At 40.1% G+C, this 48,950-nt stretch carries 44 protein-coding genes and 2 pseudogenes; 4 read left to right on the forward strand and 42 right to left on the reverse strand.

All coding sequences use genetic code 11. The annotated features are described in order from the left end of the window. Positions 1-219 precede the first annotated feature (219 nt). The 3 genes from HT688_RS12120 to HT688_RS01740 form a co-directional block, all read right to left on the reverse strand. Complete coding sequence (locus HT688_RS12120) at positions 220-480, reverse strand: hypothetical protein (protein WP_000590367.1); 261 nt, start codon at positions 478-480, stop codon at positions 220-222. 71 nt (positions 481-551) lie between these two features. Next, entirely contained in the window at positions 552-2,186 is a 1,635-nt protein-coding gene (locus tag HT688_RS01735) for a hypothetical protein (protein ID WP_001237593.1), read from the reverse strand. Beyond that, a complete protein-coding gene (locus HT688_RS01740) occupies positions 2,167-2,916 on the reverse strand; it encodes an ABC transporter ATP-binding protein (RefSeq protein ID WP_000569210.1) in 750 nt (249 codons plus the stop codon). Before HT688_RS01740 ends, HT688_RS01735 begins: the two co-directional genes overlap by 20 nt. A gap of 180 nt (positions 2,917-3,096) precedes the next feature. Here HT688_RS01740 and HT688_RS01745 point away from each other — a divergent pair, with 180 nt between their 5' ends. Further along, positions 3,097-4,551 carry an alpha-amylase gene (locus tag HT688_RS01745; RefSeq protein WP_001181039.1) on the forward strand — a complete coding sequence of 485 codons (1,455 nt, stop codon included), beginning with the start codon at positions 3,097-3,099 and terminating at the stop codon, positions 4,549-4,551. 89 nt (positions 4,552-4,640) lie between these two features. On the opposite strand, the gene alaS is transcribed toward HT688_RS01745, so the two are convergent. The 15 genes from alaS to HT688_RS11620 form a co-directional block, all read right to left on the reverse strand. Then, entirely contained in the window at positions 4,641-7,259 is a 2,619-nt protein-coding gene (alaS, locus tag HT688_RS01750) for an alanine--tRNA ligase (RefSeq protein ID WP_172923494.1), read from the reverse strand. Between the two features lie 21 nt (positions 7,260-7,280). Continuing rightward, entirely contained in the window at positions 7,281-7,766 is a 486-nt protein-coding gene (locus HT688_RS01755) for an LURP-one-related/scramblase family protein (RefSeq protein WP_000847069.1), read from the reverse strand. Positions 7,767-8,052: 286 nt separating this feature from the next. Then, positions 8,053-8,406 carry a hypothetical protein gene (locus HT688_RS01760; protein WP_240148152.1) on the reverse strand — a complete coding sequence of 118 codons (354 nt, stop codon included), beginning with the start codon at positions 8,404-8,406 and terminating at the stop codon, positions 8,053-8,055. Between the two features lie 85 nt (positions 8,407-8,491). Continuing rightward, a complete protein-coding gene (locus tag HT688_RS01765; RefSeq protein WP_000129156.1) occupies positions 8,492-9,646 on the reverse strand; it encodes a GIY-YIG nuclease family protein in 1,155 nt (384 codons plus the stop codon). Continuing rightward, complete coding sequence (locus tag HT688_RS01770) at positions 9,639-11,570, reverse strand: DEAD/DEAH box helicase (protein WP_000203246.1); 1,932 nt, start codon at positions 11,568-11,570, stop codon at positions 9,639-9,641. The genes HT688_RS01765 and HT688_RS01770 overlap by 8 nt, the downstream gene beginning before the upstream one ends. Beyond that, positions 11,567-14,359, reverse strand: coding sequence for a class I SAM-dependent DNA methyltransferase (locus HT688_RS01775; protein WP_023936086.1), 2,793 nt, complete (start codon positions 14,357-14,359; stop codon positions 11,567-11,569). The genes HT688_RS01770 and HT688_RS01775 overlap by 4 nt, the downstream gene beginning before the upstream one ends. A gap of 252 nt (positions 14,360-14,611) precedes the next feature. After that, positions 14,612-15,682: an ABC transporter substrate-binding protein gene (locus tag HT688_RS01780; protein ID WP_023939049.1), complete on the reverse strand. Its 1,071-nt coding sequence runs from the start codon at positions 15,680-15,682 to the stop codon at positions 14,612-14,614. Then, complete coding sequence (locus tag HT688_RS01785; RefSeq protein ID WP_000712740.1) at positions 15,679-16,452, reverse strand: ABC transporter permease; 774 nt, start codon at positions 16,450-16,452, stop codon at positions 15,679-15,681. Before HT688_RS01785 ends, HT688_RS01780 begins: the two co-directional genes overlap by 4 nt. Continuing rightward, the gene (locus HT688_RS01790; RefSeq protein ID WP_031222549.1) at positions 16,449-17,255 is read right to left on the reverse strand and encodes an ABC transporter permease; all 807 of its coding nucleotides are present in this window, start codon (positions 17,253-17,255) and stop codon (positions 16,449-16,451) included. Before HT688_RS01790 ends, HT688_RS01785 begins: the two co-directional genes overlap by 4 nt. Beyond that, entirely contained in the window at positions 17,236-18,393 is a 1,158-nt protein-coding gene (locus HT688_RS01795) for an ABC transporter ATP-binding protein (RefSeq protein WP_023939047.1), read from the reverse strand. Before HT688_RS01795 ends, HT688_RS01790 begins: the two co-directional genes overlap by 20 nt. Positions 18,394-18,552: 159 nt before the next feature. Then, positions 18,553-19,458: a UDP-N-acetylmuramate dehydrogenase gene (gene murB / locus HT688_RS01800; protein ID WP_119942574.1), complete on the reverse strand. Its 906-nt coding sequence runs from the start codon at positions 19,456-19,458 to the stop codon at positions 18,553-18,555. 115 nt (positions 19,459-19,573) lie between these two features. Next, positions 19,574-20,326: a YhfC family intramembrane metalloprotease gene (locus HT688_RS01805; protein WP_119942576.1), complete on the reverse strand. Its 753-nt coding sequence runs from the start codon at positions 20,324-20,326 to the stop codon at positions 19,574-19,576. 9 nt (positions 20,327-20,335) lie between these two features. Further along, positions 20,336-21,067: an acetolactate decarboxylase gene (gene budA, locus HT688_RS01810; protein WP_023936077.1), complete on the reverse strand. Its 732-nt coding sequence runs from the start codon at positions 21,065-21,067 to the stop codon at positions 20,336-20,338. Positions 21,068-21,550: 483 nt separating this feature from the next. Further along, complete coding sequence (gene entV / locus HT688_RS01815; protein ID WP_000342870.1) at positions 21,551-21,925, reverse strand: EntV family bacteriocin; 375 nt, start codon at positions 21,923-21,925, stop codon at positions 21,551-21,553. Then, a complete protein-coding gene (locus HT688_RS11620) occupies positions 21,926-22,072 on the reverse strand; it encodes a hypothetical protein (RefSeq protein ID WP_000669513.1) in 147 nt (48 codons plus the stop codon). A 416-nt stretch (positions 22,073-22,488) separates the two neighbouring features. Between HT688_RS11620 and HT688_RS01820 the strand changes: the two genes are divergently transcribed. Continuing rightward, on the forward strand, positions 22,489-23,760 hold the full coding sequence (locus HT688_RS01820) for an aminotransferase-like domain-containing protein (protein WP_172923495.1): 1,272 nt from the start codon (positions 22,489-22,491) through the stop codon (positions 23,758-23,760). 21 nt (positions 23,761-23,781) lie between these two features. Here HT688_RS01820 and HT688_RS01825 read toward each other — a convergent pair whose 3' ends face one another. The 23 genes from HT688_RS01825 to HT688_RS01935 all read right to left on the reverse strand — a co-directional run bounded on the left by HT688_RS01825 (position 23,782) and on the right by HT688_RS01935 (position 45,450). Then, a complete protein-coding gene (locus tag HT688_RS01825) occupies positions 23,782-24,597 on the reverse strand; it encodes an ABC transporter substrate-binding protein (protein ID WP_119942579.1) in 816 nt (271 codons plus the stop codon). Positions 24,598-24,716: 119 nt separating this feature from the next. Beyond that, on the reverse strand, positions 24,717-25,190 hold the full coding sequence (locus tag HT688_RS01830) for an NUDIX hydrolase (RefSeq protein WP_033605139.1): 474 nt from the start codon (positions 25,188-25,190) through the stop codon (positions 24,717-24,719). An 84-nt stretch (positions 25,191-25,274) separates the two neighbouring features. Continuing rightward, positions 25,275-25,928, reverse strand: a complete 654-nt coding sequence (phoU, locus tag HT688_RS01835; protein ID WP_000946465.1) for a phosphate signaling complex protein PhoU — start codon at positions 25,926-25,928, stop codon at positions 25,275-25,277. An 11-nt stretch (positions 25,929-25,939) separates the two neighbouring features. Further along, entirely contained in the window at positions 25,940-26,698 is a 759-nt protein-coding gene (gene pstB, locus HT688_RS01840; protein ID WP_000128635.1) for a phosphate ABC transporter ATP-binding protein PstB, read from the reverse strand. A 12-nt stretch (positions 26,699-26,710) separates the two neighbouring features. Further along, a complete protein-coding gene (gene pstB / locus HT688_RS01845) occupies positions 26,711-27,514 on the reverse strand; it encodes a phosphate ABC transporter ATP-binding protein PstB (RefSeq protein WP_000109215.1) in 804 nt (267 codons plus the stop codon). Between the two features lie 10 nt (positions 27,515-27,524). Then, positions 27,525-28,409 carry a phosphate ABC transporter permease PstA gene (pstA, locus tag HT688_RS01850; RefSeq protein WP_001201787.1) on the reverse strand — a complete coding sequence of 295 codons (885 nt, stop codon included), beginning with the start codon at positions 28,407-28,409 and terminating at the stop codon, positions 27,525-27,527. Continuing rightward, positions 28,399-29,316, reverse strand: coding sequence for a phosphate ABC transporter permease subunit PstC (pstC, locus tag HT688_RS01855; protein ID WP_001070908.1), 918 nt, complete (start codon positions 29,314-29,316; stop codon positions 28,399-28,401). The genes pstA and pstC overlap by 11 nt, the downstream gene beginning before the upstream one ends. After that, a complete protein-coding gene (pstS, locus tag HT688_RS01860; protein ID WP_000746334.1) occupies positions 29,316-30,194 on the reverse strand; it encodes a phosphate ABC transporter substrate-binding protein PstS in 879 nt (292 codons plus the stop codon). Before pstS ends, pstC begins: the two co-directional genes overlap by 1 nt. Positions 30,195-30,879: 685 nt before the next feature. Continuing rightward, positions 30,880-32,184 carry an RsmF rRNA methyltransferase first C-terminal domain-containing protein gene (locus tag HT688_RS01865; RefSeq protein ID WP_172923496.1) on the reverse strand — a complete coding sequence of 435 codons (1,305 nt, stop codon included), beginning with the start codon at positions 32,182-32,184 and terminating at the stop codon, positions 30,880-30,882. Then, positions 32,185-32,958, reverse strand: coding sequence for an inositol monophosphatase family protein (locus HT688_RS01870; RefSeq protein ID WP_000444027.1), 774 nt, complete (start codon positions 32,956-32,958; stop codon positions 32,185-32,187). Continuing rightward, a complete protein-coding gene (locus HT688_RS01875) occupies positions 32,948-33,226 on the reverse strand; it encodes a UPF0223 family protein (RefSeq protein ID WP_001041980.1) in 279 nt (92 codons plus the stop codon). The genes HT688_RS01870 and HT688_RS01875 overlap by 11 nt, the downstream gene beginning before the upstream one ends. Beyond that, positions 33,226-33,627, reverse strand: a complete 402-nt coding sequence (locus HT688_RS01880; protein WP_000631259.1) for a Spx/MgsR family RNA polymerase-binding regulatory protein — start codon at positions 33,625-33,627, stop codon at positions 33,226-33,228. The genes HT688_RS01875 and HT688_RS01880 overlap by 1 nt, the downstream gene beginning before the upstream one ends. A gap of 210 nt (positions 33,628-33,837) precedes the next feature. Continuing rightward, positions 33,838-34,455 carry a TIGR01906 family membrane protein gene (locus HT688_RS01885; protein WP_000850638.1) on the reverse strand — a complete coding sequence of 206 codons (618 nt, stop codon included), beginning with the start codon at positions 34,453-34,455 and terminating at the stop codon, positions 33,838-33,840. After that, the gene (locus HT688_RS01890) at positions 34,445-35,218 is read right to left on the reverse strand and encodes a TIGR01457 family HAD-type hydrolase (protein ID WP_000875447.1); all 774 of its coding nucleotides are present in this window, start codon (positions 35,216-35,218) and stop codon (positions 34,445-34,447) included. Before HT688_RS01890 ends, HT688_RS01885 begins: the two co-directional genes overlap by 11 nt. A gap of 10 nt (positions 35,219-35,228) precedes the next feature. Continuing rightward, positions 35,229-35,966, reverse strand: a complete 738-nt coding sequence (locus tag HT688_RS01895) for an acyl-[acyl-carrier-protein] thioesterase (RefSeq protein ID WP_000524808.1) — start codon at positions 35,964-35,966, stop codon at positions 35,229-35,231. A 4-nt stretch (positions 35,967-35,970) separates the two neighbouring features. Then, positions 35,971-37,101, reverse strand: coding sequence for a radical SAM family heme chaperone HemW (hemW, locus tag HT688_RS01900; RefSeq protein WP_001170091.1), 1,131 nt, complete (start codon positions 37,099-37,101; stop codon positions 35,971-35,973). A 175-nt stretch (positions 37,102-37,276) separates the two neighbouring features. Further along, complete coding sequence (locus HT688_RS01905; protein ID WP_172923497.1) at positions 37,277-41,374, reverse strand: G5 domain-containing protein; 4,098 nt, start codon at positions 41,372-41,374, stop codon at positions 37,277-37,279. A 358-nt stretch (positions 41,375-41,732) separates the two neighbouring features. After that, the gene (locus HT688_RS01910; RefSeq protein WP_000517395.1) at positions 41,733-42,128 is read right to left on the reverse strand and encodes a YtxH domain-containing protein; all 396 of its coding nucleotides are present in this window, start codon (positions 42,126-42,128) and stop codon (positions 41,733-41,735) included. A 15-nt stretch (positions 42,129-42,143) separates the two neighbouring features. After that, positions 42,144-42,527, reverse strand: coding sequence for a DUF948 domain-containing protein (locus HT688_RS01915; protein WP_000895020.1), 384 nt, complete (start codon positions 42,525-42,527; stop codon positions 42,144-42,146). Continuing rightward, complete coding sequence (gene lgt / locus HT688_RS01920; RefSeq protein WP_000886657.1) at positions 42,528-43,316, reverse strand: prolipoprotein diacylglyceryl transferase; 789 nt, start codon at positions 43,314-43,316, stop codon at positions 42,528-42,530. Further along, positions 43,309-44,244 (reverse strand): HPr(Ser) kinase/phosphatase, encoded by a 936-nt coding sequence (hprK, locus tag HT688_RS01925; protein ID WP_000115147.1) that lies wholly within the window; start codon positions 44,242-44,244, stop codon positions 43,309-43,311. The genes lgt and hprK overlap by 8 nt, the downstream gene beginning before the upstream one ends. Positions 44,245-44,427: 183 nt before the next feature. Next, positions 44,428-44,604: a 30S ribosomal protein S21 gene (gene rpsU / locus HT688_RS01930; RefSeq protein ID WP_000048054.1), complete on the reverse strand. Its 177-nt coding sequence runs from the start codon at positions 44,602-44,604 to the stop codon at positions 44,428-44,430. Positions 44,605-44,742: 138 nt separating this feature from the next. After that, the gene (locus tag HT688_RS01935) at positions 44,743-45,450 is read right to left on the reverse strand and encodes a glucosamine-6-phosphate deaminase (protein ID WP_000864588.1); all 708 of its coding nucleotides are present in this window, start codon (positions 45,448-45,450) and stop codon (positions 44,743-44,745) included. A gap of 150 nt (positions 45,451-45,600) precedes the next feature. Here HT688_RS01935 and queA point away from each other — a divergent pair, with 150 nt between their 5' ends. Together queA and HT688_RS01945 are read left to right on the forward strand one after the other, a co-directional pair. Further along, positions 45,601-46,629: a tRNA preQ1(34) S-adenosylmethionine ribosyltransferase-isomerase QueA gene (gene queA / locus HT688_RS01940; protein ID WP_001090168.1), complete on the forward strand. Its 1,029-nt coding sequence runs from the start codon at positions 45,601-45,603 to the stop codon at positions 46,627-46,629. Positions 46,630-47,094: 465 nt separating this feature from the next. Further along, positions 47,095-48,436 (forward strand): annotated as a pseudogene (locus HT688_RS01945) (transposase). A 260-nt stretch (positions 48,437-48,696) separates the two neighbouring features. On the opposite strand, the pseudogene HT688_RS11625 reads toward HT688_RS01945, so the two are convergent. Next, positions 48,697-48,950: pseudogene (locus tag HT688_RS11625) on the reverse strand (N-acetylmuramoyl-L-alanine amidase family protein); the annotation flags it as partial.

Genomic DNA, 48,950 nt, shown 5'->3' on the forward strand with positions numbered 1-48,950 from the left:
GTCAGTAACCATATCTACGGCAAGGCAAAGCTGACGTGGTTTGAAGAGATTTTCGAAGAGTATTAACTTTGAGATTGTAGCTGGAGAGGCTGTACCTGCAATATGTGTCTGTCAAGTTTAGTGACGTAGATAGTAGAATAAAGATGAGAAGGCATAGAGAGAAGATAAATCAGCCTCAGCAGGTATCTGGAAAATTTGATTCTATAGAGAAGACTTTTGTTACAAACTCAATATACTATCAATAAATAATATCATAGAAGCAACAATAATTAAAATTTCACCTATTTGCATCATTCTATTTCGAACTTTAAATATATGTTCTATCAAAAATACTTGGATCACACACATTATAGGAATGAAAGTTTTTGAAATTGAAAAATATCCCAATAAATAAACTATAAACAACAAAAATAGAACTATGTTATATTTCTTATTCAAAACATTCCTCCCTATATATTTTTGATTACCAATCTTAATCATTTACAACTACATTCTAACAAACTATAAAAGCGTTTGTCGAATTGAATTTATCAAGCAAGCGACCAACTAGCTCATCTTTTTTCTATTTCTGCCAATATGCGTGACAGGTAGTAATGATAGCCAAAAATAGCAAGAGCAAGCAAGAGGATAAGAACTCCTACTCCCAAGCTGATGGCAAGGACAGGGACGAGAGACCGAACCAAGAATAAGCTCCCTATTACAAGGGCCATTAAGATTGCACTATAAATAAAAATCAAAACTATTGCTACTATACGATTTGAACGGTTTACCAGGTCCGTAATGCTACTCCAATTGGTTGACAGATTTTTCACGTCCTTAAAGTAATTGTGGCAAGAAAGGATGACACTGGCAAGGATCCATGCCACAAGGAGGTAAATCATCGAAAGGATGGGCAAGCCTAGATATAGAGAAAGTCCAAATAAAGTCAGAACTGGTAAAAAGGACTGGACAGCAAATATAATCCAAAATTTCACTTTCACATAACAAGCAAAATCAAAGGGTAAACTCTTAAGAAAATCAACATTTTCTCTCTCCAAGGACAAGGCAATTGAATGTAGGCTGGTGATATTGTTATTGACAACTGCTATAAACACTCCTACAAAAAACAAGGGTAACCAGTATGGAGGATGAATGTCTGGAACTATCTGAGAATCTCGGATTTTGGAAATCAGACCGATCATCATGAGATAAGGAAGGAAAGCACTTGTAAAAAGCACTGTAATCACGCCAGTCCCCTGTCCCAAGAGGGTGAGGTGGTAGCGTAAAACCATACGGAAAAATCCCTTTTTAGTAGTTGAAATTCTCTCCTTACTGCGACGTTCTTTCTTGACCTTCTCCTCACTGTTAAGCAGAATCACGTCATAAAAACGAGGAAAAACCTTCTTTTTGCTCAAGTAAAGCACGAAGACAGTTAGTCCTATCCAAGCGAGCAGACCCAGGATGGCTTCTGTCGAAAAAGGCTCCACTGCTATTTTGTAAAAGAGATGAATAGGATAAAGGAGAAATGGAATGTCTCTAACTTTGTCAACAATACGTCCAGAAGTCGACTGTAGAAAGAAGACATATATTAAAGGTATGAGAACTCCTATCCCAATCATCACATTCGAAAAAATAGACTGATACTTTCTGAAGACCCTAGTCTGAGCCAAGAAATGTACTGCCACTACCATCACTAAAGTAACAGAGACAAATAATAGGGTCAAGGACAGTAGCATCAAAGGCAAACCCAGCCATAGAGAAGGAGCTAGCCTAATATAGAGGACTAGAAAATAAGCTAGGATTGGTACAATTCCAGTTAGAGCTGGCAAGAGAACAGACAGTCCTTTAGCAATTATAATCTCTGATTCTTTAAAGGCATAGGGCCTATACGATGCCAAGTCCTTACTCTCATAAAAGACATTGTAAAATGCAGTGAAAGAAGTTGAAAAGGCAAGCACCAGTAAAATAGCAACCATGCTACTAAAAAAACTTGGTATTTCCTCAAAAGGAAAATGAATGGCTATATTTATAAACATGATGAGCATCAAGAGACTGGAAAAAATGTAAGAACTTAGGACTCTAGCGGAAACATTTACTTTTTTTCCAGGATTTTTAGCTTGCTTCTTTCGTAGGTTAGCCAGATTAGCTTCTTGAGATGAATAGAGGATATTGATATCAACTAATTTTTTAATGACCTTGAGACGCATCTGAAACCTCCTCTTTTCTACCAGCAAGGCTAAGATAGATACTTTCTAAAGACTGGTCTGGATGGTCTTTTCTCAAGTCCTCTACGCTACCACAATAAATCAAATGTCCCTTTTTCAAAATGGCAATCCGATCACAGACTTGCTCAGCTACCTCTAGGACATGAGTTGAAAACAAGACCGTCTTGCCTTTTTGTACATGTTCCTTCATCATTTGCTTCAAATCAAAGGCAGCCTGGGGATCCAAACCAGTCAAGGGTTCGTCCAAAACCCAAATATCAGGATCAGACAAAAGTGCCCCGATGACAAAGACTTTCTGACGCATTCCGTGAGAAAGGGTTTCAATAACCTGATAGCGATTTTCAGCAAAATCAAAAACGTTCAATAGCCTAGCTAGATTAGCCTCCAAGTCAGAGCTAGTCAGACCATAGGATGAAGCAATCAATTCCCAAAATTCATTGGCCGTTAAACGTAAAAATAAGTCAGGCGAGTCTGCTACGTAGCCAATCTTTCGTTTAATAGCCAAGCGATTTTCCGATAACTCCTGACCATCTACCAAAATACGACCACTGCTGGGCGAAATGATACTGACTAGGGATTTTATGGTGGTCGATTTCCCAGCACCATTATGGCCAATCAAGCCCATAATCTCCCCATTTTCAATCTGCAAATTGAGATTGCTCAAAGCCTCTTTATCACCATACAACTTACTAACATTTTGAAATTCAATCATGGGATGACTCCTATCTTTATCTATATCACATACTATTATACTAGCACTTTGATACAAAAAAAATCAACACTTTATTTTAAGTAGATACAATAGTTTCCTTCTATTCTTACGCAAACGTTTGCGCCAAGAGATACTTTATGATAGAATAAAGAACAAGATTGACAAGTAAGAGGAAACATCATGCAAAATCAAACACTCATGCAATACTTTGAATGGTATCTGCCCCACGACGGTCAGCACTGGACGCGTCTGGCTGAAGATGCTCCACACCTAGCTGATCTCGGTATCAGCCATGTCTGGATGCCACCAGCTTTCAAGGCTACCAATGAAAAAGATGTCGGCTATGGGGTCTATGACTTATTCGACTTAGGAGAGTTTAACCAAAAAGGAACTGTCCGCACCAAGTATGGTTTTAAAGAAGACTATCTTCAAGCTATTCAAGCTCTAAAAGCACAGGGAATTCAACCTATGGCTGATGTAGTTCTCAACCACAAGGCCGCTGCCGATCACAGGGAAGCCTTTCAGGTTATTGAGGTGGATCCTGTTGACCGTACAGTCGAACTCGGAGAACCCTTCATCATCAACGGCTGGACTAGCTTTACCTTCGATGGTCGCCAAGATACCTATAATGACTTCCACTGGCACTGGTACCACTTCACCGGTACAGACTATGATGCCAAACGCCGAAAGTCTGGGATTTATCTGATTCAAGGGGATAACAAGGGCTGGGCTAACGAGGAATTGGTCGATAACGAAAACGGTAACTACGACTACCTCATGTATGCTGATCTAGACTTTAAACATCCTGAAGTCATCCAAAATATCTATGACTGGGCTGACTGGTTCATGGAGACGACTGGTGTAGCTGGTTTCCGCTTGGATGCCGTTAAGCACATTGATTCTTTCTTTATGCGCAATTTTATCCGTGATATAAAGGAAAAATACGGTGACGATTTCTACGTTTTTGGTGAATTTTGGAACCCAGACAAGGAAGCCAACCTAGACTATCTTGAAAAAACGGAAGAACGATTCGATCTTGTCGATGTTCGTCTCCACCAGAATCTCTTTGATGCTAGTCGAGCAGGTTCCAACTACGATCTTCGTAGCATTTTCACAGATAGCTTGGTTGAACTCAAACCTGACAAGGCTGTGACTTTTGTCGACAACCACGATACACAACGAGGTCAGGCTCTTGAGTCTACCGTTGAAGAATGGTTCAAACCAGCAGCCTATGCCCTCATTCTGTTACGCCAAAATGGCCTTCCATGTGTCTTTTACGGCGACTACTATGGGATTTCAGGGCAATATGCTCAACAAGATTTCAAAGAAGTCCTTGACCGTCTCCTAGCCATCCGAAAAGATTTGGCCTATGGAGAGCAAACAGACTACTTTGATGACGCAAACTGTATCGGTTGGGTACGTTCAGGTGCTGAACATCAATCCCCAATCGCAGTCCTTATCTCAAATAACCAAGAAAACAGCAAGTCAATGTTTGTCGGCCAAGAATGGGCTAACCAAACTTTCATAGACTTACTTGGAAACCACCAAAGTCATGTTACAATCGATGAGGAAGGTTATGGACAATTCCCAGTCTCAGCTAGATCCGTAAGTGTCTGGGCAGTCAATACCATCTAATAGTTCATAATAACCAAGCCAGGTCCAATCGGATTTGGCTTTTTTGCATTCACAAAAAGACCTACCCAAATGGATAGATCTTTACTCAATTACAATTTACCTGCTACTGCATCCAACAATTCTTGGATTTTAGCTTGGTTGCTTCCTCCTGCCATGGCCATGTCTGGTTTACCACCACCACGTCCATCAACGATTGGTGCTAATTCTTTGACAAGGTTTCCTGCATGAAGGTCTTTTGTCTTGCTTGCTACAAGGACATTGACTTTATCACCAATAGCGGCAACTAGGACAAGAAGATCAGAGTAGTCTTTTTGTTTCCAGTTATCTGCAAAAGTACGAAGGGCACCAGCATCAGATACAGACACTTGACTAGCAATGTAACGGTGACCGTTGACTTCCTTAACATCCTTGAAGATGTCGCCTGCGGCTGCAGCTGCGGCCTTTTCTTTCAATTCAGCATTTTCTTTTTGCAATTGACGAAGTTGTTCTTGAAGTCCTTCTACCTTGTGAGGTACTTCTTTAAGTTGAGGTGCTTTAAGAGTTGCTGCGACTGCTTTAAGAGCATCTTCTTGTTCACGGTAGGCTTCAAAGGCTTCCTTACCAGTCATTGCCAAGATACGGCGAGTTCCTGATCCAATCCCTTCTTCTTTGACAATCTTGAAGAGGCCAATTTCAGAAGTGTTGCCAACGTGGGTACCACCACAAAGCTCGATAGAGTAGTCACCGATAGTAACAACACGGACTTCTTTACCGTATTTCTCACCAAAGAGGGCCATAGCTCCCATTTCTTTGGCAGTGTCAATATCCGTTTCAACTGTCTTCACTTCAAGAGCTTCCCAGATTTTCTCGTTGACTTGCTGTTCAATCGCGCGCAATTCTTCAGCAGTCACTGCTTGGAAGTGGGTAAAGTCAAAGCGAAGGAATTCAACTTCGTTAAGAGATCCTGCTTGTGTCGCGTGGTTTCCAAGGATATTGTGAAGGGCAGCGTGAAGCAAGTGAGTCGCAGTGTGGTTTTTCATGACACGGTGACGGCGATTGCTATCAATTGCCAAGGTATATTCTTGGTTCAAGGCAAGCGGTGCAAGGACTTCAACTGTATGAAGGGCTTGACCATTTGGGGCTTTCTGAACATTGGTCACAGTAGCCACAACCTTACCTGACTCATCCAAGATTTGTCCGTGGTCAGCTACCTGTCCACCCATTTCAGCATAAAATGACGTTTCCGCAAAGATAAGAGAGGCAGTTCCTTCTGAAACAGCTTCTACTTCTGCATTGTCCGCCACGATAGCTACCAATTTAGAAGACAATTGGCTAGCATTGTAGTTGAAGACACTTTCTACAGTGATGTTTTGAAGAGTTTCATTTTGCATACCCATTGAGCCACCCTTGACAGCTGACGCACGCGCGCGTTCTTGCTGTTCTTTCATGGCTGCTTCAAAACCTTCACGGTCCACAGTCATACCAGCTTCTTCAGCAATTTCTTCAGTCAATTCAACTGGGAATCCATAAGTATCATAGAGTTTGAATACATCTGAACCAGCGATGACCGATTGACCTTTTTCTTTCAAGTCAGCTACAATGCTTTGGGCAAAGTGTTGACCTGAGTGTAGGGTACGAGCAAATGACTCTTCCTCGCTCTTAACGATTTTTTCAATAAAGTCACGTTTTTCAAGCACTTCTGGGTAGTAGCTTTCCATGATTTTTCCAACAGTTGGAACGAGTTTATAAAGGAAAGGCTCGTTGATGCCCAATTTTTGACCATGCATAGAGGCACGACGAAGGAGACGACGAAGGACATAACCACGACCTTCATTTCCTGGAAGGGCACCATCACCGATGGCAAATGACAAAGAACGGATGTGGTCAGCGATAACCTTAAAGCTCATGTTATCGCCATCTTGGTCATAGACCTTACCAGACAATTTCTCCACTTCACGAATGATCGGCATGAATAGGTCCGTTTCAAAGTTGGTCTTAGCCCCTTGGATAACCGCCACCAAACGCTCCAAACCAGCGCCCGTATCAATGTTCTTGTGTGGCAATTCCTTGTATTCGCTACGAGGAACAGCAGGGTCTGCGTTAAATTGTGACAATACGATGTTCCAGATTTCGATATAACGGTCATTTTCGATATCTTCTGCAAGCAGGCGAAGACCGATATTTTCTGGGTCAAAAGCCTCTCCACGGTCAAAGAAAATCTCTGTATCTGGTCCAGAGGGTCCCGCACCAATTTCCCAGAAGTTATCTTCGATTGGAATCAAGTGACTTGGATCCACTCCCACTTCAATCCAGCGGTTGTAAGAATCCTTATCGTCTGGATAGTAGGTCATGTAAAGTTTTTCAGCTGGGAAGTCAAACCACTCAGGGCTTGTCAAAAGCTCATAAGCCCAAGTGATAGCTTCATCACGGAAGTAATCCCCGATTGAGAAGTTACCCAACATTTCAAACATGGTATGGTGACGCGCAGTCTTTCCTACGTTTTCAATGTCGTTGGTACGGATAGCCTTTTGGGCATTGGTAATACGTGGATTTTCAGGAATGATGGTCCCATCAAAGTATTTCTTAAGGGTTGCTACCCCAGAGTTGATCCACAAAAGTGTTGGGTCATTTACAGGAACCAAGCTAACTGATGGTTCTACAGAGTGACCTTTGGTCGCCCAGAAGTCAAGCCACATTTGGCGTACTTGTGCACTAGATAGTTGTTTCATATTGTCTCCTTATTTACTTGTTTAATGTGATTGGCTTTCCAGCATTTCCACATAGTCAATCGCGACACAGAGGGAAATGACTAGGTCTGCATAAGTGTCCTCAAGAACCGTTACGGTATAGGTAGAGGTCAGATGGAAGAGTTCCTTCTTAATTTCTGCAATCATCTGATCACGATCATCCAGCAATTTGAAATTCAAGTCCCAGATATTGCCCTCAATACGAAGACCCAGATTATCAAACTCATACTTATTTCGCCAGAAGGTCAACTTCTTACGAATAACGAAATTTGAACCGTCCCTAAGCTGAATCTCGAAACGTGGAAGCAAGGTCAAGATTTCTTTACTGATCTGACTGACTTGTTCACCATTAACATCATAGATGGTAAAGGTTTTAGGAATCTTAAAGAATGATCCCTCCACCTGATAGGCGATTTCTCCCCTGTCATCCTTGATAGCGAAGCGTTCGCCTCCAAGACGAAACTTTTGTTTGACAAGAAATGTTTTCATCAACACCTCCAAAAACTAAAAGACAAGCTCATATCACGAAGGGCGAAAAACCGCGGTACCACCTTCATTCAATGAACTTGTCATTCTCTTATTCTTATGCAATTGTTAAATTGAGTAGCATGACTTTCTAGCTTAGATGGCTCGCAGCACCGCCATTTCTCTGGACTAAGACAAGTGAAAATCAATTCTCAACTTTCTTATTATAACGTTTTTTTAAGCTTGCGTCAACTGGAAATGATCTTAACTAATAGCACTTTTATTCTAATACATCTCAGAAGGCTCTATTTTACCTTCTAACACTGTTTAATAGGTTTCCCCTATAACTCATACGTTTCCACTCAGAAAACTCTACCTTGAACAATTCTGGAGCTTTTGTAGTCTTATCATACACCACAATATAGTAACCTTTTTTATTCCAGAACTTACCCAAAATCTCAGCGTCTTCCAGTTCAGCCTCATAGTCTAACATCTCATATCGTTGTGTCTCTTTGTCTGTTTCTACCTTTTTACCTATTTGTTGCTCTGTTTCTATTTCATTACTTCTTTGAGTTCCTAAGATATAACCCCCAAAGCTTACCCAAAAGAAGATAAAAACCATAAATACAATTGTAGCATATTTCAATAATTTCAGTTCTTTCATTTTCCTATTATTCCTTTTAGTTTAATCAGTCTAAAATATTTTGTGTTCTCTAAATATTAAATAATCTTATAAATAGTGTCTTTCTTTATTTGAATCTAATTTCAAATCCAATTTTTTCAATCACTTCTTGGATTTCATCTAGCGATACTAAAAACCATTCTTTAGGAACAAAGCTCTCTCCATTTGGTGCTATTAATTCTATGTCTAACTGTTTGTCTGCAAAATAATGATGAAGAGTCGTTTCTAATTTTAGAGCGCTGAAATTCTGAACCTCAAAACTAGCTACTAAACGGACAGGAGCATAAAGATAGGTTCCTTCTTTTTCTGCATTTGCTAACCGTTTTTCAATTTGATCCTGTGTAAAACCGATTTTATAGAGATTACGGATGTTAGCAATTTGAGGATTGCTACTCAAGGATTTCACTACATAGATATATCCAGTTGTAATGCGTTCACTCGGACTAATGCCAGTCATCACATCTTCTATCAATTCTGTTACCATTCGTCCATGTCGGGTTCTATCGTGTAAATTTGAGACAAAAGAACGGAGTAAGGCCTTCTTATTTTCTGTACCATTTTCATATACGAGATGAAGTTCAGCGTTTGTATAGCCATTCTTGTCAGTGAAGTCTTCTCCTTTAGAAGCAACATAAACCATTACTCCATTATCAACATAGAACATACCAGGTTTAATTTCTTTTTCTTTTATTACATCAGAATTTCTGACTTGACGGCGACCTTCACTAATTTCATCATGAACACGAGTAAATAATCCTTGATAATCTTCAAAATTGCCCATCCGTTTACGTGTTCGTATTTTATCACGCGCTTGAATCGTTCGTTTATAACGTGAGACATCAAATAACGATTTTTCAGCACTATTTACCGACTCAAACAATTCATCTGATAAAATATCTGTTAAACTAGCAGGACTTGAAATAGGGGTCTCGGACTCAACGATATCTATTTTTAGTAGCCCAAATTCATCATAAGGTTCTAACTTTCGGATGCTATCAGGAGATTTTCTAATACCATTCAATCGAGAAAATAAACTGCGTTCTTTAATATTTCTAGACTTTTGTGGCTCTTGCCCATTATTTTCTCTCACCCAATCTATAATTTCTAAAAATTTCTCTACTTCATGATCTGTAACTATTTTTTTCTTAGGTTTTAAAGGAGCTATTAAATGTTCAAAATCAGAATCGTTAAATATGTCATTTAAGTTTTTAAAATCAGTCATTACCACTCTCCATCTTCAGCTTCATCTGAGACAATTGTAACAAAGCATAAGCAAGTCTCTGTTCGTACTTATCATGACTTGATTTATCTGGATGACGACCATTTTCATTTAAAAACTGCTTAATTTGAGGATAAAGAATTAACAGTTCTTCTTCAGAAAACTCCATCTTCTGACCATCCATATAATCTTGTATTAGACGCAAAGTCGGAGCATCAATTTCACGTGATATAACTTCGTAAGCTCTCTGGAAAGGATTAATCTGATCAATCAAATCAATGGATAAGTCATCAATATTCACAAATTTATCTGCCATTTTTAGAAAGTCTGTTTGCCCTACTCCCTCTTTCCGTTCAGCTGATTGAACTACCGATTGACTAATAAACTGTTGACGAACTTCTTCAACTTCAGCCCCACTTAAGTCAGGATAGATTTGTTTAATGATGGCTGGAATCATTTGCTTATTAATGACTTCTGCATCCGTTCCCGCAGCAATTGCAGTTTGGATACGCGGTTCTTGCAATATACTAGCACGTAAGTCATTCAAATCATTTTCTATGATATCCTTTGTTCTTTGAGTGCTAGGCTCTTTTAAGCCTTTCACAAACATTTCGGCACCAGAAGATTTCTGGTCTTCTCGATCTTTTCGTTTGAACTTAAAATTTGGTGCTAAAACAGACTCCATCAATAGGCTAGCTGTAATAACCTTCATAACATTATTCACAGCAAAGAAAACTTCATCATCTTGAGCATCTGGTTGAGAAATGAGATTGGTAAATTGAGCATGTGACTTATTGGAACTATCCCGTGTTACTCGACCTATAATCTGAACAATTTCTGTCAGCGACTGACGATAGCCAATCGTTAAAGCATACTCAGCATAAGGCCAGTCAAAACCTTCTTTAGCCATACCAAGTGCGATAATGATATCGAGATCATCTAAACTGGTCATCTTGTTTAGATAATCCTGTACTTTTTCACGCCCTTCTTCTGTGACAAGGTCAGCGACCTTCAATACACGACCTGTTTCCTCAGTAACCAACCATAATCCAGTCTTAGGGTCTGGAACGGCTTGCCCCAGTTCGTCTAAAATTCGGTCAACTTCATCATACTTATCCTTGGTTGATTCACCTGAGTTTACATTGGGAATATGAATAATAGTTTTCTTGCTTGTGTCCAGTACTTCGTGCAAAGCATCCGTGTAACGACCACGATAAAAGTTATAACCCATAGCAAAACTTTTCAGATATTTGTACCCCTCCAACTGTTCATAATAAGTATAGGATACCTTATCAAATTTTTGCTCATCTTCAGGTGCCAAAATAGGGACAGAATCTCCACGGAAGTAAGATCCTGTCATAGCCACTACATGAGCTGTTGAATTGGCTAATATGTTTCTCAAAGCATTCCCTAAAACTGAATTATCATCTTGAGATACATGATGAAATTCATCGATAGCTAAAAGAACATCATTAAAATCACTATCAGCCAGCTGTTCAAAGGCAAAACGCAAGGTGGCATGCGTACAGATTAGAACTCTATCGTCAGGCGACTCTGAATGCATAAAGTCTACAAACTGTTTTACCTTACTTTTGCTGGTTCCTTGTTCAGTCAAATTATTTTTTGGAAGCACTTCCCAGTCCCAGTAAAAACCATATTCAGTCAATTTTGTTGAACGAAAGGATTTTCCGATAGATCTTTCTGGGACTGCTATAATAGCTTTTTTCAGGCCTTGAGCATGTAGTTTATCAAGAGCAATAAACATCAGAGCTCTCGACTTACCAGAGGCAGGAGGAGCCTTAATCAATAAGTGTTGAGAAGTTCTCTTAGCATATACACGCGCCTGCATTTCACGCATTCCAAGTGCATTATTTGATTGACTAGCACCTGTACCATTGTAATTGATTTCAAATATATTTGAGGTCATTTCGCTTCCTTTTCTGTCATTTCTTTGTACAGATTCAATAAGACACTGAGCCTTTCTTCATCTGATTCAAAAGTTTTTTGCTGGTAGGCACGTTCTACGATACCATCAATTTTTTCATGTGCTTGGCGAAGACGTTCGTTCATCGGCTTATTGGCTCCACCGTACAATTCAGCCAAGGTTCCACCTTCTTCTTCTCGAACATCCAGCATTTCAAAAACAGCATCCTCAAGCATACTTTTCCGAGATTCCGAAAGTTCTGGAATTGGGAATGTATTATAGACCAACCCAGCTGAATAACGATAATCTGTCTTTAATTTACCACCAATTGAACGAAGCCAAACCATGTGCATTTTGGATTCTAAGATACCAAGAAGCCAGATAGGAGCATTGTAAATAACCATGGCAGAATCTGATACAATTGTGTCATCTTCAATAAATCCCATAGGTACATAAGTACGAGATTCTGATGATACACGTGGAACAATAATGGCTTGACAACCTTCTATATCGCCTTTTTCATATGCTTCGTCCCATTCACCTCGTTGTACAAATTTCCATGGTGTGGATGCAGTTTCTCTTGTTCCAGCAGCCTGAGAATTCAGGCGTTCTTGTCTTACATTTTCAAATAATTGATGGAATTCCTGGATCTTATCTAATTTAGTATATTCATCTTGATCAATCCAAATAGTATATCTAAAATTTCCATTGATATACTCATCTGCTCCAATATACTTTTTAAAATACACTTCAGTTTCAGGATATCTTTGAACTAATTTATTTTTATCATCATTTGTCAGTATTAGATATTTACTTCTTGGCATATTCCCAAAGACTATTTTTGGAAAATTATTTAACTTCTCTGCATCATTGTGATTAGATACAATAATATCATCTGCAAAAGTTAGGTAGGGATTTATATTCTTTCCATAACTTTCTCCCTTATCACTATATATAATTCTTTTCTTATCATTTTTATTTGAAAATCCAATAATCGTAACTGTAACCCCTGCATTATGGGCCGCGCTATTGTTCCATTTAAAAGATTGATACGCAAAGGAAATTTGACCATATCGTAGAAGAACACTCCACAAAATTGAAACTTGTTCACCTTGATTTATTGAATTTGTTGTTACAAAAGCATATTGAGCATTTTTACCATAAATAAGGTGAGTTGCCTTATAAAACCATCCCGAAATATAATCTAATTTTTTAGAAGAAATTTCTGAACAAATCACATTTTCCAGTTCCTTCTTTTGTTCCAAGGTCATTTTTTTAGAGCCTATATACGGCGGATTTCCAAATATATAAACTTCGTCATCTGCCTTGACATTCAACACAGTTTCCCATTCAATTCTTAGAGCATTCCCACAAACGATATTTCCAGCTTCTCTTAAGGGGAGTAGCCTTGGATGGACATCAGCAAGAGCTTCTTCCATTTCCACATTCATCTGGTGTTCTGCTACATACAAGGATAGCCTTGCTACTTCATGAGCGAAATCATCCAATTCAATTCCTGAAAACTGGGATAGAGAAATCTTAGATGCATCAGCAATCAATTCTCCTTGATAAACAGCTTTTTCATTCAAGGAGTCACGAATTTCACGCTGTTTGACTAAGATATTAATTTCTAAACGACGAAGTTCTTTATAGGTAATGATGAGGAAATTTCCAGAACCACAGGCAGGGTCTAAAAACTTGATAGAGGCCATACGAGTGAGTAAATCTTCTAACTTAGGTAAGATTTGTCGTAATTCCTTGCGACGATGTTCCTCGCTAAAGTCACCACCTCCTATATAGTAATCAGCTCGTTCTTCTAATTCCGTAAATGCTGCTCGTAAATTATCTAAAAATAGTGGTTTGATGACCTTCATAATATTGGGCACGCTAGTATAGTGCATACCCGATGTTGATCTCGCTTCTGCATTTGCCACGGTTTGAATCATTGAGCCCAAAATATCTGGATTGATTTCATTCCAGTTTAGCAATTCCCCTGCTTCAATGAGTAATTGACGAGTTCTTTTATTGAAAATAAGGTCATGATGTGGCTCTGAAAAAAGCTTACCATTTACATAGGGAAAATCTGATAACCACGACTCCAAATCCTGACGACTACATTCAGGCATATCTAAAACAGTAAATAACTTTCTAACACACTCATTTAAGTCAGAACCATCTTCGGATGTCCTCATCTTAATAACATTTGTGAAAGCTCCCTTGGAGATGATATTTGTATCTTCTGCAAATAGTAGAAAAAGAACACGGATCAAAAATAGATTAAATGATTTACCATCAGTTTCAGTGATGGCTAGTTCAGGATTGATAGAAATTAGTTCGTCATAAAGTTTGGTGAAACGCTCTGCCGCTTTTACATCAGCTGGATTTTCCTTATCATAATCAATCTTTTCAATACCATTCCAAGGTAAGAAGAAGTCACAATGGGCTGGTAAATCATTAAAAGAAATTGCAAGAGTCAGCCCTGTCTGTGTATCCTTTGCATATAATTCTTGAAAATCTGTTGTAATAATAAATCGAGATTTACGAACCTGACCCTCCAACTCTTTATCAATCTCAGTCAGAGCAAGTAATGGCTGATTTTCAACTTTACGAAAATACAATCTGTTTTTTATTATAAAATCATCAGTTGCCACTTTACTTGCTCTTGTTATAGTCGTTTTAGTAATGTCAAACAATGAAACAAAATCAATAATAAATGTCGATTTATTAAGATTTTCTACTAAAACCTTAGTTCTATCCTCAATCTCAGTGATATTTAATAACTTTTTAGCCATTAGATACCTCCAAGAAACGCAAAAAGCCTACTGAATTTTCAGTAGGTTTCAATATATATTTTTGCATTTTTTATTAGGTTATATATATATGCATTTGCGTAGTCTGGCTCATTTTGAACTCCTTTGGAATTAAATTTTCAGAGATGCTATAAACAATACTAATAACTCTCTGCCTAAAACTATTATACCATAATTTCTATTTTTTCTAAAAAACGAACCAGCTTAACTGATTCATTTCGTGACTGCTAACTCCTACTTCCGATACATTTTAAATTGTAGGAAGAGGTCGCTATATTTCCCTGTCCATTTATGGTCAAATTTCTCATAAATTTCTAGGTGTTTCATGGTTTCAACATCGGGATAGAAGGCCTTATCTTCCTTTGTTTCCTCTGGGAGCAGTTCCTTAGCTGGTAGGTTTGGTGTTGAATAGCCGACATACTCTGCATTTTTGAGGGCATTTTCGGGTTTCAACATAAAGTTGATAAAGGCATAGGCTGCGTCTTGGTTTTTGACTGTTTTGGGAATGACCATATTGTCAAACCAAAGGTTGCTAGCCTCAGTCGGTACCACATAGCGTAGATTTTCGTTTTTTTCTAGCATTTGGCTAGCTTCCCCAGAGAAGGTCACACCGATAGCAGCGTTGTTCTGAATCATGTAGCCCTTCATCTCGTCGGCAACGATAGCCTTGATATTGGGAGTCAGTTTGTAGAGCTTATCCACTGTCTCTTCCAACTGCTGGGGATCCTTGGAGTTGAGGCTGTAGCCGAGGGAATTGAGCCCTAGACCCAGCACTTCACGCGCCCCATCAAAGAGCATGATAGAGTTCTTATACTCTGGCTTCCAGAGGTCATCCCAATGCTCAGGCGCTTCCTCTACCATGGTTTCATTGTAGACAATTCCCAAAGTCCCCCAGAAGTAAGGGATGGAGAATTTATTGCCTGGGTCAAAGGACTGGTTGAGGAACTCTGGTCCGATATTTTCAAGACCTTCAAGTTTTGAATAGTCAAGCGGTACCAAGAGGTCTTCGTCCTTCATCTTGTTGATCATGTATTCACTAGGAATGGCAATATCATAAGTCGTTCCACCCTGCTTGATCTTGGTATACATGGCTTCATTGGAGTCAAAAGTCTCGTACTGGACTTGGATTCCTGTTTCTTCTGTGAATTGCTCCAAGAGTTCTGGATCGATATAGTCTCCCCAGTTGTAGATAACCAGTTTTTGACTATCTCGGCTATTGATTTTACTGTCTAGATGCGTCGCAATTCCCCATAAGACGAGGATAATGGCTACGATTCCTGCTAAAAATGAATAGAGTTTTTTCATGCTTGCTCCTCCTTCTCGCGTGAGATAAAGTAATATCCAACCACTAGGATAATACTAAAGAGAAAGACAAGGGCAGAAAGGGCATTGATTTCTAGGGAAATCCCCTTGCGAGCACGAGAATAAATCTCGACTGACAGGGTTGAAAAGCCATTTCCCGTTACGAAGAAGGTCACGGCAAAGTCATCCAGCGAATAGGTAAAGGCCATGAAATAACCTGCAATGATAGACGGAGTCAGATAAGGAAGCATAATTTCCTTGAACATCTGAAATTGACTGGCACCAAGGTCATAGGCCGCATGAATCATGTCACCGTTCATTTCCTTGAGACGAGGCAAGACCATCAAGACCACGATAGGAATGGAGAAGGCTACGTGACTAGATAGAACGGTCAAAAAGCCAAGTGAAAACTTGAGTTGGGTAAAGAGAATCAAGAAGCTGGCACCAATCATAACATCAGGCGCAACCATGAGGATATTATTGAGTGATAGAAAGGCTTCTTGGTATTTCTTACGAGACTGGTAAATGTAAATAGCTCCAAAAGTCCCGATAATGGTCGCTATCAAGGCTGACAGAAAGGCCAAGAAAAAGGTCTGGGTCACAATTAACATAAGACGACCATCACCAAACATGGTTTTAAAATGGCTCAAGCTAAAGCCTGTAAAGCTATTCATGTCATTGCCTGCGTTAAAGGCATACCCAATCAGGTAAAAAATCGGCAGGTAGAGGACAAGAAAGACCAGTCCCAGATAAAGGTTGGCAAATTTTTTCATCGTTCTCTCCTTTCCTTGGTCACCCACATGGTGATGAACATGGTCAAGATGAGAATCACACCGATGGTAGAACCCATACCGTAGTTGTCATTGGTTAGGAAATTCTGCTCAATGGCTGTCCCCAAGGTGATAACGCGGTTCCCACCAATCAAACGGGTCAGCATGAAGAGACTCAAGCTGGGGATAAAGACAGATTGGACCCCACTTCTCACTCCGTTCATCGATAGAGGGAAGATGACATGGCGGAAGGTCTCCCACTTGGTCGCACCTAGGTCATAGCTGGCATTGATCAGATTATTGTCCATATCATCCAAAACATTGAAGATTGGCAAAATCATAAATGGAAGCTCGATGTAGCTTGCGACAAAGATAAAGGAGAAATCGGTAAAGAGCAACTGTTGTGAACCGATTCCGATAAATTCCAAGAATTGGTTAATAGAGCCATTTTGACCAAAAATCCCGATAAAGGCATAAGCTTTAAGGAGCAAATTGATCCAAGTAGGCAAGATAATCAGCATGAGCCAGAGTTGACGGTGCTTGAGACGGGTCAAAAATAGGGCTGTTGGATAACTGATAAGCAAGGTTACAAAGGTCACAATTCCTGCATAAAGCACGGAGTTAAAGCTCATTTTGAGGTAGGTCAAGTTTTGTGACGCAAAGTAAGATCTATAGTTTTCTAAACTAACCTGGCCTTCAATGTTGAAAAAGGATTGTCCGAAAATCAAGACCAAGGGTGCCAAGACAAAGAGTGCAATCCAGAGCATGTAGGGCACTACAAAGAGTTTAGAGCTTGTTTTCTTCATCTCTTTCCTCCTCGATTGCATTGATCAGACCTGCTTCTTGCTCTTCAATTTCCACGTATTCTTCGATACGAGCATCGAACTCTTCTTCGGTTTCGTTGAGACGCATGATGTGGATGTCTTCTGGTTCAAAGTTCAGACCGATTTCCTCACCCTCGATGGCCTTACGGGTTGAGTGGATCATCCATTCATTTCCAAGTTCGTCATAGGCGATAATTTCATAGTGCACCCCACGGAAGAGCTGGGTATCGACCTTAACTTGGAGCTTGCCTTCTTCAGGAAGGGTAATACGCAAGTCCTCTGGACGAATGACAACCTCGACAGGCTCATTTGGCTTCATCCCACCATCGACCGCTTCAAAGCGTTTGCCGTTAAACTCAACCAAGTAGTCCTCAATCATGGTTCCTGGCAAGATATTTGACTCACCGATAAAGGTGGCAACAAAATGGTTGATTGGCTCATCGTAGATATCCACAGGAGTTCCAGACTGGACAATCTCGCCATCATTCATGACGAAAATCCAGTCACTCATGGCCAGCGCTTCTTCCTGATCGTGAGTAACAAAGACAAAGGTAATGCCCAATCGTTGTTGCAGTTCACGCAGTTCATACTGCATGTCTGTTCTTAATTTCAAGTCCAACGCTGACAAAGGCTCGTCCAACAAGACCACACGGGGTTGGTTGATGATGGCACGGGCAATAGCCACACGCTGACGTTGTCCTCCAGAAAGTTTACGAATGGAACGTTTTTCATAACCTTCCAACTGAACCATCTTGAGAACTTCCGCTACGCGTTTCTCGATTTCTTTCTTGTCAATCTTGCGCAAGCGAAGTGGAAAGGCAACATTTTCAAACACATTCATATGTGGAAACAAGGCATAGGATTGGAAGACAGTATGGACGTCTCGCTTGTTGGTTGGGATGTCATTGATACGGACACCATCCAGCAAAATATCTCCTGTCGTCGCATCCAATAACCCTGCAATGATGTTTAGGATGGTTGATTTCCCTGAACCAGATGCGCCTAGAAGAGTATAAAATTTCCCCTCTTCCAACTCAAAGTTGATGTCTTTGAGAACCTTGGTGTTGCTGTCTTCAAAAACTTTAGAGACGTTTTTGAATTCGATAATTGGTTTTTTCAATTGTCATTTATTCCTTCTTTTTCATAGATTAACAGATCAGGGCTCTGTCAAGCCGCCACTACCTCGTGTAGGAGATTGAACTGCCTACATTCTTCTGCACTAACGATAGGCTTTCACCCCCTTTCCATGACATAGCAACAGCTTTTCAGCTACAACTTCCTACTTGCTTTCACCCAAGATACGAACTTCTCTCTCAAGAGTAACGCCAGAGTGTTCCTTGACTTTTTCGATAACAGACTCAATCAAGTCTTCGTAGTCTCTGGCCGTTCCATCTGCGACATTGATCATAAATCCTGCGTGTTTTTCTGAGACTTCTACTCCACCAATACGATAACCTTTCAAGCCAGCTTCTGAAATTAACTGACCTGCAAAATGACCAACAGGACGCTTAAATACCGAACCACAAGATGGATATTCCAAAGGTTGCTTGAGTTCACGTAGGTGCGTCAAGCGGTCCATTTCCTGCTTGATAACCTGATGGGTTCCTGGGGCTAGGGCAAATTTAGCTGACAAGACAACTGCACCAGACTCTTGAATAGCTGAGTGGCGGTAACCAAAAGCCAAATCTTTGGCAGACAGGGTCTCGATTTCTCCATCCTTGGTCAAGACCTTACAAGACTGCAAGATGTGGGCAATCTCACCACCATAGGCACCTGCATTCATAAAGACAGCACCGCCAACGCTTCCTGGAATGCCACAAGCAAACTCAAAACCAGTCAAACTATGACGAAGCGCAATGCGAGTTGTTTCAATCAAGTTGGCACCAGCTTCTGCTTCAATAGTATAGCCATCAACAGAAACATTATTGAGCTTGTCACACAAGATGACAAATCCACGAATTCCACCATCACGAACGATGATATTGCTAGCATTGCCAAGAACCATCCAAGGGATATTTTCTTGATTAGCAAATTTGACAACGCGAGCCAACTCAAAACGATTTCGTGGAAAGACCAGATAATCGGCCTCTCCACCTACTTTTGTATAACTATAGCTATGCAAGGGTTCCTTAAAACGGATATCAATCCCTTCTAAGATTTCAAGCATTTTTTCTCTTACAGACATGTCACTCTTCCTTTTACAAAATTCATTCCATTATACCATTTTTAGAGACATTTGACGACCATAAAAAGACCTTGTCTGGATTTTGCATAAGAAAAAGAGGTTTCCCCCTTTTTTCTTATGATTTTTTACAAAAGATTGCCTTGGTCCCATAGGCAACCAGAACAAGTTCAAGTGCTAGGACAACTTCAACCAAGACTGGATTTGTCAACCAGCCAACTTGGACTAGAGATGGTGCTAGGTCAAAGAAGGCATGTAGGCCATAGGCTGCTAGGAGATAAATCCATTTCTTCTGGCGAACAGCTTGGTAAACCCAAACAGTCAAGAGTAATTGGAAACCTAGCGCCAAGATTCGCTCAAAACCAAGCAAATAAATCTGCCAGACTGAAAGCGACTGAATAGTTTTCAACATATTTTCAGACAGTAATTGCATGACCTGTGGATCCTGCGTTTGAACTGCTGAGAGAACGATGTAGAGATTAAGCAAACTAGCAAGACCTAGGAAAATCAACTCCAAACCACCATGCCCTAACCCATAGGCCAAGGCGTCTGCCTTTTCCAAACTTCTCTTTTTCTCCAACCATTTGAAGAAAATAAGACGAGCCGTTTCCTCAAAAAATGCTGCCATGGCTAGGCCATAGATGATATAGACAAGCGGATGATCTTGCAAGAGAGCAATACTACCGTCTTTTTGAGGATGTAAAACTAAGATATGCACCAGTTTTTCCAAAATCTGCGAAGAAACAAAGAAAGCGACTGCACCCAATCCCAAGGCAGCTAGATTAGTCTGGTATTTCTTTTTGGCATACCAAACGCTCCCTAGCAAGAAAGCCAGCAACAGCACCATGGTAATGATAATATGAATGATCATTTTCTTCTCCTATTCTGCCTTTTCAATATCTTTTTTCATCTCGTCAACATTGAACTTAGCAAACAAGTATTGACGGTCTTGGACTGGGAAACGTTGGTCCAACTGGTCAATAGCTCCCACCTCGATAATGCCTTCCTTGATAACAAAGTCCATAACATGCCCACCGAAGGTCAAATCATCTGAGATAAAATGTAGATGATATCCTGCCAAACTGACCCCATTGAAAATCTCTGGCGTCCAGAAACCAACGATGGTTCCTGCCACATTGTCACGACTATATTCAGGTTGATGGGTTGCGACATCAGCAAACTTGGTATCTGGTGCCGACTTAGGAATCATGCGCACATGCATATGTGAAAATTCCCCACGAATCTTGATAGAGCGGAAAAGATTTTCCCCGTCATAATAAGACTCAATCCGTTCTTCCAATTCCTTGTCTGTCATCTCAAAGCGCTGGCGGAAAATGACCTCTGCCTGATGTGGTACTACTGCTGCGTAAGGAATAAGGGCATCTGGTGATACTTCTACAATTTCCGGTTGCTCTCCTGAGCCTTTGGCTTGATAAGCCTTGCCATCCAAGACAATCAATTCCCCATCAATGGAATCCAAGGTTCCCAAACCAAGGTCTCCATGCTCTAGCAATTCTCCTACTGTCATGGTGCCACCATAAAGGCCAGCCATCAAGGCTCCAAGGGTATTGTATTGAAATAATTTCACTGGTTCCTGCACGTTCTTATCCATTCTCTTTCTTGTTTGTTATTCTATAAATGTTACTCCTAAGTATACCACATTTAGCTTTATATGTGAACGAGAGAAACACTTTAGACATTGCCAAGAAAGAAAAAAAGGGTACAATGTAACAAAATCAAGGGAGGTCTGGAATGAAGAAACAAAGCAAGTACCAAGAGGTCGTAGCTTATCTGAAAAATGCATCGAGTCTGGACGCTTTCCGACGGGTAGCCTGAGATTTTGACAGAAACAAAACTTGAACTGGCACAACAACCCCTAAGGAACACACTTCCCTAGGGGCCTTTTTTTTATTTAACTAAATCATTATTTATTTTTTGTTCCTAGCAAACATAAATATTGTATTAATAATTGCAAAAATAAATGCAAACAAAAGGATTTTCCAAAGGATAAATTTTTGTAACACTAAATATGCATATACAAATCCAATCAAAAAGCTAATAATCCCATCTTTTATTAAAAAGTTTTTATCACGCATTATTCCAGACCACACTGAACTGCCCAAATAGCCAACTGACCAGCAATGATATAAATATTTGTTTTAAGTCCATTAGCTTTAACAAATCTTAGTACCACTTTAGCTAATTCTAACCAAGCCTTTTTCTGCGCATACTTAACAATTAGCGAAACATTGGTCATAGCAAAAAATTCTTCTCGTATTTTTCTCGCTATACATCCTCCCATCTCATCCCAAGGGACTCTGTCATAGAGATTATTAATATTAGTTTCTAATTTATTTTCCGCAAGAGCAATATCTTTTTGAGAAAAGTTTTTATAAACATATTCAGTAAAATTTTTTTCATTAACTCCATTTCTAAACATTTGATCAAGAACATTAGCTACATCATCCATTTATTTTTGTTCTTGGGTACTAATTTCAGAAACTTCCGTAGTAGTTACATCATCAGCAAATACTCTAACAGAAACTATAGAAGGAGACATAATAGAAAATAGTGATAATACAACAAGAGCTGAAGTTACAGTTTTTTTAAATTTCATAAAAAACACTCCTTCAAGTCACAAATATATATTACTGATAAAATAACTTGATTTTCTGATTTAAAACTCCTTTCTAACAAGTCATTCGTATACTTTTATTTTTCAATTCTATTATACCACAACTAGAAAACGGTTTCAAGCTTTTTTCCTAAAAATATGTGCAAGTAATACGGGGAAATTAGCATGAAAACTTTTTAAAACAAACCAACCCCAGATAAAAATACATATTTTGTTTTAAAGAGAAAAAAGTTCCGAAAAACTGTCACATCTGCATTTGGTTGCTCTTTGATTTCAAAAAAGTATTAAAGATGGGAATATACCACATTTGCTCTTAGATGTGAACGAGAGAAACACCCTAGACATTGCCAAGAAAGAAAAAAAAGGGTACAATGTAACAAAATCAAGGGAGGTCTGGAATGAAGAAACTAAGCAAGTACCAAGAGGTTGTTTCCTATCTGAAAAACGGTATCGAGTCTGGACGTTTTCCAACGGGAAGTCGCCTGCCTTCTATCCGTCAACTGAGCCTTGACTTTCACTGCAGCAAGGACACCATTCAACGCGCCCTGCTGGAATTACGGCACGAACAATACCTCTATGCCAAGCCCCAGAGTGGCTACTATGTATTAGAACAAGGGCAACATCAGGACCTAGAAATCGAGGTTACGGACGAACATGCCAGCGCCTATGACGATTTCCGACTCTGTGTCAATGAAACCTTGATTGGCCGGGAAAACTACCTCTTCAACTACTATGACAACCAAGAAGGATTAGAAGACCTAAGACAGTCCATTCATAAACTCCTCTTTGACCAAGCCCTCTACTGCAAGGCTGATCAACTGGTACTGACTTCTGGAACTCAACAAGCCCTTTTTATCCTTTCTCAAATATCCTTTCCTAGCCAAGCCAAGGAAATCTTAGTGGAACAGCCGACCTACCATCGGATGAATCGCCTCTTGATTGCTCAAGGTCTGGACTATCAAACGATTGAACGAGGCATTGATGGGATTGACTTGGAGGAGCTAGAAGGCCATTTCAAAACAGGAAAAATTAAGTTTTTCTATACCATTCCTCGTTTTCACTATCCTCTGGGGCATTCCTATTCAGAGCAGGACAAACGGGCTATTCTTGACTTAGCTGCCAAGTATGGTGTCTATATCGTAGAGGACGACTATCTGGGTGATTTGAACTCCAAGAAGGGCCAGACCTTCCACTATCTGGATACAGAGGAGCGCGTTATTTATATCAAGTCCTTCTCAACCAGCCTCTTTCCAGCCCTGAGGATTACGGCACTCATTCTTCCAAATGCTATTAAGGAAGACTTTGTGGCCTACAAAAATATCCTAGACTATGACAGCAACCTCATCATGCAAAAAGCCCTGTCACTCTATATTGACAGTCAATTATTTGAGAAAAATCGTCTGACTCGCTTGAATAATCAAGAAACTTACCAAAAACAAATCAAGGAAAGACTAGTTTACAGCCCCTGTCCTCTTCCTCATTTTCCTCTTCACGATGGTTTATTGCTAGACCTGAGACAGTATCCTAAAATCGCCAATCTCAAACACAGTCAACTAGGCTTGGACTTCTTTGAAGAGGCCTATTTAAGCACCTGTCCTTATCAATTTGCCAAGGTGTCCCTAGACAATCTGGAAAAGGTTTTAAACTATTTAAAAGCAGAAATGGAATGACATCCAACTCTGCGTTTTTTCTTATTCTTCAACTTCTGTTAGGCTTGCTGCCTTTTCAAGATAGCTTTGGTAAGTTCCTTCATCCTTGAGTTTTTGGATGACCTTGTCCACCACTTCTTTCAAATCAGCACTATTTTTTCTAAGGGCAACGGCATTGGCTTCACCGTCCTTCATCTTCAAGCTAACAGTTGCGACAGCTAGGTCTGCGTTTTTAGCAGCATAACTAAGTGCAACAGGCTCATCCATATGAACAGCATCTACTTTTCCAGTCTGCAATTCATTAACTGCTTCACCCATATTAGTTAGGGAAGTTAATTGAGCTTTTGGCAATTGTTCCTTGACCATTGATTCTGGAACAGTCCCTTTTTGGGCTGCAATATTATCACTTTCTAGGCTAGTTAAATCCTTGTATTTTTCTACATCAGCCTTACGAACCAAGAAACTAATCTTGTTTTCATAGTAAGGGATTGAAAAATCAAAGACTTCTTTTCTCTCGTCAGTAGCGCTAATTCCCGCAACTGCTAGGTCAGCCTTACCTGTTTGTAGACTGGTTAAAACATTGTCAAAACTCATGCTTGAGATTTCTAACTTAACCCCAAGTTCATCAGCGATAGCCTGAGCCATGTCGATGTCTGCACCGACTACCTGGTTCTTTCTATCAACCAATGATTGAAATTCAAAGGGTGCATAGTCAGGACTGGTTGCCACAACTAATTTCCCCTTTTGCTTAATGGCCTCAACAGCTGACTGAGAACCATTCGAACCTGACTGGCAAGCTACTAAGAAGAAACTTGCAAGAAAATTACATAAAACAAATATCCATTTTTTTGATTTCATAAATAAACAACCCCTCTGTTAATTTTGTATAATTATAACGATATCTAAATTGCTTGTCAAGTATTTTCTTGCATTTTCATAAAATATATTTACTAAAAAATAGAAATACAGTGGTTAGTTTATCTATCTATTGGGAACTTATTTTCAAAAAAATCATTTATCATATCTTGATGCTGCTGGTTTACAATTGCAATATTTTGTATGTCACTATGATCAAAAAATCCTAATTCTAAAGTTTCATCACTTGTAAAAAAATTTGTAGAGATAGAAGTTTCAGATGAAACTAAATACAAGATTGTAAGAACTTGAGCCTCATCACCATTCGGATAACTGTCTGAATATTTTGTATAAACATTTAAGAGTTTTTCCACCCTCACTTCGACTCCTGTTTCTTCATAAAACTCTCGCACTAAAGCTTCTAAAGCCGATTCTCCTAATTCAAGAGCACCACCTGGTAATCCCCACGTTCCTTTATCTGCTCGTTTTTGTAATAAAATTTTTCCTGATTGACTTAATATTCCACAGGTAAAATTTAAAATAATCTTATCTTTTCCAACTTTTTTCTGATATTCTGTATGTAGTTCATTATTCACCTCTGACAAAGTAAACTATCTATACAATGAAAGCTTACTGTATTAAAAAGTAAGCTTTCACAATAATTTTATCCTTTGAATACTTTATAATTCGACAATCTTACCTGTTTCAAAGTAAACAACCCATTCACAGATATTTTTAGCATAGTCACCGATACGCTCCAAGTAGGAAATAACTTGGAAATAATCACGACCCGTAACAATGGCTTCTGGATTTTTCTTAATCTCTTCAGTCGCAAGGTCACGGATAGTTTCAAAATAGTGGTTAATTTGCTCATCCATGGAGGCTACCCGGTATGCGTCGTCAACAGAACCATTAAGATAAAGATCAAGTGCTGCTTCAACAACGCTTTTAACTTCACGTCCCATTTTTTGAATTTCTTCCTCTACAGCTGGGATGCGCTCTTCCCCCTTCATACGGATGGTTGCCTGGGCAATGGCTACAGCGTGATCCCCCATACGCTCCACATCTGATACAGCCTTAAGGACAGTCAAGACTGTACGCAAATCTTGAGAGACTGGTTGTTGGAGTGCAATCATTTCAAATGATTTCTTTTCCAGTTTCACTTCGTATTCATTTACTTCTGCGTCATCTTCGATGACCTCTTTTGCCAGGTCACGGTCATGCGTGACAAAGGCACGCACCGTACGATTGATTTGTGAGAGCACTTCTTGTCCCATAGCGTAGAACTGGTTATGTAATTTCTCTAAATCTTCTTCAAATTGAGATCGTAACATCTTTCATCTCCTTATCCAAATTTTCCTGTAATATAGTCTTCCGTTTCCTTGTGTTGGGGATCAAGGAACATCTGCTTGGTATCATTAAATTCAATCAAATCTCCATCTAGGAAAAATCCTGTCTTATCAGAGATACGTGAAGCTTGTTGCATGGAACGGGTTACCAGAAGCATGGTGTACTTGTCTTTTAGACCATACAAGGTTTCCTCAATTTTACCAGCTGAAATCGGATCCAAAGCCGAAGTTGGCTCATCCAAGAGGATGATTTTAGGACTGGTTGCCAAGACACGGGCCACACAGACACGCTGCTGTTGACCACCTGACAATCCAATAGCTGAATCATGTAGACGATCCTTGACCTCATCCCAGATAGAGGCACCTTGCAAGGCTTTTTCTACGGCTTCATCCAGAACCAGCTTATCCTTAATTCCATTGATACGAAGCCCGTAGACAACATTCTCATAGATAGTCATAGGGAAAGGATTAGGTTGTTGGAAAACCATTCCGATTTCCTTACGTAATTCAACCGTATCTGTACGCGGACTGTAGATGTTGTGACCATTGTACACCACGGATCCAGTTGTGGTCACCTCTGGATTGAGATCTCCCATGCGGTTGAGAGACTTGAGGAGGGTTGACTTCCCTGATCCAGATGGACCAATCAAGGCTGTAATTTCCTTAGGTTGGAAAGATAGGGAAACACTATTCAAAGCCTTCTTTTTATTATAATAAACGGACAGGTCTGATACCTGTAAAATCGCATCTGTCATACGGTTTCCTTTCTAACCAAAGTGACCAGATACATAGTCATTGGTGGACTGTAGCTTGGCATTTTGGAAAATAGTTGCAGTTTTGTCATACTCAATCAAATCACCCAAGTAAAAGAAGCCTGTATAGTCACTTGCACGAGCAGCCTGCTGCATATTATGCGTTACAATGATGATGGTAAAGTCTTTCTTGAGCTCAAACATGGTCTCTTCTAGTTGCATGGTCGCAATCGGATCCAAGGCTGAGGCTGGCTCATCCATTAAGAGGATATCTGGCTTAACAGAGATGGCACGAGCAATACAGAGACGTTGTTGCTGACCACCTGATAAGGTCAAGGCTGACTTGTGGAGATCGTCTTTAACCTGATCCCAGAGGGCAGCCTGACGAAGGGAGGTTTCTACGATTTCATCTAGGACTTGCTTATCCTTAACTCCAGCACGTTCATGCGCAAAGGTAATATTACGGTAAATTGACTTAGCAAATGGATTAGGGCGTTGAAAAACCATTCCAATGTGTTTACGCATTTCATAAACGTTGATTTCTGGACGGTTGACATCAATTCCACGATAGAGAATCTGCCCAGTTACTTTAGCAATATCAATAGTATCATTCATGCGATTGAGACTGCGTAAGTAGGTAGATTTCCCCGATCCCGACGGACCAATCAAAGCTGTAATTTTATTTCTTTCAAATTGCATATCAATCCCCTTAATGGATTCATTTTTACCATAGTAAACATGGACATCCTTAGTAGAAAGGGCTACTTTTTCTTCAGGAAAGGTAAGGATATGCTTCTCATCCCAGTTATATGTTGACATGGCTTCTCCTTTAGACAGCGGTTAATTTCTTGTGTAGATAGTTTCCGAACTTACGAGCTCCAAAGTTAAAAATCAGGATAAAGATTAGGAGCACAGCGGCAGAACCTGCTGATACAATAGTTCCATCTGGAATAGTGCCTTCACTATTGACTTTCCAGATATGGACAGCCAAGGTTTCTGCTTGACGGAAGATAGAGATGGGGCTAGTCACACTGAGGATATTCCAGTTAGACCAGTCAAGAGCTGGCGCCGATTGCCCTGCTGTATAAATCAGAGCTGCAGCTTCGCCAAAGATACGACCAGATGCCAAGACGACACCCGTTACAATACCTGGAAGCGCTTCTGGAATAACAACATGAACCACTGTCTCCCAACGAGAAATCCCAAGAGCCAGACCAGCCTCACGTTGGGTATGGTGAACATGTTTCAAACTATCCTCTACATTACGCGTCATCTGAGGCAAGTTAAAGACTGTCAAGGCCAAGGCACCTGAAATGATTGAAAATCCATACTCAAACTGGACTACAAAGATCAAGTAACCAAAGAGACCCACCACCACTGATGGTAAAGAGGACAAGATTTCAATACAAGTCCGCACAAAGTTGGTAACAGGACCTTTTTTAGCATACTCAGCCAAGTAAATCCCAGCTCCCATAGAAAGAGGTACAGAAATAATCAAAGTAATGACCAATAGGAAAAAGGAATTGTAAAGCTGAATGCCAATCCCACCACCTGCTTGAAAAGCAGAAGACCTTCCAGTCAAGAAAGACCAAGAGATATGGGGCAAGCCCCGAACCAAGATATAGAGAATCAAGGAAGCCAAGATTGTCACAATGATGCTAGCAATCGTATAGAGGACAGCTGTTGCAAGTTTATCTAATTTCTTAGCGCGCATAATTTTTCTTTCCTCTTTCTTTCGTAATCAATTTAATCACACTGTTAAAAACTAAACTCATCAAGAGCAGTACCAAGGCCAGTGACCAGAGAACATTATTATTTACAGTTCCCATGACAGTGTTCCCAATTCCCATAGTTAATATAGAAGTTAAAGTTGCAGCTGGTGTGGTCAAGGAAGTTGGGATAACAGCTGAGTTTCCGACAACCATCTGGATAGCTAGAGCCTCACCAAAGGCACGCGCCATCCCAAAGACCACTGCAGTGAAAATACCAGAACGGGCCGCCTTCAAGATCACACGCCAGATAGTCTGCCAGCGAGTGGCTCCCATAGCGAAACTGGCCTCACGATAATAACGAGGAACCGCACGCAAGCTATCCGTTGTCATAAAGGTTACGGTCGGCAAAATCATGACAAAGAGGACGGAAATCCCTGACAAAATCCCAAAACCAGTCCCACCAAAGACACTGCGAACAAAGGGAACGACGACTTGCAAGCCAATAAATCCGTACACTACTGAAGGAATCCCAACCAGGAGTTCAATAGCTGGTTGCAAAATCTTCGCCCCTTTTGGTGATACTTCGGTCATAAAAACTGCTGCACCAATAGCAAAGGGTGTTGCGATAAGGGCTGAGAGAATGGTAACGATAAAGGAACCCAAAATCATAGGAAGGGCACCAAATTCTTTACTAGAAGGATTCCAAGTTCCTCCCAAAAGAAAGTCAAAGATATTCACACCATTGACAAAGAAGGTCGACAAGCCTTTTTGCGCTACGAAAACCAAAATCATGGCCACAAGGATGACTATCAAAGAAAGACAGGCAAAGGTCAAACCTTTTCCTAATTTCTCCAGACGAGAATTCTTTGATGGAAGCAACATTTTCTTAGCTAATTCTTCTTGATTCATTATTGTCTCCCTTCCAACACTGTCACAGTTCCGGCAGCATCTTTTTCAACCTTCATTTCCTTAATCGGAATATACTTCAATCCTTTGACAATCCCTTCTTGGGTCTCATCCGAGAGAACAAAATTGAGAAATTCTGCAGCTAACTCATTGGGCTGCCCCAATGTATACATATGCTCATAAGACCACAAGGGCCAATTATTGCTACTTATATTTTCTGGACTTAAGTCATAACCATTCAACTTCATGCTTTTGACCGAATCATCTATATAGGTAAGAGATAAATAAGAGATAGCTCCTGGACTTTTTGATACGATTGATTTTACCGCTCCATTTGAATCCTGCTCCTGACTTTGCATGGCAGACTGACCTTCCATAATGACAGTATCAAAGGTAGCACGAGAGCCAGAGCCGGCTGCCCGATTGATAACAGAGATGGGTAAGTCCTTACCACCAACCTCTTTCCAATTGGTTACCTCACCTATGAAGATTTGACGAAGTTGCTCTGTCGTTAGGTTATCAACATCAACCTCCTTATTGGCAATCAGAGCCAAGCCAGCTACCGCGACCTTGTGGTCAACAAGAGCAGAAGCATCAATTCCGTCTTTTTCCTCAGCAAATACATCTGAGTTTCCTATATCAACTGCCCCAGACTGAACCTGGGACAAGCCTGTACCAGAACCTCCCCCTTGGACATTGACCGTTTTTCCAACATGGATCGTGCCAAATTCATCTGCCGCTACTTCAACCAAGGGTTGCAAGGCAGTTGAGCCAACAGCCGTTATGGATTCTCCACGATCAATCCAGCTAGCACAGCCTACTAAACAAGCCGTCAGCCAAAAAGCGATAAGAGACAGAGCAAGCTTTTTTCTTTTTTTCACTGTTTTTCTCCTCGAAAATAATTATGAATACTGTGAATTTTTTAAGTAGTTCTTTATGAGTTGACGCATGAATTCTTACCAAATTTCTGCGCAATTGATTATTTATATAATATAGGCTATATTACTCTTTTCTAACCTCCTTTTTTCATATGTGGATAAAATCTCTTGTCTATCCCTTCCCCCATTGTCACCCATTATAGTCATTTCGTGTCTCTTTTTCCCCTTTTTAATGCAAGGAAAAGGTTACTCTCCTTAGATGATAATCCAAAAGCTAGAAAGGTATCTCAAACCTCTCTACTCTCCCAGACTAGTTTACAACTAAAAGGAAAAGATTCTATTTTATGGGAAATCTAGTTTACAAGCGGTAAGAACGCTAATAACTAAACTTCTTGTACTCTTTGAAAATCTCTTCAAACCAGGTCAGCCTTGCCTTGTTATAGGTATGTACCTATTTGGTCAGTCCTATCTACAACTTTAAAGCAATGCTTTGTAACTGACTCCGTCAGTCCTATTTGCAACCTCAAAACAGTATTTTGAGCTATCTATGGCTAGCTTCCTAGTTTGCTCTTTGATTTTCATTGAGTAGTAAAACTACATGTGATGGCAATCAAGATATCAAGAATCATCCTACTAAAAAAATCCATACTTTCACTATAACATAGAATAAGATATTTGACTAGCATTTTCACTTGAATCTGAGGCCTTTTGGAAAATAATTTTTCAAAACATTTCCAGTAACCTTTGCAAAGCCCAAGCCATTGCCTTTAACCAAAACTTGGTACCAACCATTTGGCAGACTTTCTGCCAGCTGAACAGTTTCTCCAGCCACATACTTGACAAACGCTTCTTGGCCAATTTCAACCGATTGTTCGACCTGACTCGGTTTCAAGGCTAGACCAAGAGCAAAACTGGGCTCAAAGCGTTTCTTCTTAAAAGTGCCCAGATGTAGTCCATTGCGAGCAATCTTGAGCTTACCTAAATCTGGCAAGAGTTCTGGTAAGAGATAGAGTTGGTCCCCAAAAGTCTGCAAGATTCCCGGTAGATTGACCTTCAAATGGTTTTGGGCAAATTCTTGCCACAAGGCAACTTGTTCTCGACCAAGATTGCTCTTACTTGCCTTACATTTAAGAGTTGGATTGTTACCCTTAAACTGTAGATGGGCTACAAACTGACCCTCTCCCTTAAACTGATGAGGGTACATCCGAGCCGTTTCTGGCAGGTCAATACCAGCTACCATTCCATTGATATGCTCTACTGGCAACAAATCAAAATCATACTCTTCCAGCAACCACTTAACAATCTCTTCGTTTTCCTCGGGTGCCCAGGTACAGGTTGAATAAACCAGACGACCACCTTCAGCTAGCATGGTTACTGCATCTGCTAAAATTTCTCTTTGCAAGCTAGCACATTGACTCGGATACTCTAAGCTCCAATAGTTCATAGCATCTGGTTGCTTACGAAACATTCCTTCACCAGAGCAAGGGGCATCAAGGACAATGAGGTCAAAATAGCCTTTAAAGACCTTGGCCAAGCGGTCAGCAGATTCATTGGTCACCACAACATTTGTCGCTCCAAAGCGCTCCATGTTTTCTACTAAAATCTTAGCCCGTTTGCTTGAAATTTCATTGGAGACGAGAAGGCCCTCTCCAGCTAGATAGGCTGCTAGTTGAGTTGATTTACCTCCCGGTGCAGCTGCCAAGTCCAAGACCTTCATACTAGGACTGGGCTGGGCTACCTGAGCAACCATCTGAGCAGCAGGTTCTTGCGAATAAACTAAACCAGTAGCATGCTCAGGCGATTTCCCTGAAACCTTCCCATAATGTCCCCAAGGAGTTTGAGGAATGGTATCAGAAAAGGAAAGTTGCGCTTCTTTTAAAGGATTGACCCGAAAGGCCGAAACCGCTTCCTCCTCAAAAGAGGCAAGAAAATCTCTTGCCTCATCTCCTAGTATCTCTTCATATTTTTCAACAAATCCTTCTGGAAATTGCATTTAAGTTCTTTTCCTTTCGTAAATATAGGACTGAATTTCCTCCTGCATCTCAAGAGGTAGCATCATGACCGGTTGTCTGGTTTGAAAATCAAGCGGTTGACCAGATAGGGTCACCACCCGATAGCCCAGACTTTCCCCTAAAATACTAGCCGCAGCATAATCCCATGGTTGCAGATAAGTGACATAGGTCAACAAACGCCCTGACAAAATCTTGGCAAAACTAATGGCCGCACTCCCATAGACACGAACACCGAGGACGGCTCGACTCAAATCAGCTAGTCCCCATTCATTGGTTTCTAGCATACCACTATTTCCTGCAATGAGAAAATCTCCAAGTGGTTTTGGTTTAAAGGGAGCTAGGGGCTTATTATTTCGACAAACTGGAAAGACCCCACCACCGTGGTAACAATCCCCTTTGACCACATCATAAATTAGGCCAAACTGTCCCTGACCATTTTCAAAATAAGCCATCATAACAGCAAAATCTTCCTGCTGGGCTACAAAATTATTGGTCCCATCAATGGGATCAATGACCCAAACCTTGCCCTCTTGAACTGAAGCTCGCAGACACCCTTCTTCAGCACAAATCTTATCCTCAGGATAACGGGACAAAATCTCACCAACCAAGAGTTCCTGAACTTCCTTGTCCAGTCTGGTCACCAAATCTGTTGGAGAGGACTTGGTCTCAACACGCAAGTCTTCCTGCATGTGGTCAAGGATGTACTGACCCGCTTTCTTAATTAGCTCTTTAGCAAATTCAAATTTACTTTCCAAGAGAAATCTTTCCTTCCCCTTTTTCCTTAGCCGCCTGAACTGCTCGGTAAAGCGAATAGCCACTGACTGTTTCAAATTCTCGTCCCAAACGTTTTTCTTCACTCTTTCTTGGCACAACCGCCTTGAATCGCTTATAGGAGTCCAGTAACTTTTTAGCCTCTACCTTGCCTTCATAGGCAGCTTCAACATCATTAAAAAAAGAAAGCACTGAAGCAAGTTCTTCAGTGCTCCACGACAAATCTAGTGGGTAACTATACTGTTTGTTCATTAACTAATACCAGCTCTCATTCTTGCTTCTTTTAGTTCTTGCTTACGGTAACTACGAGGGAGAAAAGCACGAATCTCATCTTCATTAAAACCGATTTGCATGCGCTTGGCATCAATAATAATTGGACGACGCAAAAGACTAGGATACTGCTCAATCAAATGAAGCAATTCCGATACCGAAATACTCTCTACATCAATATTCAATTTTTGAAAAATTTTTGAACGAGTTGAAATGATGTCATCAGTACCATTTTCGGTCAAGGAAAGGATGTGTTGCAATTCTTTTCTTGTTAAAGGACTGGTCATAATATTGTGTTCCACAAAGGGAACCTTATGTTTTTCTAACCAGGCCTTAGCCTTACGACATGATGTACAGCTCGGTGATAGAAATAGTGTAATCATGCTTTTCTCTTCTTATCTATACTTTGCTACTTCTATTATACAAAAAAATAAAGCGCTTGACTAGAGATTTTTAGAAAAAAAGCCTATTTTTTCAAGAAAAATAGACTGTTCGCGAACGATTGCCTTTGTTTGAATTTGATTAATTCCTTCTTAACCATGGTTTCAAACAATATGCATTTTTATATACGTAAATTAAAAACAGCTTTCATTTCACTTCCTACGACTTTTCAGATAAAGATAGCCAAAGAAGCTTTCATATAGGGCAAAAAAGAGGAGGAAGGCATGAAGGAAGAAGGTCTCTGGCAAAATCAGAATCACTGGATCCTTGGCTGGGTCAAAAAGCCAGGTATCATCTCCCACAAAGAGAATTTGATGGAAAAGAGTAAAGAATTGGTCAAAACCAATCAAAACTCCCCCAAGACCAATCAGCAAAGGAAAAACCACTAGGGTCAGGAGCCCTTTACTAAATAAAGATAAAAAGCCCTTTTTTACAATCTTATTGACAAAGAAATAGAAACTTGGAAGTGTCACTAGAGCTACTAGCTGAACCAAGTGAAAGAGGTTCTTGACCACCTCAAAGTGGTGCAGACCAGCTGCTGACGAACGAAAATCTGGCATCTCTAGGACCTGACTAAAAGGATTGGTCAGGTAATTCATCAAGATATGAAAGTTGTACTGAATGGTTTCTGGTTTTAGATAAACTCGATCCGTTAAGTTCAACCACTTGATTTCCAGCGGATAAAAAATCCAAGCCAGATAAATGGTCAGAAGGATAAAAAGAGAGAGGAGAAAGAGCATAGAGCTCCAAAAGGTTAATTTAGTTTTCATCAAAGTTCCACTCCGCAAGGCTAGAAACCACATGAGTCGGTGCGATTGGCAGGTCTGCTACTTCTTCTGCCTTGGTAAAACCTGTCGTCACCAAGAGCGTTGGAATGCCATTGTCAATCCCAGCCCGAATATCAGTCAGATAATTGTCCCCAACCATGATCAACTCTTCACGTTCCAAACCTAAGTGCTCAACCGCCTTGTCCATAATGATGGCATTTGGTTTTCCAATATAAACAGGCTTCACTCGTGTTGCTACTTCAAGCAGGGTAATCAGTGAACCAGCACCAGGCAAAAGACCACGCTCTGTCGGGATATTGAGGTCAGGATTGGTTCCGATAAAATGAGCTCCCTTTTGGATAGCTAGAGTTGCTGTGGCAAATTTTTCATAGTCGACTTGCCAGTCCAGACCTACTACCACATAGGCAGGATTTTCCTTGTCTTCCACATAGCCAGCCGCCTTGATGGCTTCCTTGAGCCCTGATTCTCCGATAACATAGACAGTCTTTTCCAGTCCCAAGTCATTCATATAGTCGATAGTTGCCAAAGTCGCTGTGTAGACAGTCGATAGAGGCGTATCGATATTAAAATTCTGAGCCAACATTTCTTGAACACTCTCAGGAGTACGGGTTGTATTGTTGGTCACAAAGAGATAGGGGATGTCTCGCTTTTGCAATTCATGGACAAAAGCCTCTCCTGCTGGGATTCTGTCTTTGCCCTTATAAATGGTTCCGTCTAAATCAATTAAATAGCCTTTATATTTCATCTATTTCTCCCTAAGCCTTTTTTATTTCTTGCCAAGTAATAATAGCCTGTGCATTGGTAGCCCCGTCGCTTGTAATTTCATGCTTGCTTTCCAGTCCAGTCCGTTCAACAGACGATATGATTACCCCACCTGGTCGAACTTCCTTGACATACTTGAGGTTGATTTTCTTGGGAATATAGTGGGTCAAAAAATCCGCTCCCATGACCTCAAAAATCCAGTCCAAGTATTTACTGTTATTGACATGACCATTCATATCCAAGTCGTAAAAACGAACATGGTAATCCTTGCTGATCGGCTTTTCCAAGGACTCATACTTCGGTCCACGGATAAGTTTTTTATCAAAATCAGACTGGTAAGGAGCCACAATCTCAGGTTCAACAGCATGGACTTTTCGACTGTCGCGGTCCATGAGAACAAAAGTCGCCATCATGTGGATGAGTTCCTGACCTGCTTCATCATAAATGGTAAAGCGACGGTAGCAAAAGAGCCGATTGTAGCTCAAAGCTTCCGTTTCGATGGTGATTTCTTCCCCAAAACGAGGCAAACGAACCACCTCAATATCGTATTCTGTGATAATCCAGACCAGATTATGATCTTCTAAAATGGCCTTATCACTAACTCCCAGTTCAATCGACTGCATCCCTGAAACTTGTAGGGACAGCAAAATCACATCTGGAAGTTTGATATGACCGTTCATGTCAGCCATATCAAAAGGAATTTTCATGTTCATTTGATAAGTTAAGCCCATCATCCTACTCCAAAATAAATCGTTCTGCTACGGTGTCTCCTAAGAAGAGACCTCTTTTTGTCATGCGAACTCGGTCACCGTCTATTTGCATGAGACCCTGTTGAACCAAGTCTCTGACAATTTCTCCATAAAGTCCATCAAAAGACCGTCCAAATTTTTCCTCAAATCGCGCCATGGAGACTCCTGATTTCTTGCGGAGTCCCAGGAACATTTCTTCTTCCATTTGCTCTTTTTGACTCAGGTACTCCTCTGTGATACGAGCATTGCCTTCCTCAACCGCATTAAGATAATGGCGAATGGGACCATGATTTTTATATCGAATACCATTGACATAACCAGATGCTCCAGCACCGATGCCATAGTATTCAGCATTGTCCCAGTACATAAGATTGTGGCGACTTTCAAAACCAGGTTTGGAGAAATTAGAAATCTCATAATGCTCAAAGCCTGCTCGCTCAAGCTCAGTGATGATGTACTCAAACATCTCCGCTTCCAGTTCCTCCTTAGGCAGAGGCAATTTCCCTCGTCGCATACGGTTCATAAAGACCGTATGATTTTCCAAAATCAAGCTATACAAACTCATGTGGGGAATATCCAGTCCAATGGCCTTAGCCACATTTTCCTGGACCTGCTCCATGGTCTGACCAGGCAGCGCATAAATCAAATCAATGGAGATGTTGTCAAAACCAGCCAATTTCAGGCGGTCGATATTTTCATAAATATCCTTCTCCAAATGACTGCGCCCAATCTTTTTCAGCATCTTGTCGTCAAAGGTCTGCACGCCTAGCGAAACACGATTGACAGCCGAGTTTTTCAAAACAGCAATCTTATCCGCTTCCAAGTCGCCTGGATTGGCTTCAATGGTCAACTCTTCCAAGGCAGACAAGTCCAAGTTTTTAGTCAAGCCCTTCAATAACACCTCCAGTTGCGGAGCTGACAAGGCTGTTGGTGTCCCACCACCAATGTAGAGGGTCCGCAACTTTTGAATATCATAAGAACGAAACTCTTCTAACAGATGCTCTAAATAACTGTCGACTGGCTGATTCTTAATAAAAACTTTTGAAAAATCACAATAATAACAAATCTGGGTACAAAATGGGATGTGCACATAGGCTGACGTTGGTTTTTTCTGCATAGTACTTATTATACCACAAAAGCGAACAATACTTAGAATTCCCTTTAACAAAATCCTAGCATTGTTCGCTTTCTTTATCTAAACATTCTTTTTATTTTATGACGAACACGATTCCCAGAACCAATCTAGTTTGTCTTTACAATACAAAAGAATGAATGTTCATTTGACTAAATTTTTAGTCTTCTTTTTTCTTTCCAAGAGCAAGTCCGAGACCGCCTAGCAGACCAAGAAGTTCTAGAGATGCAAGAGTCGCATTTGATTCTGTTCCTGTATTTGGCAATACATTTTGAGAATCATTTGATTTAGCTCCGTTATCACTATCACTAGCATCTGTAGTATCTTCATGATTTTCATTCGGAGTAACTGCATCTGGAATTGGAGTTGTTGGTGCAGGTGTATCTTGATCAGAACCTCCATTAGTAGCAGGTGTGACTGGAGTTGCTGGAGTGACTTTACCTGGTGTTACCTTAGCTGGTGTTGTTATATTATTAGCAATGTGTTCTGTGATATGACCGTCCTTTGAGTCTACATCATAAGTGGTTGTAGTAACTGTTTTACCTTTAGCTCCTTCAATACGTTCATTAGGTGTGTCAACTTCTCGTTCACCATCTCTAACATATTCAACTTCAGGTTCAATCGGGGTTTCTACTACTTTGTCCTTGGCTGCGACTTTGACGACTGTATTCGTTGGTTCTTTCGTTTTCCCATAAGTTAGCACGGTTGTTGGAGTTATCTTACCTGTTTTTGGATTAACTTCATAGGTAGTGGTCTCAATCACATCACGACCTTCAGAATCTTTAGATTGTTCAACCTTAGTTTTAGCTCCTACTTTAACGATTGTCTTACCTGCTGGGGTGACGACTGGGGTGCCAACGTGTTCTGTGATATGACCGTCCTTTGAATCTACATCGTAAGTGGTTGTAGTAACTGTTTTACCTTTAGCTCCTTCAATACGTTCATTAGGTGTGTCAACTTCTCGTTCACCATCTCTAACATATTCAACTTCAGGTTCAATTGGTGTTTCTACTATTTTGTCCTTGGCTGCGACTTTGACTATTGTTGCTGTTGGATTTACTACTACTGGTTTTCCTACTGTTTCTGTAATAGCGCCTGTAGTAGAATCAACACTATATGTTGTTGTGATAGTACTTGAACCTGCTTGGCCTGCTTCTTCCACATTTGGTTGATTTTTGTCGCGTGTATCATCTTTCACATATTTCTTAGGTGATGAGATTTCTGTTTTTTCTACTTTGTCCTTGGCTGCGACTTTGACGACTGTATTCGTTGGTTCTTTCGTACGAACTGGTTTACCTTCACTTGCTGTAATCTTTCCAGTATTAGTGTCCACAGTGTAAGTTGTTGTGATAGTGTCTTCACCATCTTCACCTTTAACAGTAGTTGGGACTGTACCTTTTTCTTTCGTATCATCTTTTTCGTAAACTACTGGAGATGGTACTACCATCTTCTCAATCGTTAGTTCTTTCCTTGTCCCGTAAGTAGTTACTGTTGTAGAAGTTACCTTACCTGTTTTTGGATCAACTTCATAAGTTGTAGTGTTGATAACTTCACGACCTTGGTCATCCTTGCTACTCTCAACCTTAGTTTTAGCTCCAACCTTAACTATTGTTTTACCAGCTGGGGTGACCACTGGCTTACCAACCTGTTCTGTGACTGTTCCATTATTTGGATTAACGTCATACCTTGTAGTCGTTACAGATTTTCCTTTTGCTCCTTTTCTAGGCTTGTCTGGTGTACCAAAGTCACGAGTGTCATCTCTTTCATAAACCACTATGGGCTCAATTGGCGTTTCTACTACTTGATCCTTAGCCGCGACTTTAACGATTGTTTCTGTTGGATTTACTATTACTGGATTTCCTTCATTTGGAGTAACTTCCCCATTGTCTGGATTTACTGTGTAAGTCGTGGTGGTTGTCTTACTTCCGTCTTTTCCTGGGACAGTAATATTGGCTTGGCCTTTTTCTCGACTAGCATCTTTTTCGTATTTTACTGGAGATGGGATTGTTTCTACGTCTACTTTATCCTTAGCTCCTACTTTTACAACTCTAGCTATTGGTAGAGTTACGACTTCTGATCCCCCTTTTGTTGGAGTTAGGGCTCCATTTACTGGATTTACGCTATAGGTTGTGGTGACTTTAGATTTTCCTGATCTCCCTAGAAATTGAACGGTATCAGTACCTTTTGGACTGTTTTCATCTTTTAAATAAACTGTTTTGGGTTCAACTGAATTATACTCAACTATATCCTTCGCGCCACCTTTATTGACTACTTCTTCCTTCTTAGTCGAAGTAAGGCTGCCAGTTTTTGAGTTTACTGTGTAGCTTGTTGTCTTCTTAACAACGTCGTCTCCTTTTTTAATGTATTCTACTTCATCCTTGGCTGCGACTTTGACAACTGTTTCTATTGCCGGTTGCTTAACTACTGGTTGTCCTACATGTTCAATCAGATCTCCAGTGTTAGGATTTACACTATAAGTTGTTGTTACTGTACTAGTACCTGAAGTACCAGTTGTTGTTACATTAGCTTCACCTTTAGCTCTTGTGGCATCTTTTTCATAACGTACACTTGGCTCAAGTTGGGTAACGACAACTGTAGATTTGGCTCCATCTTTCTTAAACACTTCATCAATTGTATTGTTAGTAATCTGTCCTGTATCGAGATCTTTCATACTCACAGTTATTGACTTAATGATGTCATCTCCGCGTTTACTATATACAACAGTTTCTCCAACTTTTTCTACAGATTTAACTGTTGCAATGTTTTTATCTTGATAACCTGTCCCATCTAAGGAAATTCGTTTCCCAGATATAAACTCTGATCGTCTATTAATCATATCAGCTTCAAAATAAGAACGTGAACTGTGACCTCCACTGGTTCGTCCAACATTTATAACAACATCACTATCATTGCTGACGCCTTTTCTTATCGCCAAATCATTATCAACAATATAATGAGTCATTTTACCAGACTTGGCTATTTTTTTGCTATCTAAACCTTTTTGCCAAAATTCACGACTGGAAAGCAAATTGGTCACAACTTTTGGAGCATTAAAGGTTGTGCCTTTTTTTAATACATTATTATAAACGTTTCTATAAACCAACTGTTCTTTAGGAGACATGACTCTGCTGTCAGAATATGCCAACTGATAAGCTTCAACCATTGCCCGTTGTACTAAATATCCTCCTAAAGAATGACCTGTCAAATAAAGATTAGTAATACTCTTATCTTTAGCTAGTTCATGCATAATATTTTCTGCATCTATCCCTTGTTGAGGATTGCTTCCTAATCCAAGTGTTATATCAGCTCCTATATCTTTCGCATCACTTGTTCCACGAAAGGCTAATACTTGTGCAGTTCCATTTGGTAAATATAAGAAATCACTCTTCGTTTCATACAAGACAGCATCTAGTCCACTGGAGGTATGGTAACTTTTCTTCCTTTCCCAATAAGGCCCCAATTCCTTATTCATCATCATATACTCATAACGTGGTTTACTGTCACCATTCTTTTTATATAACTCTGACTCTGTTAAGGGTCTCTTATGATCCAGCACTCTATCAATATAATTATCATCACGGTAGGATAATTCCATGAACATAATCATATCGCGCTCACTTACATTCCATTTTAATTTTTCATCTGGCTTTTCTTTACTGTCAATAATACCATCACCATCAGTATCTTCTAATAAGGGATGACTATTATAACCTACATACTTTTTCCCACCTTTTTCATAAATATAAAGTTCTTCTTTATCCTTCAAGTAATCATCATCTGTATAGGCTTCTGGACTTAACTTAGAGCCGTTTAACAATAAACTATCAAGCTTATTACCTTCTGAACCGATTACTCCTGCTTTTATTTGCTTAGCATACTCATCAGTTAATTCATACTTTTTAACCTCGGAAGGATTTGATGCTGCTCTCACCGCTGGAGTGCTTGATCTGTCTTCACCCGCCACGAAATCCCTTGTGGTCAAGCTATTATTTTCCTTATTCCCAGATCTGACGGGTTCTGTAGTCCTTGTAGATCCTATTGGAACATCTCTGGTATCTAACTCAGAAGAAGGATTATTTTGATTATCTAGTATAGGTTGAACTTCTTCTCTTTTATCCACAGAAGATGGAGAATTTTCCGTAGAAGCAAGTACTCCCTGGGATGGTGTAAACAAAGCAATGCCTATTAATACAGAAGCCACTCCAACAGAAAACTTTCGAATCGAAAAACATTGACGTTTATTAAAAATATCTTTCATTTTACCAACTTTCTTTCTAGCTATTTTTTACAAAATAGAGAGTTCTACTATTTTCCCTTGACAAAATACTAAACCCTTTCTTGACTAAAATTTTAGAACTTTTCCTCTGCTTGATTATAAACTACCACATTGATTTCTAATCATAAAAAAATGAATTGCTTAATATTAATAAAATATCAGTACAATATAAAAAATGTAAATATTTCACTTTCAACACTGCCATTATACCATAATACTCAATGAAAATCAAAAAACGCATAATATCAGGCCTTGAAAAACCTTGATACTATGCGTTTGATTATGGGAAGATCTACTTCATTTTCTCCTAGAATTGAGTTTTTGCCCAGTCTCATCAAATCTAGATTTTTTCTTCTTTGATATCAATCACAATCTCTTCTGATTCATCAAGAATTTCGGCCTTTTCTTGCCATTGCTCTTTGAGATTATTGAATCGATATTTTGATACTTCTGTCGCTTGACGAGCACATGATTTGGCTTGAGCAAGGACGCTGTCCACAGTGATTTCACCCGACTCAACCTGTTCTTTGGTTTTAAGAACAAAATCTGTAGCCTGCTCCTTGACTTCTGTCAGTTTTTCACAGACCTGCTCCTTGGCATACTCTGGATTTTCTCTCAAATCATCCAGAAAATCTTGAGCCTGACTGCAAACTTGTTTGCCCTTGTCGCTTGTTAAAAACAAGGCAAGAGCTGCACCTGAAACGGTTCCTAAAAGGATTGAGGATAATTTACCCATAAGGATTCTCCTTTTTTATTTTTTTAAAAATTTACTTGCAAGACGAAGAGCTGATAAACTTGCCCCAGTCTTGAGTGTTTTTGAACCAGCTGATGAAGCTTTCTTGCTCAAGACACGCGCATGGTCATTGAGGTCTGAAACAGATAGAGATAAATCTGCAACAGCACTAAAGAGTGGATCAATCGTTGCCACCTTGACATTAATATCATCTGCCAAGACATTGATCTTAGACAGCAATTCATTGGTATGATGCAAGGTCACATCCACATCTGAAGTCAAGGTTTTAATCGTCTTCTCTGTTTCATCGATAACACGGCCAAGCTTTTGTACAGTAATGATTAGATACACTAAAAATACAATCAAAGCAAGGGCAACAAAAATATATGCAACTTCTAACATTTAGTTTTCCTCCTCTGTAACATAGTAAGGGGCCTTCTTTCGATTTTGATATAGAATGATAAAAATACCCAGTCCGATAAGGACAACTGATAGCCATTGAGACACTCGAAGGCCAAAGAACATGAGACTATCTGTTCGCATGCCTTCGATGACCATACGACCGAAACCATACCAAATCAAGTAAAAGGCCGTGATATGACCTCGTCTGAGACTTTTCCATTTTCGTCTAAAAATCAGAATCAAGGCAAATCCAAGTAGATTCCATAGGGACTCATAAAGAAAGGTCGGCTGACGGTAGCTCCCCTCAATATACATCTGGTCACGAATAAAGACAGGTAGATAATCCAAATTATCCACTGCTGCACCATAAGCTTCTTGGTTAAAGAAATTGCCCCAGCGACCCAAACTTTGGGCAATCATGACGCTAGGCGCCGCAATATCTAGAAAATCCCAAGTGTTAATGAGTTTACGATCAGCAAAGATATAGAGTACAAGTGCCCCAGTTATCAAACCACCGTAAATGGCCAAACCACCATTCCAAATGGCAAAAATCTCTCCCAAATTCTGACTATAATAATCAAAACGGAAAATGACATAGTAGAGACGAGCTCCTAAAATAGCCAAGGGAAAGGCTATCAAGATAAAATCTAAAATATCGTCTGGTATGATCTTCTTTCTAGGCGCTTCTTTCATGGTCAAATAAACCGCAAGAATCAAACCTGTAACAATACACAAGGCATACCAACGAATGGCTAGAGGGCCTAGTTGAATAGCAATTGGATCAAGCATTAGGCACCTCATTTCGAGCGATGAGACTTGTCAGTCGTTCTTCGAACAAACGGGTCGCATCAAAGCCCATTTCCTTGGCACGATAATTCATGGCAGCTGCCTCAATCACGACAGAAATATTACGACCTGTTTTAACTGGAATGCGGATACGAGGAATGGCTACGCCAGAAATTTCTATTTCCTCTGCATTGTTTCCAAGACGATCAAAAGTCTTATGTGTATCATAGTTTTCCAAATAGACAGCAAGTTGAACCTGTGAAGAATCCTTGACGGCACTGGCACCGTAGAGGCTCATGACATCGATAATCCCAACCCCACGAATTTCAATCAGGTGTCTCAAGATTTCAGCCGGTTCACCCCAAAGAGTAATCTCATCCTTGGCAAAGATATCGACCCGGTCATCAGCTACCAAGCGGTGACCACGTTTGACAAGTTCCAGACCTGTCTCACTCTTACCAATTCCACTATCTCCCTGAATCAAGACGCCCATCCCATAGATATCCATCAAAACCCCATGAACACTGGTACGTTCTGCCAAACGAGAATCCAGATAGCTAGATAACTCTCCAGATAAACGACTTGTCGCTGTACGGCTGGTTAAAATAGCAATCTTACATTCTCTGGCTGCTTTTAACATCTCCTCTGGAACCACCAAACCACGGGCAACAATGACCGCTGGTGTCTCAGGTAGAAACATTTTTTTCAAAACTTCATAACGGCTGTTGGAAGGCATGCTGATCAGATAAGACCACTCCTTCATCCCCAAAAGTTGAATCCGCTCTGGCGTGTAGTAGTCAAAATAACCTGTCATTTCAAGACCAGGTCGCGTAATATCTGCTGTATTGATTTCCTTTTCAAGCAATTCTGGTTCGCCATAGACAATGTCTAGTCTAAGCTTTTCAATCACTTCTTTTACTAAAACCGACATCATTTCCTCCTTCAATCGAGTTCTTCTCTCTATTATATCAAATTGTAGGAGGAAGTTTCAGATTTTTGCAGGCTTTGGAGTATTTATTTATACTCAATGAAAATCAAAGAGCAAACTAGGAAACTANNTTTCGAAGAGTATTAAAAGAAAAAGGACTAGATTTCTCCAGCCTTTCATTTCAAATTAGAATTTTTTACGTTTACGAGCTGCTTCTGATTTACGTTTACGTTTTACAGAAGGTTTTTCATAGAATTCACGTTTGCGTGTTTCTTGAAGAGTACCAGCTTTAGTAACCGCACGTTTGAAACGACGAAGTGCGTCGTCAAGAGATTCATTCTTACGTACTACTGTTTTAGACATTTTTTTCACTCCCTTCAAGTTCAATATCTATTTTATTCTACACGTAAAAGGAATAATTGTCAAGCAAAAATGCGGTTTAATTTTGATTTTTTCTTACATTTATACAAGAGTTGAAAGCGTTCAATAGAACATTGCTTTTTATTTTTCAAGTAAGCTAAGCGCTTCAGCATCCGCAATAATGGTCACATCAGGGTGATTTTGGAGACTACTTGCAGGTAGATTCTCAGTCACTGGGCCAGACACTGTTCCGGCAATGGCTTCTGCTTTCGACTCACCGTAGGCAAAGAGAAGGATTGACTTGGCATCCAAGATGTTCTTAATCCCCATTGAAATAGCTTGGGTTGGGACGTCTTCAATCTTGTCAAAAAAGCGCGCATTGGCTTCAATAGTAGACTGGTCAAGTTCTACTAGATGCGTTTGACTGTCAAATGGAGTACCAGGCTCATTAAAGCCGATATGCCCATTGCGACCGATTCCCAAGATTTGCAGGTCAACTGGATGGTCAGCCAAAATTTGGTTGTAGCGTTCAACTTCAGCTTCAGCATGATCCTTAACACCACGAGGCAAGAAACTTTCTTTAAATGGTTTTTGGTTGAACAAGTTTTCTTGCATGAAGTGACGGTAAGACTGTGGATTGTCGCCATCAAGGCCTACATACTCATCAAGGTTGACACTGGTTAGATTTGAAAAATCGAGGTCACTTTCAACAATTTCCTTATAAAATTCAAGTGGACTACTTCCTGTCGCAAGCCCTAAGGTTTGAGCGCCATTGGCTAATTTTTCCTTCAAAATCTCAAAAGCAACTTTTCCACCTTCGATTTGGTTTTCAACTTTAATAACTTTCATCTTTTCATCCTCCATTTCTATCTATTTTTATTATATGGTATAGACCAATTTTTGTCAAGTGAAAACGATTTAATTTCTAAAAAAAGAGCGTCTATACTTGAAACATGTTATAATGGATAGGATTAGAACTTAGAAAGAATGAACAGATATATGAATACAGCTGATTTTGACTTCCACTTACCTGAGGAATTGATTGCCCAAACACCCCTTGAAAAACGAGATGCCTCTAAACTCCTCATCGTCAACCGTGAGACAGGAAAAATGCAGGACAAACACTTCCACTCCATTATTGATATGCTGGAACCTGGTGATGCCCTCGTTATGAACGACACCCGCGTTCTCCCTGCCCGCCTCTATGGTCAAAAGGAAGAAACTGGAGGCCATGTGGAACTTCTCCTGCTCAAAAATACTGCTGGAGATGAGTGGGAAGTTCTGGCTAAACCTGCCAAACGCCTCAAGGTCGGTACTCGTATCAGCTTTGGTGATGGTCGCCTCAGCGCTGTCATTACAGAAGAATTGACCCACGGAGGCCGCATTGTCCGCTTCGAATACCACGGAATTTTCCTAGAAGTTTTGGAAAGTCTGGGTGAAATGCCGCTGCCACCTTATATCCACGAAAAACTGGATGACCGTGAACGCTATCAAACAGTTTACGCCAAGGAAAGCGGCTCAGCTGCTGCACCAACTGCTGGACTTCACTTCACCAAAGAACTGCTAGCAGAAATCCAAGCTAAGGGTGTTCATCTAGTCTATCTGACTCTTCATGTCGGACTCGGAACCTTTAGACCCGTTTCTGTGGACAATCTAGACGAACACGAAATGCACTCAGAGTTCTATCAACTTTCTGAGGAAGCAGCTGCAACTCTCCGCTCTGTTAAGGAAAATGGTGGTCGTGTCATCGCTGTCGGAACCACTTCTATCCGCACCTTGGAAACTATTGGTTCCAAGTTTGAGGGGCAAATCCAAGCAGATTCTGGTTGGACCAATATCTTTATCAAACCTGGGTATGAGTGGAAGGTCGTGGATGCCTTCTCAACCAACTTCCACCTGCCAAAATCAACTCTGGTCATGTTGGTTTCTGCCTTTGCAGGCCGTGAATTAGTCTTAGATGCCTACCACCATGCCATCCAAGAACACTACCGCTTCTTCAGTTTTGGTGACGCCATGTTTATTTATTGAGAAAGAATTTCTCTAAATCTTCTAATACCAATAAATCGCTAAGATATTATTTCAAAGAACATCTACAATTGAAACTCTAGCTAACTGTAGAAGACGCCTAGTACATTAAAATTAAAATGTTTCTCCCTAGCTGCGAAAATATTGCCATAGATTGCGTTGACTCTCCAAATCGATTCATCTATATTTTATTTCAGCTTCCTATATTTTCTTCGCTGTTTGTAAATCAAAATACAAGATACATGAGTAGCACCATATTTGTTACTCTTATCTGTCCTCTCAAGAGACTATTATGAGTGGTTTCAGAATCATTCACTACTTTGACCCTGACTCTCCTTAGTCTCAAAATCAAAGACTTCTGGCTCTATAATATTTGTAGTGGGTAAATCCCCTATGGATATTATGGAGCCTATTTTGTGTAGAAAAAAAGTCCCATATGACCTATAATGAAAAGCGACAAAACAACTCATTAGAAAGAATCATACGGAACAATTACATTTTATCACAAAACTACTCGATATCAAAGACCCTAATATCCAGATTCTAGACATCATCAATAAGGATACACACAAGGAAATCATCGCCAAACTGGACTACGACGCCCCATCTTGCCCTGAGTGCGGAAGTCAAATGAAGAAATATGACTTTCAAAAACCGTCGAAAATTCCTTACCTCGAAACGACTGGTATGCCTACTAGAATTCTCCTTAGAAAGCGTCGATTCAAGTGCTATCACTGTTCAAAAATGATGGTCGCTGAAACTTCTATCGTCAAGAAAAATCACCAAATCCCTCGTATCATCAATCAAAAAATTGCTCAAAAGTTAATTGAAAAGATTTCTATGACTGATATTGACCATCAGCTTTCCATCTCAACTTCAACTGTCATTCGAAAGCTCAATGACTTCCACTTTGAGTGTAATTTTAGAAATCTGCCTAAGATTATGTCTTGGGACGTTGAAACAGTCCAGGGAGTGACTGTTTCAATCGGGAGATGGAGATGAGCTTCATTGCGCAAGATTTTAACAATCTCAATATCATCACTGTTCTTGAGGGAAGAACACAAGCTATCATTCGAAATCACTTTCTTCGCTACGATAGAGCTGTCCGATGTCGAGTGAAAATTATTACTATGGATATGTTTAGTCCTTACTATGACTTAGCTAAACAGATTCGCTTTCAAATTTCTAGGCTCAGGCTGAAACAGTCTCCCAGACTGTTTCACTCCCGAATGCTAAAATCGTGTTGGATCGCTTTCACATTGTACAACATCTTAACCGTGCTATGAGTCGTGTGCATGTCCAAATCATGAATCAGTTTCATCGAAAATCCCATGAATACAAGGCTATCAAGCGCTACTGGAAACTCATTCAACAGGATAGTCGTAAACTCAGCGATAAACGTTTTTATCGCCCTACTTTTCGTATGCACTTAACCAATAAAGAGATTCTTGACAAGCTTTTGAGCTATTCAGAAGACTTAAAACACCACTACAATCTCTATCAGCTCTTGCTTTTTCACTTCCAGAATAAGGAACCAGAGACATTTTTCGGACTTATTGAGGACAATCTTAAGCAGGTTCATCCTATTTTTCAGACTGTCTTTAAAACTTTCCTCAAAGATAAAGAAAAGATTGTCAACGCCCTTCAACTACACTATTCTAACGCCAAACTGGAAGCGACCAATAATCTCATTAAACTTATCAAACGAAATGCCTTTGGATTTCGGAACTTTGAAAACTTCAAAAAACGGATTTTTATCGCTCTGAACATCAAAAAAGAAAGGACGAAATGTGTCCTTTCTCGTGCTTAGCTGACTTCAACCCACTACAGTTGACAAAGAGCCAAAAAAGAAAGGACGAAATGTGTCCTTTCTCGAGATTAGCTGACTTCAACCCACTACAGTTGACAAAGAGCCTAAACAAAAAGTGAACAAACCTGAATTCTAATGTACAGAAGACTAGGCTTGTTCACTTTTTTATAGTCGCTATAAGATGACCTTATCTATAGCTTTTTATACATAATTATATATTCAGACATACTATTATCAATTGTGTCGCAGGGAGGAATCTGTTAACGCACCCATTCACCATTATCATTGACTCTATAGCCATCTATACTTGTATTGATCGCTAGCTCACCCGATGCATTTACATAATACCATTTACTGCCAACTTGGAACCATTGATTGGCTTTCATAGAACCGTTGCTGTTGAGGTAGTACCATGAACCATCAACTTGCTCCCAACCTGTTGCCATGGAACCGTTAGAGTTGAGATAGTACCATGAACCATTTACTTGTGCCCAACCTGTTGCCATGGAACCGT

Source organism: Streptococcus sp. 1559, from assembly GCF_013276735.1.
Taxonomy (GTDB): domain Bacteria; phylum Bacillota; class Bacilli; order Lactobacillales; family Streptococcaceae; genus Streptococcus; species Streptococcus pseudopneumoniae.

What these genes read in the sequence shown, in the direction of transcription:
- HT688_RS12120 (WP_000590367.1), bottom strand. Translation starts at nt 480, where the DNA reads ATGATTAAGATTGGTAATCAAAAATATATAGGGAGGAATGTTTTGAAT.
- HT688_RS01790 (WP_031222549.1), bottom strand. Translation starts at nt 17,255, where the DNA reads ATGAAGAAAACAAGCTCTAAACTCTTTGTAGTGCCCTACATGCTCTGG.
- HT688_RS01775 (WP_023936086.1), bottom strand. Translation starts at nt 14,359, where the DNA reads ATGGCTAAAAAGTTATTAAATATCACTGAGATTGAGGATAGAACTAAG.
- pstA (WP_001201787.1), bottom strand. Translation starts at nt 28,409, where the DNA reads ATGCGCGCTAAGAAATTAGATAAACTTGCAACAGCTGTCCTCTATACG.
- HT688_RS01760 (WP_240148152.1), bottom strand. Translation starts at nt 8,406, where the DNA reads ATGAAAGAACTGAAATTATTGAAATATGCTACAATTGTATTTATGGTT.
- HT688_RS01935 (WP_000864588.1), bottom strand. Translation starts at nt 45,450, where the DNA reads ATGAAAGTTATTAAAGTTGAAAACCAAATCGAAGGTGGAAAAGTTGCT.
- HT688_RS01745 (WP_001181039.1), top strand. Translation starts at nt 3,097, where the DNA reads ATGCAAAATCAAACACTCATGCAATACTTTGAATGGTATCTGCCCCAC.
- HT688_RS01820 (WP_172923495.1), top strand. Translation starts at nt 22,489, where the DNA reads ATGAAGAAACTAAGCAAGTACCAAGAGGTTGTTTCCTATCTGAAAAAC.
- queA (WP_001090168.1), top strand. Translation starts at nt 45,601, where the DNA reads ATGAATACAGCTGATTTTGACTTCCACTTACCTGAGGAATTGATTGCC.
- HT688_RS11620 (WP_000669513.1), bottom strand. Translation starts at nt 22,072, where the DNA reads ATGAAATTTAAAAAAACTGTAACTTCAGCTCTTGTTGTATTATCACTA.
- HT688_RS01910 (WP_000517395.1), bottom strand. Translation starts at nt 42,128, where the DNA reads ATGGGTAAATTATCCTCAATCCTTTTAGGAACCGTTTCAGGTGCAGCT.
- pstC (WP_001070908.1), bottom strand. Translation starts at nt 29,316, where the DNA reads ATGAATCAAGAAGAATTAGCTAAGAAAATGTTGCTTCCATCAAAGAAT.
- pstB (WP_000109215.1), bottom strand. Translation starts at nt 27,514, where the DNA reads ATGTCAACATATAACTGGGATGAGAAGCATATCCTTACCTTTCCTGAA.
- hemW (WP_001170091.1), bottom strand. Translation starts at nt 37,101, where the DNA reads ATGCAGAAAAAACCAACGTCAGCCTATGTGCACATCCCATTTTGTACC.
- HT688_RS01755 (WP_000847069.1), bottom strand. Translation starts at nt 7,766, where the DNA reads ATGAAAACATTTCTTGTCAAACAAAAGTTTCGTCTTGGAGGCGAACGC.
- phoU (WP_000946465.1), bottom strand. Translation starts at nt 25,928, where the DNA reads ATGTTACGATCTCAATTTGAAGAAGATTTAGAGAAATTACATAACCAG.
- HT688_RS01875 (WP_001041980.1), bottom strand. Translation starts at nt 33,226, where the DNA reads ATGAACAAACAGTATAGTTACCCACTAGATTTGTCGTGGAGCACTGAA.
- HT688_RS01885 (WP_000850638.1), bottom strand. Translation starts at nt 34,455, where the DNA reads ATGAAAACTAAATTAACCTTTTGGAGCTCTATGCTCTTTCTCCTCTCT.
- pstB (WP_000128635.1), bottom strand. Translation starts at nt 26,698, where the DNA reads ATGACAGATGCGATTTTACAGGTATCAGACCTGTCCGTTTATTATAAT.
- HT688_RS01785 (WP_000712740.1), bottom strand. Translation starts at nt 16,452, where the DNA reads ATGAAAAAATTTGCCAACCTTTATCTGGGACTGGTCTTTCTTGTCCTC.
- HT688_RS01865 (WP_172923496.1), bottom strand. Translation starts at nt 32,184, where the DNA reads ATGCAATTTCCAGAAGGATTTGTTGAAAAATATGAAGAGATACTAGGA.
- lgt (WP_000886657.1), bottom strand. Translation starts at nt 43,316, where the DNA reads ATGCTTGATCCAATTGCTATTCAACTAGGCCCTCTAGCCATTCGTTGG.
- HT688_RS01905 (WP_172923497.1), bottom strand. Translation starts at nt 41,374, where the DNA reads ATGAAAGATATTTTTAATAAACGTCAATGTTTTTCGATTCGAAAGTTT.
- HT688_RS01770 (WP_000203246.1), bottom strand. Translation starts at nt 11,570, where the DNA reads ATGACCTCAAATATATTTGAAATCAATTACAATGGTACAGGTGCTAGT.
- HT688_RS01780 (WP_023939049.1), bottom strand. Translation starts at nt 15,682, where the DNA reads ATGAAAAAACTCTATTCATTTTTAGCAGGAATCGTAGCCATTATCCTC.
- HT688_RS01890 (WP_000875447.1), bottom strand. Translation starts at nt 35,218, where the DNA reads ATGAAATATAAAGGCTATTTAATTGATTTAGACGGAACCATTTATAAG.
- HT688_RS01805 (WP_119942576.1), bottom strand. Translation starts at nt 20,326, where the DNA reads ATGATCATTCATATTATCATTACCATGGTGCTGTTGCTGGCTTTCTTG.
- HT688_RS01895 (WP_000524808.1), bottom strand. Translation starts at nt 35,966, where the DNA reads ATGGGCTTAACTTATCAAATGAACATGAAAATTCCTTTTGATATGGCT.
- entV (WP_000342870.1), bottom strand. Translation starts at nt 21,925, where the DNA reads ATGGATGATGTAGCTAATGTTCTTGATCAAATGTTTAGAAATGGAGTT.
- rpsU (WP_000048054.1), bottom strand. Translation starts at nt 44,604, where the DNA reads ATGTCTAAAACAGTAGTACGTAAGAATGAATCTCTTGACGACGCACTT.
- budA (WP_023936077.1), bottom strand. Translation starts at nt 21,067, where the DNA reads ATGGATAAGAACGTGCAGGAACCAGTGAAATTATTTCAATACAATACC.
- HT688_RS01765 (WP_000129156.1), bottom strand. Translation starts at nt 9,646, where the DNA reads ATGACTGATTTTAAAAACTTAAATGACATATTTAACGATTCTGATTTT.
- hprK (WP_000115147.1), bottom strand. Translation starts at nt 44,244, where the DNA reads ATGTCGGTTTTAGTAAAAGAAGTGATTGAAAAGCTTAGACTAGACATT.
- murB (WP_119942574.1), bottom strand. Translation starts at nt 19,458, where the DNA reads ATGTCTGTAAGAGAAAAAATGCTTGAAATCTTAGAAGGGATTGATATC.
- alaS (WP_172923494.1), bottom strand. Translation starts at nt 7,259, where the DNA reads ATGAAACAACTATCTAGTGCACAAGTACGCCAAATGTGGCTTGACTTC.
- HT688_RS01740 (WP_000569210.1), bottom strand. Translation starts at nt 2,916, where the DNA reads ATGATTGAATTTCAAAATGTTAGTAAGTTGTATGGTGATAAAGAGGCT.
- HT688_RS01825 (WP_119942579.1), bottom strand. Translation starts at nt 24,597, where the DNA reads ATGAAATCAAAAAAATGGATATTTGTTTTATGTAATTTTCTTGCAAGT.
- HT688_RS01735 (WP_001237593.1), bottom strand. Translation starts at nt 2,186, where the DNA reads ATGCGTCTCAAGGTCATTAAAAAATTAGTTGATATCAATATCCTCTAT.
- HT688_RS01915 (WP_000895020.1), bottom strand. Translation starts at nt 42,527, where the DNA reads ATGTTAGAAGTTGCATATATTTTTGTTGCCCTTGCTTTGATTGTATTT.
- HT688_RS01880 (WP_000631259.1), bottom strand. Translation starts at nt 33,627, where the DNA reads ATGATTACACTATTTCTATCACCGAGCTGTACATCATGTCGTAAGGCT.